Annotated in this window: 47 protein-coding genes (1 of these 47 running past the window's edge); 22 read left to right on the top strand and 25 right to left on the bottom strand. The window is 34.8% G+C overall.

Annotated elements, in window-relative coordinates:
* From DMA14_RS10955 to DMA14_RS10925, 7 genes are all read left to right on the top strand, one after another.
* A protein-coding gene (locus DMA14_RS10955; RefSeq protein ID WP_238989949.1) for a DoxX family protein crosses the window boundary here: on the top strand, positions 1 to 305 show its 3' portion. The gene continues 130 nt to the left of window position 1, outside the view; 305 of the gene's 435 nt are visible here — the last part of the coding sequence; its start codon lies beyond the left edge, outside the window; its stop codon occupies positions 303 to 305.
* A gap of 335 nt (positions 306 to 640) precedes the next feature.
* Positions 641 to 1,114: a Dps family protein gene (locus tag DMA14_RS10950; protein WP_111424715.1), complete on the top strand. Its 474-nt coding sequence runs from the start codon at positions 641 to 643 to the stop codon at positions 1,112 to 1,114.
* Positions 1,115 to 1,123: 9 nt separating this feature from the next.
* Entirely contained in the window at positions 1,124 to 1,795 is a 672-nt protein-coding gene (locus DMA14_RS10945) for a YoaK family protein (protein ID WP_111424714.1), read from the top strand.
* A gap of 122 nt (positions 1,796 to 1,917) precedes the next feature.
* Entirely contained in the window at positions 1,918 to 2,208 is a 291-nt protein-coding gene (locus DMA14_RS10940; RefSeq protein ID WP_111424713.1) for a GNAT family N-acetyltransferase, read from the top strand.
* Positions 2,209 to 2,284: 76 nt separating this feature from the next.
* The gene (locus DMA14_RS10935; protein ID WP_111424712.1) at positions 2,285 to 2,905 is read left to right on the top strand and encodes an alpha/beta hydrolase; all 621 of its coding nucleotides are present in this window, start codon (positions 2,285 to 2,287) and stop codon (positions 2,903 to 2,905) included.
* Positions 2,905 to 3,255, top strand: a complete 351-nt coding sequence (locus DMA14_RS10930) for a cupin domain-containing protein (RefSeq protein WP_111424711.1) — start codon at positions 2,905 to 2,907, stop codon at positions 3,253 to 3,255. Before DMA14_RS10935 ends, DMA14_RS10930 begins: the two co-directional genes overlap by 1 nt.
* A 261-nt stretch (positions 3,256 to 3,516) precedes the next feature.
* Entirely contained in the window at positions 3,517 to 4,455 is a 939-nt protein-coding gene (locus DMA14_RS10925) for a ring-cleaving dioxygenase (protein WP_111424710.1), read from the top strand.
* A 389-nt stretch (positions 4,456 to 4,844) separates the two neighbouring features.
* Here the strand turns inward: DMA14_RS10925 and DMA14_RS10920 are convergent, their stop codons facing one another.
* The 8 genes from DMA14_RS10920 to DMA14_RS10880 form a co-directional block, all read right to left on the bottom strand.
* Positions 4,845 to 5,627 (bottom strand): hypothetical protein, encoded by a 783-nt coding sequence (locus DMA14_RS10920; protein WP_111424709.1) that lies wholly within the window; start codon positions 5,625 to 5,627, stop codon positions 4,845 to 4,847.
* 81 nt (positions 5,628 to 5,708) lie between these two features.
* Positions 5,709 to 7,118, bottom strand: a complete 1,410-nt coding sequence (locus DMA14_RS10915; protein WP_111424708.1) for an efflux transporter outer membrane subunit — start codon at positions 7,116 to 7,118, stop codon at positions 5,709 to 5,711.
* 2 nt (positions 7,119 to 7,120) lie between these two features.
* Positions 7,121 to 10,276, bottom strand: a complete 3,156-nt coding sequence (locus DMA14_RS10910; RefSeq protein ID WP_111424707.1) for an efflux RND transporter permease subunit — start codon at positions 10,274 to 10,276, stop codon at positions 7,121 to 7,123.
* A 27-nt stretch (positions 10,277 to 10,303) separates the two neighbouring features.
* Complete coding sequence (locus DMA14_RS10905) at positions 10,304 to 11,437, bottom strand: efflux RND transporter periplasmic adaptor subunit (RefSeq protein ID WP_111425029.1); 1,134 nt, start codon at positions 11,435 to 11,437, stop codon at positions 10,304 to 10,306.
* Between the two features lie 573 nt (positions 11,438 to 12,010).
* Entirely contained in the window at positions 12,011 to 12,766 is a 756-nt protein-coding gene (locus DMA14_RS10900; RefSeq protein WP_111424706.1) for a LytR/AlgR family response regulator transcription factor, read from the bottom strand.
* 5 nt (positions 12,767 to 12,771) lie between these two features.
* Positions 12,772 to 13,866: a sensor histidine kinase gene (locus tag DMA14_RS10895; RefSeq protein WP_111424705.1), complete on the bottom strand. Its 1,095-nt coding sequence runs from the start codon at positions 13,864 to 13,866 to the stop codon at positions 12,772 to 12,774.
* Between the two features lie 39 nt (positions 13,867 to 13,905).
* Positions 13,906 to 14,952, bottom strand: a complete 1,047-nt coding sequence (locus DMA14_RS10890; protein ID WP_111424704.1) for a beta-ketoacyl-ACP synthase III — start codon at positions 14,950 to 14,952, stop codon at positions 13,906 to 13,908.
* A gap of 591 nt (positions 14,953 to 15,543) precedes the next feature.
* Entirely contained in the window at positions 15,544 to 16,377 is an 834-nt protein-coding gene (locus tag DMA14_RS10880; protein ID WP_111424702.1) for a universal stress protein, read from the bottom strand.
* A gap of 658 nt (positions 16,378 to 17,035) precedes the next feature.
* On the opposite strand from DMA14_RS10880, the gene DMA14_RS10875 reads away from it, so the two are divergent.
* Complete coding sequence (locus DMA14_RS10875) at positions 17,036 to 17,434, top strand: DoxX family protein (RefSeq protein ID WP_111424701.1); 399 nt, start codon at positions 17,036 to 17,038, stop codon at positions 17,432 to 17,434.
* Between the two features lie 430 nt (positions 17,435 to 17,864).
* On the opposite strand, the gene DMA14_RS10870 is transcribed toward DMA14_RS10875, so the two are convergent.
* The 7 genes from DMA14_RS10870 to DMA14_RS10840 form a co-directional block, all read right to left on the bottom strand.
* A complete protein-coding gene (locus DMA14_RS10870) occupies positions 17,865 to 18,632 on the bottom strand; it encodes a LytR/AlgR family response regulator transcription factor (protein WP_111424700.1) in 768 nt (255 codons plus the stop codon).
* A complete protein-coding gene (locus tag DMA14_RS10865) occupies positions 18,613 to 19,629 on the bottom strand; it encodes a sensor histidine kinase (RefSeq protein WP_111424699.1) in 1,017 nt (338 codons plus the stop codon). The genes DMA14_RS10870 and DMA14_RS10865 overlap by 20 nt, the downstream gene beginning before the upstream one ends.
* A 364-nt stretch (positions 19,630 to 19,993) precedes the next feature.
* Positions 19,994 to 20,728 carry a DUF1223 domain-containing protein gene (locus DMA14_RS10860; RefSeq protein WP_111424698.1) on the bottom strand — a complete coding sequence of 245 codons (735 nt, stop codon included), beginning with the start codon at positions 20,726 to 20,728 and terminating at the stop codon, positions 19,994 to 19,996.
* 104 nt (positions 20,729 to 20,832) lie between these two features.
* Positions 20,833 to 21,243, bottom strand: coding sequence for an organic hydroperoxide resistance protein (locus DMA14_RS10855; protein ID WP_111424697.1), 411 nt, complete (start codon positions 21,241 to 21,243; stop codon positions 20,833 to 20,835).
* Positions 21,244 to 21,341: 98 nt separating this feature from the next.
* Positions 21,342 to 22,328, bottom strand: coding sequence for an alpha/beta fold hydrolase (locus DMA14_RS10850; RefSeq protein ID WP_111424696.1), 987 nt, complete (start codon positions 22,326 to 22,328; stop codon positions 21,342 to 21,344).
* Positions 22,329 to 22,909: 581 nt separating this feature from the next.
* Positions 22,910 to 23,320: a cupin domain-containing protein gene (locus DMA14_RS10845; protein ID WP_111376415.1), complete on the bottom strand. Its 411-nt coding sequence runs from the start codon at positions 23,318 to 23,320 to the stop codon at positions 22,910 to 22,912.
* A gap of 516 nt (positions 23,321 to 23,836) precedes the next feature.
* Complete coding sequence (locus tag DMA14_RS10840) at positions 23,837 to 26,395, bottom strand: hypothetical protein (RefSeq protein ID WP_238989948.1); 2,559 nt, start codon at positions 26,393 to 26,395, stop codon at positions 23,837 to 23,839.
* Positions 26,396 to 26,913: 518 nt separating this feature from the next.
* On the opposite strand from DMA14_RS10840, the gene DMA14_RS10835 reads away from it, so the two are divergent.
* Together DMA14_RS10835 and DMA14_RS10830 are read left to right on the top strand one after the other, a co-directional pair.
* On the top strand, positions 26,914 to 27,330 hold the full coding sequence (locus DMA14_RS10835; protein ID WP_095929114.1) for an OsmC family protein: 417 nt from the start codon (positions 26,914 to 26,916) through the stop codon (positions 27,328 to 27,330).
* A 103-nt stretch (positions 27,331 to 27,433) separates the two neighbouring features.
* Positions 27,434 to 28,195 (top strand): alpha/beta hydrolase, encoded by a 762-nt coding sequence (locus tag DMA14_RS10830; RefSeq protein ID WP_111424694.1) that lies wholly within the window; start codon positions 27,434 to 27,436, stop codon positions 28,193 to 28,195.
* Positions 28,196 to 28,424: 229 nt separating this feature from the next.
* Here DMA14_RS10830 and DMA14_RS10825 read toward each other — a convergent pair whose 3' ends face one another.
* Positions 28,425 to 29,393: a hydrogen peroxide-inducible genes activator gene (locus DMA14_RS10825; RefSeq protein WP_111424693.1), complete on the bottom strand. Its 969-nt coding sequence runs from the start codon at positions 29,391 to 29,393 to the stop codon at positions 28,425 to 28,427.
* A gap of 561 nt (positions 29,394 to 29,954) precedes the next feature.
* On the opposite strand from DMA14_RS10825, the gene DMA14_RS10820 reads away from it, so the two are divergent.
* The 7 genes from DMA14_RS10820 to DMA14_RS10790 all read left to right on the top strand — a co-directional run bounded on the left by DMA14_RS10820 (position 29,955) and on the right by DMA14_RS10790 (position 36,173).
* Positions 29,955 to 31,763 carry a type VI secretion system Vgr family protein gene (locus DMA14_RS10820; protein ID WP_111424692.1) on the top strand — a complete coding sequence of 603 codons (1,809 nt, stop codon included), beginning with the start codon at positions 29,955 to 29,957 and terminating at the stop codon, positions 31,761 to 31,763.
* A gap of 5 nt (positions 31,764 to 31,768) precedes the next feature.
* Positions 31,769 to 32,110 (top strand): hypothetical protein, encoded by a 342-nt coding sequence (locus DMA14_RS10815; protein ID WP_157957704.1) that lies wholly within the window; start codon positions 31,769 to 31,771, stop codon positions 32,108 to 32,110.
* 3 nt (positions 32,111 to 32,113) lie between these two features.
* Positions 32,114 to 33,229: a hypothetical protein gene (locus tag DMA14_RS10810; RefSeq protein ID WP_111424690.1), complete on the top strand. Its 1,116-nt coding sequence runs from the start codon at positions 32,114 to 32,116 to the stop codon at positions 33,227 to 33,229.
* The gene (locus DMA14_RS10805) at positions 33,213 to 34,148 is read left to right on the top strand and encodes a hypothetical protein (protein WP_111424689.1); all 936 of its coding nucleotides are present in this window, start codon (positions 33,213 to 33,215) and stop codon (positions 34,146 to 34,148) included. The genes DMA14_RS10810 and DMA14_RS10805 overlap by 17 nt, the downstream gene beginning before the upstream one ends.
* A 133-nt stretch (positions 34,149 to 34,281) precedes the next feature.
* Positions 34,282 to 34,797: a hypothetical protein gene (locus tag DMA14_RS10800; RefSeq protein WP_111424688.1), complete on the top strand. Its 516-nt coding sequence runs from the start codon at positions 34,282 to 34,284 to the stop codon at positions 34,795 to 34,797.
* Positions 34,798 to 34,939: 142 nt separating this feature from the next.
* Positions 34,940 to 35,584, top strand: coding sequence for a hypothetical protein (locus DMA14_RS10795; protein WP_111424687.1), 645 nt, complete (start codon positions 34,940 to 34,942; stop codon positions 35,582 to 35,584).
* Positions 35,585 to 35,939: 355 nt separating this feature from the next.
* Positions 35,940 to 36,173, top strand: a complete 234-nt coding sequence (locus tag DMA14_RS10790) for a hypothetical protein (protein WP_111424686.1) — start codon at positions 35,940 to 35,942, stop codon at positions 36,171 to 36,173.
* A 79-nt stretch (positions 36,174 to 36,252) separates the two neighbouring features.
* Here the strand turns inward: DMA14_RS10790 and DMA14_RS10785 are convergent, their stop codons facing one another.
* Complete coding sequence (locus DMA14_RS10785; protein ID WP_111424685.1) at positions 36,253 to 36,996, bottom strand: SDR family oxidoreductase; 744 nt, start codon at positions 36,994 to 36,996, stop codon at positions 36,253 to 36,255.
* A 98-nt stretch (positions 36,997 to 37,094) separates the two neighbouring features.
* Here DMA14_RS10785 and DMA14_RS10780 point away from each other — a divergent pair, with 98 nt between their 5' ends.
* Positions 37,095 to 37,430, top strand: coding sequence for a winged helix-turn-helix transcriptional regulator (locus DMA14_RS10780; RefSeq protein ID WP_008463411.1), 336 nt, complete (start codon positions 37,095 to 37,097; stop codon positions 37,428 to 37,430).
* Positions 37,431 to 37,756: 326 nt separating this feature from the next.
* On the opposite strand, the gene DMA14_RS10775 is transcribed toward DMA14_RS10780, so the two are convergent.
* Positions 37,757 to 39,520, bottom strand: coding sequence for a peptidase associated/transthyretin-like domain-containing protein (locus tag DMA14_RS10775; protein WP_111424684.1), 1,764 nt, complete (start codon positions 39,518 to 39,520; stop codon positions 37,757 to 37,759).
* A gap of 384 nt (positions 39,521 to 39,904) precedes the next feature.
* Here DMA14_RS10775 and gndA point away from each other — a divergent pair, with 384 nt between their 5' ends.
* The 4 genes from gndA (at position 39,905) to DMA14_RS10755 (ending at position 45,640) form a co-directional block, all read left to right on the top strand.
* A complete protein-coding gene (gndA, locus tag DMA14_RS10770) occupies positions 39,905 to 41,314 on the top strand; it encodes an NADP-dependent phosphogluconate dehydrogenase (protein ID WP_111425028.1) in 1,410 nt (469 codons plus the stop codon).
* A 33-nt stretch (positions 41,315 to 41,347) separates the two neighbouring features.
* Complete coding sequence (zwf, locus tag DMA14_RS10765; protein ID WP_111424683.1) at positions 41,348 to 42,889, top strand: glucose-6-phosphate dehydrogenase; 1,542 nt, start codon at positions 41,348 to 41,350, stop codon at positions 42,887 to 42,889.
* On the top strand, positions 42,870 to 43,586 hold the full coding sequence (gene pgl, locus DMA14_RS10760; protein ID WP_111424682.1) for a 6-phosphogluconolactonase: 717 nt from the start codon (positions 42,870 to 42,872) through the stop codon (positions 43,584 to 43,586). Before zwf ends, pgl begins: the two co-directional genes overlap by 20 nt.
* A gap of 329 nt (positions 43,587 to 43,915) precedes the next feature.
* The gene (locus DMA14_RS10755) at positions 43,916 to 45,640 is read left to right on the top strand and encodes a tetratricopeptide repeat protein (protein WP_111424681.1); all 1,725 of its coding nucleotides are present in this window, start codon (positions 43,916 to 43,918) and stop codon (positions 45,638 to 45,640) included.
* A gap of 226 nt (positions 45,641 to 45,866) precedes the next feature.
* Here DMA14_RS10755 and DMA14_RS10750 read toward each other — a convergent pair whose 3' ends face one another.
* From DMA14_RS10750 to DMA14_RS10720, 7 genes are read right to left on the bottom strand one after another with little or no spacing between them, the layout of a single operon-like run.
* Positions 45,867 to 46,421, bottom strand: coding sequence for a hypothetical protein (locus DMA14_RS10750; protein ID WP_111424680.1), 555 nt, complete (start codon positions 46,419 to 46,421; stop codon positions 45,867 to 45,869).
* A 1-nt stretch (position 46,422) separates the two neighbouring features.
* Positions 46,423 to 52,818 (bottom strand): FG-GAP-like repeat-containing protein, encoded by a 6,396-nt coding sequence (locus DMA14_RS10745; protein WP_111424679.1) that lies wholly within the window; start codon positions 52,816 to 52,818, stop codon positions 46,423 to 46,425.
* A 5-nt stretch (positions 52,819 to 52,823) separates the two neighbouring features.
* Positions 52,824 to 53,279 (bottom strand): T9SS type A sorting domain-containing protein, encoded by a 456-nt coding sequence (locus DMA14_RS10740; protein ID WP_111424678.1) that lies wholly within the window; start codon positions 53,277 to 53,279, stop codon positions 52,824 to 52,826.
* The gene (locus DMA14_RS10735) at positions 53,276 to 54,478 is read right to left on the bottom strand and encodes a hypothetical protein (RefSeq protein ID WP_111424677.1); all 1,203 of its coding nucleotides are present in this window, start codon (positions 54,476 to 54,478) and stop codon (positions 53,276 to 53,278) included. Before DMA14_RS10735 ends, DMA14_RS10740 begins: the two co-directional genes overlap by 4 nt.
* The gene (locus DMA14_RS10730) at positions 54,475 to 55,506 is read right to left on the bottom strand and encodes a tail fiber protein (RefSeq protein ID WP_111424676.1); all 1,032 of its coding nucleotides are present in this window, start codon (positions 55,504 to 55,506) and stop codon (positions 54,475 to 54,477) included. The genes DMA14_RS10735 and DMA14_RS10730 overlap by 4 nt, the downstream gene beginning before the upstream one ends.
* A gap of 4 nt (positions 55,507 to 55,510) precedes the next feature.
* Positions 55,511 to 56,500: a hypothetical protein gene (locus tag DMA14_RS22905; protein ID WP_203418286.1), complete on the bottom strand. Its 990-nt coding sequence runs from the start codon at positions 56,498 to 56,500 to the stop codon at positions 55,511 to 55,513.
* The gene (locus tag DMA14_RS10720; protein WP_111424675.1) at positions 56,497 to 57,504 is read right to left on the bottom strand and encodes a hypothetical protein; all 1,008 of its coding nucleotides are present in this window, start codon (positions 57,502 to 57,504) and stop codon (positions 56,497 to 56,499) included. The genes DMA14_RS22905 and DMA14_RS10720 overlap by 4 nt, the downstream gene beginning before the upstream one ends.
* Positions 57,505 to 57,671 lie beyond the last annotated feature (167 nt).

Raw genomic sequence — 57,671 nt, 5'->3', positions numbered from 1 at the left:
TCGAAGACGGACAAAAAGAACATGTCCCGAATCCGTTGCATTTACCTGAAAAACTAAACGGTTTAGTTGCGACGTTTTCAGATACTGTAATTCCGTTTTTTATTATTCTGGGGCTTGGAACAAGGCTCGCTGTCTTGCCTACAATTGGTGTAACGGTAATTGGTTATTTTGTGGTTCACAAAAACGATTCGCTAGAAGTACGTGATGTGCCCTACATGTACACTTTATCTTTATTACTACTTCTTGCCCTTGGCGCAGGAACGTATTCGCTTGATTATTATTTAATAACATTATTAAACAATTAATTTAAACACAAAATATTTTTAACACATAGAAACATAGCTTTTTGGAGCGAGTAAAAGGCGTTTCACTTGCATTAATACACATAGCATATTTATTCTCTCGCAGATTGAGCAGATTAAGCAGATTTTTTAATTTTTAATTCTTTCATCTGCCTTTTTCAACACAACAATCTATGTGTTAGAAACTAGTTTCTTTCTAATATCTTTTTAAAGAAAAAAACCATGTTCCTATGTGTTTATTCATTTAGATTCCTCCATAACTCAAAACTCAAAACTCATAACTCATAACTCATAACTCATAACTCATAATTCATAACTTTATAAAACCTAATTTAAAAATGAAAGCAAACATCGGAATCAAACAGGACAACATCTCAAAAATTGCAGAAATTTTAGCTAAAGTTCTTGCAGACGAATTTATACTTTACACTAAAACAAAAAGAGCACACTGGAACGTAGAAGGTCCAGACTTCTACAACAAACATATTTTCTTTGAACAGCAATATGATGCCATTGACGAAATTGTGGATACTGTTGCAGAAAGAATCCGTTCTTTAGGTCATTATACGCCAGCAACTTTAAAAGATTTCTTAGCTTTAACACATCTTACTGAAGAATTGCAGGAGAAAAATGATAGTAATGGTTTTATTAAAGAATTACTTTTAGATCACGAAAGCATTATTATTTATCTGAGAGAAAACATAAATCTTATTGCTAACGATCTGCAAGATGCAGGAACAAGCGATTTTATAACAGGTCTTGTAGAAAATCATGAAAAAATGGCGTGGATGCTTCGCGCTCATTTAAACTAAAAAGAAATTATGGAAATAAAACAAAACAATATTTGGTACGTAACCCTGCTTCTAACAATCATAGCAGGGTATTGCGATACCGTAACCTTTGTCGCTGCCGATTCGATATTTTCGGCACATGTTACAGGTAACTTTATCGTATTTGCTTACCAAATTATCAAAGGCTCAGATCTACATGCGTGGATAAAACTGCTTACTTTCCCAATTTTTATTATTGCAGTCATTACCGGCGGAAGAATTGCATTAAAAGCCACTAATCGTTACACTATTTTATTTTGGGAAGGAATAATACTGGTTTTAAGCGGCATTGCTTCTTACGTTTTCGGATATCTTCAGAATTTCGCAGAATGGACGATGTATACTGTTGCCATGACGACTGTATTTGCAATGGGGCTTCAGAATGCTTTTGGAAAGCTTTACGCTAAAGAAACGCACGGCCCGACAACTATGATGACAGGAAATGTAACGCAGGCTTCTCTCGATTTGGGAAATCTATTAAAAAACGGATTTAAAGACGCTGAAGTTTTATTAAGTTTTAAAAAGCAATTAGTTACTATAATCGGATTTCTTGTCGGATGTTTTCTTGGTGCTGTTGCAGGAAAGTTTTTCGGATTAGGAACTTTAATTCTGCCTGGTATCGCTATGATTATTTGCTATTTATACCATAGAGACAGCCAGTAAACAAGCCTTTTTGAATTGCAGTTTACTAAATAATATAGTATCTTTAAAGAATGGTTTTATCTCTTTTTCCTAAAAAAAGAGATAACTGAAATACCTATAGAACAAAAATATAACCCAATAATATGGAAACAATAAAACTAGAATTAGACGAAAAAAAACATGGTGCTTTTAATCTTTATGTAGATGATAAAAAACTGGGCGAAATGACGGTAAGCATTAAACCTGATCTATTAACAGTTTATCACACAGGAGTTGAACCAGAAGCAGAAGGAAAAGGTTATGCAAAAAAACTTTTAGAAGAAATGGTATCGTACGTTCGTGCCAACAATTTGAAAGTTTTGCCGCTTTGTCCTTATGTTCATGCGCAATTCAAAAGACATCCAGATGAATATGCATATATTTGGAAGAAGTAGAAAGAAGAAAGATTAAAGACGAAAGACTGGAGATGAAAGTCTCTAGTCTCTAGACTAAAATTAAAGATTAAATACTATGAATACAGATATATTAACAGACGGTGTTCCTTTAAACGAAGCGAAAAAAGCCTTAATCATGATTCATGGTCGTGGTGCGAGTGCTCATGATATTCTTTCTATCGCCAAACATCTTAAAGTTGAAGATTTTGCATTGGTTGCGCCACAGGCAGAAAATAGAACTTGGTATCCATATTCGTTTTTAGCGCCATTAAACGAAAATGAACCTTCATTTTCAAAATCTTTAGATGCAATTCATCAGGTTGTTGTCGCTATTCAGCAAAACGGAATTGAAAAAGAGAATATTTATTTCTTAGGCTTTTCTCAAGGAGCTTGTCTCGCTTTGGAATTTACAACCCGAAATGCAGCAAAATATGGTGGAATCGTAGCTTTCACAGGCGGACTTATTGGCGATCAAGTTTATGAAAATCATTATTCTGGAAACTTTGAAAATACTCCCGTTTTTATTGGAACAAGCGATCCCGATTTTCACGTTCCTGTAGAAAGAGTGAATGATACCGAAGCGCTTATGGAAAAAATGGGTGCAGATGTAACTAAAAAAATCTATCCAAATATGGGACATACTATCAGTCAGGATGAAGTAGATTGTGCAAATGCATTGATTTTCAATAAAAAATAATGATTACCATAACTCGCGTTTACAGTGATGCCAACGGAGAAAGCCATTTTGAAGACTTTCAAGTTCCGTTGAAAAACAATGGCGATATTGGTTTCTTATCTGAAGATGAACCTGTCAAATCTATTGTTTTTAGAGAAGTAAGTCCATCTTACGATTACGATTTTCATAATGCACCAGACCGCCAGTATATTGTTTTACTAGAAGGAGGCGTAGAAATCGAAACTTCGCTGGGAGAAAAAAGAACATTCCCAACTGGTTCAATTTTATTGGTAGAAGACACTACCGGAAAAGGTCATAAAACAAAAAATATCGAGCCAAAGCTTCGAAAATCAATATTTATAAAATTGTAGATCATATTCTGTTGGTTCAAATTCTCTAAATATACATTCTCCATTCTCAAAATCACGATATATCGTGTAATATCAAATTGACTTTTTCTTAAAAACACTGAAAACAAAGCATCTAACAAAATGGAACATGGTTTGGTTATTCTTTGAAAATTTCAAAAACGAACCGTATTTCATTTCTTAATCTAGGTTAATCGATCCAGAAGCATAACGGACGTAAATTTGTAAAAGAAAAATCAATAACAATTTAATATAACAAATACCATGGAAAATAAAATATTAGGCTTACACCATATTACTGCAATTGCAGGTGACGCTAAACGTAATTTTGACTTTTATTCTAAAGTTTTAGGATTAAGATTTATCAAAAAAACAGTAAACTTTGACGATCCTGGAACATACCATTTTTACTTTGGTGACGAAGTAGGAAGCGCTGGAACAATTCTAACTTTTTTCCCTTGGGGCGAAGGAATCCAACAAGGAAGAAAAGGTTCTGGAATGGCTACTGAAATTGGTTACTCTGTTCCAAAAGGAAGTTTAGATTTCTGGCAGAAACGTTTTGAAAAATACAATGTAATTTACAATAAACCAGCTGAAAAGTTTGGAGAAAAATATCTGACTTTCTTAGATCCAGACGGACTAAAATTAGAGTTAATCGAATCTAAAACAAACGATAACAGAAAAGCTTGGGAAACTGACGAAGTAAAAGCAGATGTGGCTACAAAAGGTTTTCATAATATTACTTTGACTTTAAACAGCATCAAAGCAACTGCTGCAATCTTAACTGATATATTCGGTTACAAATTAATCGATCAGGAAGTAAACCGCTACCGTTATGCAACAGATGCTGTAGAAAATGCTGCAATTGTTGACTTGGTAGAATTACCAGAGGAAAAACGTGGTTTAAACGCAAACGGAACTATTCATCACGTAGCATTCCGTGTTCCAAATGACGAAATTTTGATGAAATTCAGAGAGAAAATCGAAGATTACGGATTGTCTATTACACCACAAATCGACAGACAGTATTTCCACTCTCTATATTTCAGAGAGCCAGGAGGAGTTTTATTCGAAATTGCAACTGATAATCCTGGATTTACAGTAAACGAAAGCTTAGAAGAATTAGGTCAGAACTTAAAACTTCCTGCTCAATATGAGCCACAAAGAGAAGCTATTGAAAAACATTTGGTTAAAATTAATTAATTTAAAGACTGGTTTCTTTTAAACCACAACACAACTATTTGAAAAAAGAGGTTTTCTCAAAAGAAAACCTCTTTTTTTGTAAACTTTCGAAAAGCAAAAAAAATGTGTCGCTCCGCTGGAGCTTTTTCCCATTCGTCTTATTGAAATTCTATAAATATTTTGCCCCGTTGGGGCACTACCTAACAATTTACAATATAAAGTTTTGGAAGATTTCTCTTTATAAGCTTCGGAGAAGCGGGATATTTATAGCAAAGATTGAACATTTACAATATAAAGCTTTGGAAGATTTCTCTTTATAAGCTTCGGAGAAGCGGGATATTTATAGCAAAGAATAGCCACATATAAAACAAAGCTCCAGCGGAGCGACATATTTTATCCCACTTCGAAATTTAATCTTCCGCAGCCATTAATTCTAGTTTAGCCATAATCAATGCAAGATTATTTTCAAGCTTAATTTTTCCGTCGCGCCATTCTTTTTTATTTGCTCTTCTTGAAATTCTAAAAATGAAATCGCCTGTAAAAACATATCCCCAAGTTTCCCTCATACTATTTTTGGTTAGTCTTTTTTGCGCTTCTCTTAAATCAACTTTAATTTCAATTCCATTTTTAAAAACAACAGTATCCAATCCGTCTAGACCTTTTCTAAATTCATGTCCGCGATACTGAATGAGTCTGATAAAAGCATTCATAAAACGTAAAGCCCGATCCAAGTTTTCTTTAGAAACATATAAATCCAAAATTTCCAACTTATCTAGCAGAATATCTTGATCTACAATTTTGCTTTCCCAATATTGCTTTGTGGACGCAATAATCTCAACTGGTTTTTCTAATGTATCGCTAACGCTTAAAGGAGCACGAACATCGTTTTTTATACTTTGAGTCAAATCAAGCAAAGGTGTAGATTTTAAAGGAACTCTAAGTTGCATTTCATAGGTCTTTTTTAGAATCGTAATCTCATTATTTCCATTAAAATTTAATGAAAGCTCTGGAATATTTTTCCTCTTATATTCTGGCCCAACCCAAAATCTGCTTTTGGGAAGTGGTATCTCCATTTTTTCACAGGCATTTTTGATTCCCATACTGGAAATCTCATAATGCTTTGCAATCTGCGGAATCGGAAATTTCCAAACCAAATCATAAAGTTCTGATCGGGTAAAAGTAATTTTGTCCATAAATCAGTAAATTCAATTCAAAAAGAAATTCACCACCTCTATAATTGCTTACAGAAATGGTGAATCATCAAAAATTAAGTGCTACTCTACTCCGCCGCCTAAAGCACGGTACAGGTTAATTGCTGCATTCAGCTTTTCGAGTTTTATTGTTACCAGATCCAATTCGTTTTGGAGCGAACTGTTCTGAGCTGCGATTACTTCAAGGTAATTTGCCATTCCGCTTTTGTAAAGCAAAGAAGCATCTGAAGTTGCTTTGTCCAATGACTCTGCTTTATCTTTTGCTAAAATCATACGTTCATCAGCATATTTTAATCGAGACATTGCATCGCTTACTTCTCCAACTGCTGTTATAAAAGATTGTTTGAATTGCACAACAGCTTTTTCTTGTTCTATAACAGCAACTTCGTAAGCTGTTCGTAATGCTTTTTTTCTAAAAATTGGCTGCACTAAATTGGCTGCTATCGTTTTGGTGACAGAACCTGGAAAATTAAACCAGTTTTCGAATTCAAACGAATTAACACCAATTGACGGATTCAAACTTAAAGTCGGATACATAGTTGCTTTTGCCAATCCCGTTTTAGCATTGGCAGACATCACGGCGTATTCGCTAGCTTTTACATCTGGTCTGCGGCTTAAAAGCGAAGCAGGAATTCCTGCTGGAAAAACAACGGCAACTTCGGCTGCATCAATGTTTCCTGCTCTTTCAATCTTGTCTGGATATTCTCCGCACAAAATCTGCAAAGCATTTTCTTGAACCGCAATATTCGCTTTCGCTAAAGGCACCAATAATTCAGCTGTTTTCTTCTGAGCTTCAGTCTGATTAACAGCCAAAGAACTAATTGAACCTGATTTATACTGCAATTGCATCATGTTCAAAGTATTGGTACTCAATTCGATGTTTTTCTCAGCAATTTTCAATTGTTCGTCTAAACCTAACAAATTATAGTACGACTGCGCTACCTGAACAATAATTCGGGTTTTTAATGCCGAAAGATTTTCTTTTTGAGCAAAATAAGCTGCTTTTGCATCTCTTTTCTGCATCGCTGCTTTTCCCCAAATATCTACTTCCCAAGAAAGACGAAGATTAGCACTGTAATCGTCCATATAATCTTTACCAATAAACTGCTGGCTCAAAGATCCGTTTAAGGAATTCTTTGACGGATAAGCACGGCTGGCACCTGCATCAAAATCAAGTGTTGGCATCAAAGATAATTTGGCTTGTTTATAGTTAAGGTCAAGCTGTTCCATGCTTTTCATGGCAATGATAACTTCATTATTTTTAACCAGAGCCTTTTCAATCAAAGCAACCAAAAGAGGATCTTTGTAATAGTTTTTCCACGGAAGTAAAACCGTATCTCCAGTAACCGCGATTTCCTCGCGGAATTGGTCTGGAGCATTTAAATCTGTACGGGAATATTTTTTTCCTACCACACACGACGTCATAATCGCTCCGGTAATTAAAACAATTCCGATTTTATATAGTGTTTTCATTATTATTCTTTTATCGTTTGAACTTGAGTCGCGATCTTTTTTCTTGATACTTTTTCCTGTAAATATTGGAATAAAATGAAAAGCAACGGAATCACGAAAACGCCCAGTACAACACCACTAAACATTCCGACAGCTGCACTCACACTGATAGATCGGTTACCAACTGCAGTTCCTCCAGAAGCAAACATCAACGGAATCATACCTACAATAAAAGCCAGCGAAGTCATGATAATTGGTCGTAACCTTGATCTTGAACCTTCAATTGCGGCTTCAACTATCGTTAATCCAGCCAAACGTCTTTGTAAAGCAAATTCGACAATCAAAATGGCATTTTTAGCCAAAAGTCCGACAAGCATTATTAATCCGACCTGCACATAAATATTGTTGTCTAAACCAACCGCTTTAATTCCGGCGAAAGCTCCTAAAATTCCTGTCGGAATAGAAAGCAATACCGCAAGAGGCAATAAATAACTTTCGTATTGAGCAGCAAGCAGAAAGAATACAAACAATAGACATAACCCAAAAATGGCAACTGTCTGGCTTCCTCCTGCTTTTTCCTCAAGACTTAAACCAGTCCATTCGTAAGTGTAATCAGATGGTAATTTGTCTAAAACCTTTTCCAGATTTTCCATAATTTGTCCGTTACTGTAACCAGGCAACGCCATCGCTGTAATATTTACCGAATTATAAAGGTTGTAACGGTTTACCGATTCTGGTCCATACACTTTGTGGAACTTCACAATTGATTTTACTGGAACCATCTGCATATCAGCATTTCTAACGAAAATTTCATTAAACGCATCTTCATCCATTCTAAAAATACCGTCGGCTTTTACATTCACACGGTAAAATTTACCAAATCTCGAAAAGTCAGCTGATTGATCTCCTGCAAAATAGGTTTGGATATTCCCTAAAAGCTCTTTAATATTCACACCCATTTGGCGCGCTTTATCTTCATCAACTTCCAATTCCAATTGCGGATAATCGGCTCTAAAAGTTGTGTATGCGTATTGAACTCCTGGCTGTTTCATAATCTGTGCAATTACTTTATCAGACATGGTTTTTAAAGTTTCTGGACTTCTTGCCATTCTATCTTGCAATACAATTTCAGCACCACTCGTTACTCCAAAACCTTCTACCGGAGGCATTCTGAAAACCATAATCTGACCTTCTTTAATTTTTGCCAGTTTTCCGCTTACGATATTCATAATTTCTTCAATATCTTTAACTGCTCCCCTGTCTTTCTTTGGTTTCAGTTTAATAAAACCTAATCCATAAGCTGGACTGGAACTGTTACTCAAAATATTGAATCCTGTAATACTCGTATTGACATCAATCGCTTCTAAAGGAGCCAATTCTTTTTCCAATTTCTGAATTACCGCTGTAGTACGATCAAGTGCTGTTCCTGGTGGCATTGATAAACTGTACACCATAAAACCGTCATCTTCAAGAGGCACGAAACTTTTTGGTGTAGACATCATGGTATAAACCGCAATGGCAGTAATTCCAGCAACTAATCCCGCGGCAAGCCATTTTCTTCCAATTAAGAAACGAACGCCTTTGATATATCTTCCCGTTAAATTGTTGAAACCTGTATTAAAACCGACGAAAAAACGGTCTTTGAAACTTGTTTTATGTTCGTTATCTTCATGTTTATGTCCGTGATTTTTTAGCAAAAGCGCACATAGAGCAGGCGTTAACGTCAAGGCATTTACAGCCGAAATGATAATAGCAATCGCTAGTGTATAAGCAAATTGTTTGTAGAAAATCCCTGAAGACCCTGTCATAAATCCAATCGGAATAAATACCGCTGACATTACCAAAGTAATCGAAATTACGGCTCCTGTAATTTCTGCCATTGCACTGTGTGTTGCTTCTTTGGCTGAAATTCCTTCGTCTTCTTCCATTTTACTATGCACCGCTTCAACAACCACAATCGCATCATCGACCACAATTCCGATTGCTAGAACTAAAGCAAAAAGCGTTAAGATGTTAATCGTAAATCCGAAAACCAACAGGAAGAAAAACGTTCCCACAATCGCAACCGGAACTGCAATTGCTGGAATAATCGTCGAGCGAAAATCCTGAAGGAAAATAAATACTACAATAAATACCAGAATAAAAGCTTCAAAAAGAGTCGATTTTACCTGTCCAGTTGCTTCATCTAATCTCTCTTTGGTACTCATTACGTTGACGTATTTAATACCCGGAGGAAAAGATTTAGACAATCGTTCTACTTCTTTGTTGATTCCGATTTCGATGTCATTGGCGTTTGAACCCGAAGTTTGTAAAATCGCCATCGTAACGGCATTTTTACTGTTCGATTTATTATCACCGCTGTATGAAATAGAGCCAAATTCTACTCTCGCTACATCTTTAAGCCTTAAGACATTACTTCCGACATTCTTAACCACAATATTTTCATATTGTTCTGGCTTGTTCTTTTTTCCTTTGTAACGAATTACGTATTCTAAAGCTGCTGAAGATTCTTCTCCCAATTTTCCAGGAGCCGATTCTAAACTCTGTTCTGCAATGGCTTGAGTAACATCTGACGGAACCAAACCTGCATTGGCCATTTTACGCGGATCCAGCCAGATTCGCATCGAATAATCTTTTACCCCAAAAATCTGAACTTGTCCAACACCCGGAACACGCTTCATTTGAGGAACTAAGTTGATATTGGCGTAATTCTGAAGAAACAACTCGTCGTATTTGCTATTATCATCTGTATATAAGTTGAAAATAACAATCATACTATTTTGCTGCTTCGAAGTTGTTAACCCCATACGGATAACTTCCTGAGGCAGTTTTGGAGTGGCTTGCTGTACTCTATTCTGCACGTTTACCGCAGCCTGATCTGGATCTACACCTTGTTTAAAAATGACGCTGATCGAGAAAGATCCATCATTACTTGCAGTAGATTTAATATACTGCATATTTTCAACTCCGTTAATCTGCTCTTCTAAAGGCGTTACTACCGAACGAATAACGGTTTCACTATTTCCCCCTGGATAAGAACCGCTTACCATAACTGTTGGTGGCGAAATATCTGGAAATCGCGTTACCGATAATCTGGTAAGACCTATGATCCCCAGTATAACCAGTACAATAGAGATAACTGTGGCCAATACTGGCCTGTCTATTATTTTCTTTAACATGGAAATGTTATTTTATTGAATGAAAAATTATTTACTGCTTGCGTTTTTAGCAGCGATTTTTGGAACGACTTCCATACCATCATAAAGGACATCGATATTATTCAGTGCCACTTTATCTCCAGCTTTCAAACCAGATTTTACAAAATAATCTGCTCCAGCACTTCCTGCAATTTCAATTGGAACCATAGCTATTTTGTTGCCTTCTTTTAGAACAAAAACAAAAAATTTATCCTGAATATCTTTTACACTTGCCATTGGAACTGTAATTACAGATGATAAACTTTTGTTCAAGACAATTCTTGCCGAACCTCCAGAACGCAATTCTTTTTTCGGATTTGGAAATATCGCTTTCAAAGCAATTGTTCCTGTTGCACGATCGATGTTTCCACTGGCTACTTCCAGTTTCCCTTTTTGATCGTACTCGCTATCATCGGCCATAATTAAACTTACAGTCTGATTGCTTTTTGCATCTTTTGAAAAAGCCAAATAATCTGCTTCAGTCAAAGAAAAATATACAAATACGCTATTAATCTCAGAAAGAGTCGTTAATGGAACGGCATCATTTGGTGTAACTAAATTTCCGATACGGTTTGGAATACGGCTAATATAGCCGCTTACAGGAGCTTTAATCAAAGAGAAATCGGCATTAATCTGAGATGATCCTAAAGCGGCTTTTGCTTGTGCTACTTGTGCAGTTGCAGCTTCGTAATTGGCTTGTGCTGTTTTTAACTGCATGTCTGAGAAAACTTTCCCTTCAACCAAAGGTTTGATTTTCTCTACTTCCAATTTCGCATTCGCTTGATTCGCTAAAGCGCTTTTGTAAGCTGCACGGCTGTTATTTACCTGCTCTGCGTAAACGTCTCCTTTAATTTTAAAAAGCGATTGTCCTTTCGTTACATAATCTCCTTCTTTCACATAAATAGCCTCCAAATAACCCGATACCTGAGCTTTTATATCAACGTTTACAGTACCTTCGACTGTACCTGGATATTTCTTTTCTACTTCTCCTGTAACCGAATTGGTCTGAAGAAAGTCTACTTCTGGCTTTGGAGGAGCCATTTGTCCATCTCCACTTTTTCCGCATGAAGAAAGGGAGACCATTATCAATAGAATTGCAATCTTGGCAATTGCGCTATTATTTTTAAAAAACTGTTTTGTCATTTTACTTTTCATTTTTAAATGAATTACCTCAAATTTGGCAGCAAAATAACAGCGTAAAACTGCTTTTTTAAGGAAGAAATTTACCCAAACGACATATTTTGATACTGAAACGGAGGAATTTTTTTAAGGTACTAAGTGGCTAAGATGCTAAGGTTCTAAGTTTTTTATTTTGCCACGAATTCACGAATTTTCTCAAATTAAAAGTTTGATTTAAGAAATACTGAAAATATAATTTCTCGAATTTTTACTACAAAGATGCTGAGACACGATTTTTTACCACAGATTAAAGGATTAAAAAGGATTTTTTCTCGCTGATTGAGTAGACTTTAACGCATTCCTTGTCATCCTGACGAAGGAAGGATCACACACGGAATCATGCAAAGTATGACGGACAATCTTTGTTGAGTTTCTAGTGTGATCCTTCCTTCGTCAGGATGACAAACTGGATGTAAACCAAACTTTTCGAAAAAAAGAAAAAACCTCTGAACCTTTGTCTCTTTGAGCCTTTGCCCCTTTGAACCCTTCCACCCAAAAACCTTAGAATCTTAGCACCTCAGAACCTTAGTACCTTTCTTATCTATCCATCCACTGTTTAAAGAAAGGTGTTTTTTCTCTGCTGATGATCACCTCACGTTCGGGATCTAGTTTTAATTGGATTTTAAGTTTTGCGTTGAAGTAGTTCGCAATAGATTTGATGCTTTCGGCACGAATGAAAAACTGGCGGTTGGCACGAAAAAAGAGATTGGGATCTAGTTCTTGCTCCAGTTCTTCCATGGTTTGCGGAATCGAAATAATGACACCAGATTTAAGGAATAAATTACTGGTTTTAAATTCAGAATATATAAAGTCGATATCTGAAACGTCTACGCTTTTGTAGCCATCGCGATAGGTTACTAAAAAGCGCATTCTGAAAACTGGTTTTTCAATCAGTTCTTTTAGAATTCCAGCGATATTGGTTACGTTGGGTTCGTTTTTATTTAAAGATTTGAATTTAGATAGGGCAAACTCCAATTCGTTTTTTTCGATGGGTTTCATCAAATAATCGATGCTGTTTACCTTAAAAGCACGAATTGCATATTCGTCATACGCTGTAGTAAAAATGACTGGACAAGTGATATTGATTTCATCAAAAATGGCAAAACTTAATCCGTCTGCTAAACGAATATCCATAGTGATTAAATCGGGAGTCGGATTTGAATTTAACCATGCAACAGTATCTACAACGGTATCAATAATACCTAGAATTTCACAATTTGGTTCTAATTCTTCCAACAGCCTTTTTAATCGGCTGGCGTTAATATTTTCATCTTCTACAATTAAAATTTTCATAACTCTTAAATTAATGGCAGACGTACGTCATAATAACCGTTTGATTCACTGAAAATTGGCATTCTTTCAGATAAAATTTTATAACGAAATTTGATATTTTTATTTCCTATTCCTGTTGAAACCAAAGTTTTTCCAGCGGTTCTTTGTAGATTATTTCGAACAATAATATCACCAGAATCAGACAAAACAGTAATGGTAAGCGGATTGGCTAACGTTGCCATATTGTGTTTTACAGCATTCTCTACCAATAACTGTAAAGTCAAAGGCGGTAAATGAAGCGCTAAAGAGGCAACATCAACTTCAATTTTTAAAGCAATTTTATCTCCCAGCCTTTTCTTCAATAAATAAAAATACGCATTTAGGAATTCAATTTCTTCTTTTACTGTAATGGTATCTTTATTTGAATTTGAAATCATATAACGATATACTCTCGTTATATTTTCTAAGAAGGAAGCCGCTTCTTTCTGATCTTCATAAATCAATTCGGTCAAAGTGCTGAAATTATTGAACACAAAATGCGGATCTAACTGCATTTTTAAAGATTCTAATTTCGAACGCGTTACAGCTTCTTGCAACTCTGATGCTTTAACTTTTAATTCAGCAGTTTCTATAGCATTCAAACGCCATCTGTTTAACAGAAATATTCCCGTATGAATGGCACTTATGAATAATGAAATAATGGCTGCCATGATTTTAGACTGCCAAATCGTAACCAAATCATTTACTTCTAAAGCGGTACAGGGATATAAATAATCCCAAAGCCAGGAAAAAAAGTAATTGAGAAGAATGTTTCCTGCAATTAAGCAGATAAATTGGGCAATGGCCCTAAAAGCTGGATTTTGTTCCCAACTTATATAATAGTTTAATTTTCGGCCAACAAACAAAGTAAGCTCTGTAAGTATGGCGCAATACAGCAAAATAATGAAGATATCGAAGGTCTGATCTAAGTCGAGCAAACCTTCTTCTTCAAAATTTCTATACGGATTTAAGAAATAATAGGACGAAAGATAGACCAAAAAAACGGCTGGAATTACTATAACCCTGTAGTATTTATAGAAAAAATTCTTGCTCGATTTTTTATTTTGGTTCTTTCTACCCATTAATTCACCCAACTTGTAAAATTGAAAAATCCTATCTTATTAGTGTTCTACTAAAACACCTTCTGCCTTATTGATGGCTGTAATAGTTTCAACTGATTTTCTTTCACGCATAACACCCCATTTCAAGCAAGTTGCTCCCCATGAAAATCCTGCTCCAAAAGTAGTTATCAATACATTCTGTCCTTCTTTAAAATCGTCTTTGAAATCCCACAAACACAACGGAACTGTTGCAGATGTCGTATTTCCGTAACGGTCAATATTTACTTTTACTTTTTCAAAATCAATCCCTAAACTTTCGCCTACAGCATTGATAATTCTCAAATTAGCCTGATGTGGCACAACCCAATCAATCTGGTCTGATTCTAATTCGTTTTTCGCCAAAGCATCTTGCGAAACCTGACTCATTGCAGCAACGGCTCTTTTAAATACAAAAGCTCCGTCTTGTTTTAAATAGTGTGTTCTGTGCAAAAGACTCTGCATAGAAGTTGGATTTCTAGAACCTCCAGCTGGTACAGCAAGAGAAGAAACACCACTTCCGTCTGTTTTAAGAATCGTTTTCATTAAACCTGCATCAGATTCTGTTTTTTCTAATAAAACTGCTCCAGCTCCATCTCCGAAAAGAATACAAGTATTACGGTCTTCATAATCTACGATAGAACTCATTTTATCTGCTCCAACGATAATTAATTTTTTGTAGCGACCGCTTTCGATCATGTTTGCTCCCATTTCTAGTGCATACAAAAATCCGCTGCAAGCTGCATTCATGTCAATTCCAAAAGCATTTGTAAGTCCGCTTTTATCGCAAACAATACTTGCTGTTGGTGCTAAAATGTGATCTGGAGTCGCTGTTGCTACTAACAACGCTTCTATTTCTTCACGATCTACATTATAATTTGCGAAAAGATTTTCAATCGCTGCTGCGGCAAGATCAGATGTTGCCGTGTCATCGTCTGCGATTCTACGTTCTCTAATTCCAGTTCTTTTGATGATCCATTCCTCCGATGTATCAACTGTTTCTGAAATCTTTTTATTGGTCAAAATTGATGATGGCACGAAACCACCTATTGCTGTAATAACTGCGCTCATTGTTTTTTATTTTTTTTTAAGCTTTGCACTCTTAGAACCCAATGCTTACTACTTTTCTCTTCTTTTCACAGCTCATTTAGAACTATACAGGAAACATAATGTATTCCTTAAAAAGCCGATTAAATCTGCTGACAATACTTTTATGAGAAATATTGTTTTTTAAAACCTGAACAAGCTAAAAACATTGTACAAAATCCAACTAAAATAAATTAAAAATCTACACCAAGTGTTCTCTCGGTATTACGTGGAATAAAATCTTTAATTTATCTTATTTTTAAAATCATACAATGCTATTTCAGTTTGTAGATAATTCTCAATTATAGCTGTTGCCATACTGATAAAAAAACTATTTGCATTTAAGTTTTTAGAGTGCCACAAAATTAATTTAAAAAAATCTGAAACCAGCAGACAATTAAGAATAATTAACAAAACTGCCTTAAATGTTAAGATATAATTTTGAAATTCGGCCACAAGCCCAAAAAATTATTGAATCCCTAAAATCAAAAAAAATCTGTTAAATTTTATTTTGATACTATTTCCTCAAAAAAACTTTATAATTTTTATATCATTAGTTTTAAATCAAATCAATCTTTAATAATTCGGAAACGACAACAATGGGATCTCAAGTCCTGCTGCCAGAATCCTAGTTTTGCTTCTGTGAACCAAAGAATCCCAAAAACCGTATTTTTGAGGTACCATTATCAGCAAATCAGCCTTGTAATTCTTAATTTCTTTCCTGATTTCGTTAATAACAGCATTCGATCTTACCGTTTTATAAAGATATTTAACGTCTTCAAATTCTTTTTCTAGATTCGAATTCAATAAATTTCTGTGCTGTTCTTCTTTCAAATCGTCCAACTTATCATCTACAGTAAAAAATTCAATTTCGGCTTCAAAATCTCCTAAAGCATTTTTTATCCAGCTGAATTTTTTAATAGCCGAAAAACTTAAACTGTCGCAAGCATACAAAACCTTTCTTATATTAAGGAAACGTGCATTTTGAGGCACGGCTAAAACTGGAATCTGCAAATTTTTAATCGCTGTTGTAGTTGAATTTCCTAATAATTCCTGCTCAAAAGAACGTTCTGCCATTCCCATTACCACAACATCTGCATTTGTTTCTTTAATAATTCTTGGAAGTTCGTCTTCTAAAAAAGAATAGGTACAGATTGCTGCAGTTTCAATTCTAAACAAATCGCCTGTCTCCTTTGCTAAATTTTCTAACTTAGCAATTGCTCGATCAATCTGCTTTTGCATTGCGTCTGCAGTTATATGCGAGTTTGCGCTATGCACGCTCAGAGAAAATGAATTAAATAAAACCAATTTTGCGCCAGTAGCTCTTGCGAGTCCTGCTGCATAAGCAACGGCATTATTTGCAATATCAGAAAAATTAGTCGCGGCAATTATAGTAAGAGGTGAAATCATAAAAATAGTAATTAAGCTTTCTTGCAAAATTGCTCATTTAAATGCTTTAAACCTTTTTTATATCACTGAATAATCATTTTTCAGCCCCCAACCGTAAAATATCATTCCTGAAAAAATAGGCTTTCCTTTTTTGTTTCTTACTTTATAAACGATAAAATGCAGGTGCGATCTAACCGCGAAGTACGCAAGGATTTTTACTCTTTGGGATTTATAAAAACGCAAAGGTCGCAAAGCTGCATGTATAAAGCTGGTGAAAATTGATCGCGAAGAATTTTATTTTTAAAGCCATGGATTAAAAAGATTAAAAAGATTTTGTTTCACGCAGATCCTGCAGATTTTAGCAGATTTTAATTTTTAAGACTAAAAAAAATCCGCGCTTATCTGCTTAAATCATTTAAAATCTGCGTAAAATAAACCTTTGCGACTTTGCGAGATCAAAAAAAACTTAAGCACAAGTTTAACAGCTAGTAAAACCTTTGCGAACTTAAATTCACCAGCATTTATATAAAAAATCTTAGCGCTCTTTGCGGTAAAAAAACACCAACTCGCTCTCTGTCCATTTCACCTCGAAGTTTGTCCGTTTCAACATATTTTCGATTTCGTTTTTAAGGCTTTCAACGCACATTTGTACCGTTAAATAACTTTAAATATCAAAATCATGAACTCAAAAACAACAAAAATTATCTATTGGACAGGCGCAGTATTAACTTCTTTATGGTTTGGCGCAAGCGGTTTCTTCGAATTAACAAACAATCCATTAGTTTGGGGAATCACACAGCAATTGGGTTATCCTGCACATTTTATTTATATCCTTGGCGTTTTTAAAGTAGCTGGAGTCATTACACTTTTAATTCCGAACAAATTATTACGATTGAAAGAATGGGTTTTCGCAGGTGTATTTTTCGATATCATCTTCGCTTTCTTTTCAAAAATTGCCGTTTTAGGTTTTGGCGCTGCGACAGATGCGATTATTGCCTTTGTAATGGTAAGCGTAACGTATGCTATGTATAGAAAATTATATACCGCTACTTATACTCCATCTACCGAAAATTTTTAATGGAGATAGTAAAAACAAGAGGCTTTCTCAAAAGGAAAGTTCTTTTGTGTTTCTCTGAATATTAAAAACATTTTATAAATAGAAACCCCAGCGGGGGAAAATATTTATAGAGTTTCAATTAGACACATGAAAGAAGCTCCAGCGGAGCGACATATATTAAAGATTATGAAAATATGTCACTCCTCCGGAGCTTTATATTGTAACCGCATACTTTTTCTATAAATATTTCGCTTCTCTGAAGCTTACAAATGAGAAACTATACTTTTGATATGTTCTCTAAGAACTTTAAATTTAATTTTTTACAATGAAGAAGATCATTCTAATTCTCTGTTTTATACTTTCGGCTTTGTTTTTTATAAGCTGTTTTATGTTTCCTGGATTGTAAAATCAAACCAATTAGTTTATCTGAGAAAAGATAAATTAGTTGGTTTTATCGGTTTTCTAACCAGCTTAAAAATGCAGTTGCTTTTTCTTTTCCAACCAATAATTTTTCTTCTGTAGGAACACTTAGTTTTACGATTATTTTACGCGAAAAATAATGTTCTGCTTCTCGAACAGCCGAAAAATTAACCAAATATTGTCTGTTGATTCTAAAGAACTGAATTGGCGATAAAAGCTTATGAATTTCGTCTAATGACTGCGTTAACGGATATTCATTTTTATCTAAAGTCATAATCGTTGGCGTTTCGTTTTTGATGAAGAAGAATGCAATATTTTCCGTTAAAACAGTTTGGTATTTATTGTTTTTGAAAACCAAAAAACTGCTTTTCCCTTTGTTTTCTCCATTTCGCGTAAGCAAATAATCGAAATCCGGCATGGCTTTTTTATTTCTCTGAAAGAAGTTTTTAAGTTCTCCCGCTTTCTTCAAGGCTTGCGAAATACTATCTCTCGAAAAAGGTTTCAAAACATAATCAATTCCGTTTGATTTGAATGCTTCGATGGCATAATCATCAAAAGCAGTGCAGAAAATGACAGGCGACAAAACCTCAACATTCTTAAAAATCTCAAAACACTGACCGTCTGCCAGCTGAATATCCATAAAAATAAGATCGGGCTGATCGTTTTCTAAAAGATAATCTACTGCGCCGTCAATGCTTTGTATATACGACAAAATCTGAACATCGGGTCTGATGCTCAGAATAAGCTGGCCAAGGGCTTTGGCCGTTTTTACTTCATCTTCAATTATTATGATAGTCATAATTAAGTGGTATTTTTACTTTAAAGGTTGTTTCATCTTTGTCAATTTCAATTTCTTTATGAATCAGGTGCATAAAGCGCTGATTGATGTTATCTAAACCAACACCTGTAGAAACCGCGCCTCTTTTGAGTTGAATTTTATTTTCAACTACCAAAAATTCGTTTTCTGTATAAAGTCTAATTTTCAATGGTTTATCTAAAGAAACAACATTGTGTTTGATGCAATTTTCGATTAATAACTGCAAAGTAAATGGCGGAATTGCCGAATCGTACTGTTTGGGATCAATTTCGTTTTCTAAGACAAATCCGTCTTCAAAACGCGCTTTTAGCAGATATACATAAGAATCTAAAATTTGAAGTTCTTCGCTCAGCGGAATCAAATCCATTTTTCGGCTTTCTAACGTAAAACGATAAAAATCGGATAATTTCAAGATAAAATCAGAACTCTGCGGATCTTGGATATCAACCATCGATTTTAGCGTATTCAAACTATTAAACAAAAAATGCGGATTTACCTGTTGTTTCAATAATTCGTATTGAGCACCAAGATTTACTGCTTTTGTACGTTCTAGCTCAACCCCCATTTGCTGTGTTTGATAGTTTTGAAAAAGCAAATGCAGAAACATATACACAATCAAGTTGATTAAAACTCCGCGAAGTTCAAACATGATTGGCGCATCCATTTTTGAAACCTGAAACAGTTCCTGATGCGCGATTACTAGAATCACCATTAAAACAATCCCTAGAATAACACTTAGTAAAAGTTTCCAGTTAAAGAGGCTTTTGTTCGCGTGATTAGCTGAAAATTTTGGCAAACTGTAGATGTTATAATACCATATAAAAAGAGAAAACAGGAGTGTGATTGAAGAATTTATAATAAGATCTCCAGGTGTAGAATCGGCATCAAATAATTTAGGTATCGAAGCCATAACTGCCAATGCAATCGAACTTCCCCAAATGACTTTGAGCGAAACCTGAAAACGTTTTGGTTTTTCCATATTGTAATTGGTTTGTTATCTTAAGAATCAAAGATAGGTTTATTTGAAAAAGATTTCACGCAGATTTTATAGGATTTTAGCAGATTTTGCAGATAATTTCGATTTCCTTTTTTAATCTCGCAAAGACGCGGAATCGCAAAGTTTTTATCCTCTTTTATTGTCATTTCGAGGAACGAGACCCGAGCGATAGTGAACTGGCGAAGCAAATCTTCGTGAGTAACTCGACAAAGGTTAGAAATTCTGTGCGGAGCTACTTGTGAAGATTTCTCGTTCCTCGAAATGACAAACAGTGCGAGCAAAATAGAATTAAAAAAATCTTTATGAATCTGCTATAATCCCTTTCAAATCTGCGTGAAACAAAAAATCAAACCCGTTTAACTCCCAAAATAGCACCTGAATTCATATCTTGAATAAATCCAATAATTTCGAAATCTTGTGTATTATAATTTTTAGGAAGATGAATAGATGCCGTTCCTTTTTTGGTTTTGTTTAAATCTACAGATTGCAGATTACGCACAATTTGATAATGCGATAAAACCTTATGAGCATTCTCTCCTCTTTTCACATTGCTTTTAGCTTCTTTCTGAACAACTGCAAGCAATAGACGATTGTTTCTTGAAGTGCCTTCAACATTATAATTTACAGAAAGTGAATTCTCATTTTGATTTGCTTCTAAATTTAAACTTGCTGAAGCTGGTTTAGAAAGCGCCGATTTAATTCCGTTTCGCAGACTCGTTTCCTGAGAACCTATATAATCTGTTTTTCCATTAATGATCACTTGAGGCGTGTAGATTGGTTCTTTTCCTAGAAATTGGGCGTAATCGTATTGCCTTTTGGTGAAATCGGCATTGCTAAAAATATCTTTCCAACCTTGCTTGTCCCAGTAATCTACATGATATGCCAATACAAAAACATTTTTATCTCGGTATTCATTCTGAATTCTTCCCAACAATTCATCTGCAGGCGGACAGCTCGAACAGCCTTCTGAAGTATATAATTCTAAAAGTGCAAAACCTTTTGAATTGTTTTGACTAAAAACGCTGTTTCCAATTAAAAAAAACAGCATTACAAAGCCACTTAAAATTTTTATCTTTTTCATAATTGCATTTATTAAACCTGACAGGTTTTAAAAACCTGTCAGGTTTGTTAAGAGTAGAGTTTTCAAGTCAACTCATAACTCATAATTCATAACTTAAAACTCTTTTACAGAATATTAATCTCAACGTTTATATTCCCTCTCGTTGCTTTAGAATATGGACAAGTCTGATGCGCTTGCGCCGCCAAAGCTTCTGCTGTTGAAGTGTCAATTCCTGGAAGACTTATATTTAATCTTGCCTGAAGAGAATATTCTCCTTCTGTTACGCATAAATCTACTTCGGCGTCTACAGCAGTTTCGGCTGGAAGTCTAACGCCAAGTTTAGAAGCGGCAATTCCTAAAGCTCCAATAAAACAAGCCGACCATCCTGCAGCAAACAGCTGCTCCGGATTTGTTCCCGGACGCGAAGATCCCGGTGCGCTTAATTTGATATTCAATTGTTCGTCTGAACTTTGAGAAGCTCCTTCTCTACCGCCTGTTGTGTATGTTTTTCCTGTGTATAAAACTTTTGTTCCCATGTTTTTTTGTGTAAAATGTTATTTGTAAAAAGTGAAATGTTTTTTGTTATTATTGTTTGATATTGAATTTGGAATTTGGAATTTCAAAAAATTGGAATTTACTTAGAGACATCAATTATCGCTTGTGCAAATGCCTTTGGATCTTCTTGCGGAACATTGTGTCCAATTCCTTTTAAAACTCTATGTTCGTATTTTCCTGTGAATTTGTTTGCGTACGCTTTTCCATCCGCGAAAGCGCCATCAAAATCACTACCAATTGTAATCGTCGGAACTTTAATTTCTGGTTTTGCAGCAAGGCGTTTTTCTAGATTATCGTATTTAGCTTCACCTGCTTCTAGAGATTGTCTCCATCTGTAATTGTGAATCACGATTGCGACATGATCTGGATTATCAAAAGATTGCGCTGTTTGATCGTAAGTTGCTTTGTCGAAATTCCATAAAGGAGAAGCGATTTTCCAGATTAATTTATTGAAATCATAGGTATTTTGAGTGTAACCTTGTCTTCCTCTTTCGGTTGCGAAATAATATTGGTACCACCATCCTAACTCAGCAGTTGGAGGAAGCGGTTTTAAGTTTGCTTCTAGATTTACCACCAAATAACCACTTACCGAAACCAAACCTTTTACACGTTCTGGCCAAAGTGCTGAAACTACAACTGCTGTTCTAGCTCCCCAATCGAAACCGCCAATTACGGCTTTGTCAATTTTAAGGGCATCCATAAAAGCGATAATATCACTTGCTAAAGCCGCTTGCTGACCGTTTCTAAAAGTTTCTTTTGAAAGGAAAGTCGTTGTTCCGAATCCACGCAAATAGGGAGTAAAAACGTGGTATCCTTTTGCTACTAAAATCGGAACGACTTCGTTGTAACTGTGAATATCGTAAGGCCAGCCGTGAAGTAATACTACTGGAGTTCCGTTTGACGGACCTGCTTCGGTATAGCCTACATTTAATAATCCAGCGTTGATTTGTTTTAATGTTCCAAGTGAACTATTTACTTCAATTGTTTTTTGTTTTGAAGTTTGTGCTTGAGTGAAAGATGCATTCATAAAAAGAATAGCGATTAAAGTATTGAATAGTGTTTTCATAATTTTTATTATTTGATTAGTTGATTATCAGTTAATTTCTTCGTCAAAGGTATCTTGACAATGTTTGTTTTAAAAGGTAAAAAAAGGTGAAGTGGACAAAGTTTGGGTTGAAATGGACAGGCTTTGTTTTTGTATCGCAGAGTTCGCAAAGGTTTTACGCAAAGAGCACAAAGTTTTTTTGAGCTGAAACTAAGTTTCTTTTAAGTTCACAAAGCTTTGTGAGAATAAAACTTTGCTACTTCGCTCCCGATAGATATCGGGATTGCGAGATTAAAAAAGTCTAGGATTAACACAAAGCTTTGTGAACTTAATGTCTATTGACATTCTCCTTAAACAGAACTTCGCGCCCTTTGCGAAAATCCTTTGCTTACTTTGCGTTAAGAACCATACTCATTTCAACTCGAAACTATTTTTTCAAATGATTAAAATCTGTAAAAATCAATTTAATCTGTGGCAAAACTTTCAACACAAAGCTTTGCAAACTTAATGTCTATTGACATTCTCCTTAAACAAAACTTCGTATCCTTTGCGAATCCTTTGCGCTCTTTGCGTTAAAAAACTACCCGCATTTCAACTTGAAGCTATTTTTTCATAGTCAAAATAGGTTTCCCTTTTTCCACAATATAAGTCGCCAGTTCTGATGCTTTAGCATTTGTATTATTTTTAGCAGAATGTACTACGCCTGCCGGAATAAAAAGTACTTCGCCTGCTTTTAAAGTCACTGGTTTTTCGTCTTCGATCTGATATTCCAGCGAGCCTTCAACCACATAAATCACTTCTTCGCCTGGATGAGAATGTTTCCCGAAAGCAGAATGTCCATCAAAATCGATTCGTGCCTGAACCATTTCTTTCCCTGGAGTACTTAGATCATGTTTTTGCAGATCGATACGTTTTACTCCTTGCGCTGTAATTTGATTCGGAACTAAAAAGGCAATAATTCCTAAAACAATAATTGCGATTATAACCCATGTTTTTTGTTTTTTCGTTTCCATAACTTCTGATTTAAATTATTTGTTTTCGTTAATTTCTTTGTCAAAAGTATTTCGATACCCCTTCATACGAAATCAGGAAATAGGTGAAACGGACAAACTTCAGGGTGAAATGGACAGCACGTGAGTTGTGATTTGTGAGATATGAAATGTTTGAGAGTTTAACCGCAAAGTTCGCTAAGTTTTTAATCTCGCAAAGTCACGAAGTTGCAAAGTTTTGTCTTTAATTTTTGCCACAGATTAAAAGGATTAAAAGGATTTTTTAATCTGTGTTAATCTGTGAAATCTGTGGCTAGAATAAAAATTCGCAAAACTTATTACATAAAGCTTTGCGAACTCACCGTCACTTAAAACCAGCTAAAAAAAAACTTTGCGAACTTTGCGTAAATCTTAGCGTGCTTTGCGGTTAAATAAAAAAATCAGGATTAGCATTTTACCGCCATCCTGATTTTTCTGAATTATAACTAACTTTTATTTAAACTTTCGACTTTTGACTTTTGACTTTCGACTTTTGACTTTTTATCTTCTTCCTCTAAAGCCTCCGCCGCCTCTGAAACCGCCACCGCCGAAGCCGCCTCCATTAAATCCGCCTCCGCTTCTTTGGATATTTTGGAAATTTCGGGTTTGCATTTCACCTCGATCTCTTGACATAGCCGAACGATCTAAATCGTTTGTAATGTCTGGACGACCAGCTTCTCCAAGCGGTTTATTAGGCTGACCAAGAGTTTGATCTGCTTTAGGGAAATTATCTCGCATTCCATCACCCATTCGGGTTTCACCACCTAGATTTTGGTTGTCACGCTGCATTCGTTCTCCCGCTCCATTTGCTCCAAGTCCCTGATTGTTATCGCGCTGAATCCTTTCTCCCGCTCCATTTGCACCAAGCCCTTGATTATCGCGTTGAATTCTTTCTCCAGCTCCATTCGCTCCAAGTCCCTGGTTTGCTCTATTTTTAATCCCTTCACCCGTTTTTTTAGACGAACCCAAAGTTCCTGCTTGTGTCCAGCCACCATTTCCGTTATTATAATGGCTCCAGTTTCCGTTGGCGTCTCTTTTGTAGACATGTCCGTCGTGACCAGCATATAAATTATTATTGGTATGAATTGTAGTTCCTCCACCTCTTCTGTGTGTAATTACACCTTTATTTCCTCCCGAAGTTTCATAACCAATTGCCGTTCCTCGTCGTGTAGTGATATGTCCCGTCTGCGCCCACTGATTTCCGTTTGTCGCAGCCGAATGTCCCCATTGCGCATACGCATTATGTCCTTGATTCGTTCTCGCATAATTTCCTGTCCACGGATTATAGGTACTCGCAGCCGTACGTCCGCCATACCAACCTTGCACACTTGCAGAACGTCCGTATCTTCCCGTTGCAGGATTATACCAAGCCGCAGTTCCAGCAGCGCCATAAGGTCCATAAACACGTCTTCCTGCCGCATAACCACCCGTCCACGGATTGTAAACCGCTCCTCCTCCATAAGCATAAGGCCACGGACGATAAATTGGATACAGTCCGCCGTAATACATATAAGGCGGATAATACCATCCTGTACCGTACGTTAATATAGCGCCGAATGTTGCACCAATAATAAAAGCCCCCAAATAACCCGCTGTTGCACTACTTTCAACTGTTGTATCGGTTGTCGTTTGCGTTACATACGTAACATTATATACTGGCGAACTTGGCGGAATCGTATAAATTTCTTTCGGAACAGAATCGCATGTTTTCCAAGGTCCATTCGGGCTTGCCGACATAAACCAAACCGCCTGAAAACATAAATAGTACAAATCACCTACTTTCACGATTTTTTCCTGAGTATTGCTTGCATATTGCATTTTGGTTCCATCAATAGGTTTAAACTGAGGAGTTCCGCCATCATACGATACTTTTACTTTCGCTTCAGCATCCGATTTCTTTAATATAGCAGTTGTAGGAACTTGCGATAACATTACAGCATCATTCGCTTCCTGAGTTCCCGGTACCGACGACAATACATTAGCACGCGGAGAATCTTTCGGAATCTTAGCAAAATCAGCCGGAAGACTATTACTAGCATAACTCCACGGACCTGTTAATTCTTTAGACTTAAACCATCTTCCAGACAATAATACATAATACTGACCCTTGTTTTCGTCGGCAAAAACATCATTCTCGGTATTGTCAATATATAATAATTTGGTTCCTGGAATTTTTTCAAATTTCGGACTTCCGTTTATCGCAATCAACTCTGCAGGTTTGTTGCTGTAGAAAACCTCTGGAGCTCCACCAGATGAAGGTGGCGGAATCATTTTCTTAACATCATCAAAATTCTGACCCGAAGGCAGATTGCTTAAACCCGAAGGCAATTTGGTTGTTTTAGTCCATTTACCCGCGACATTTTTCGAAGTCAGCCAGATATTCTCCACCAATAAATAATAATCTTTTGTCGTTTTATCAAAAAACAAATCCCAATTGGTATTTACTACATATTGAATATCCGTTTTTTCTACAGGCACCAAAACCGGTTCGCCTTGCACGATAAGCAAAATCGACGGATTCGTGCTGTAAAAAATGGCTGGAGGATCGTTTTTAGCAGCAATTCCCTTTGGCGGACTTTTGGTATGACTTAAATCTGCCAAAATACGATCTACCGAAATAGGATCTCCGCTCTGTGGCAACGTTTCTTTAAACAGCTTTTCCATTTCAGGAACTTTCTTTTCGTCCAAAGCAGGAAAACGTATGTCGGTTACCTGAAGATTTTTTATAAAAGCGCTTCTATTGTCTTTGTCTACCAAAGTTTCTGCTTTCAAAGAAGCCACACCCAAAACCTGTTTTCCGTCTTTTGGAGTCAGCGAAAAAGCCACTCGAGCAGTAATTTCTTTAAAATCTTTCCAATCGTCTACCTGAGGCTGATAATAAACCAGTTTTGTACCGTTATTTTCGGCTTCGCGAGGCCAACCCCGATCTGCAATTAATGTCGTGTCGGCAGTTTCAGACTTTCCAGTTTCAGAACTTGACTGCTCCGTATTTTTATCTTTTTTGCAGGAGAACAAAATTGTACTCAAACAAACTCCAAATATTAGAAAAGCATTTCTCATAAATTTAAAAGTTAGATTATTCATTGAAAATTTATTTTCTCGGTCGTCGTATAAAATTGATTCCTATAAAATTAAATTCACCGAATAAATAAAACTACAAATCAGCCACTTACTTTGTTTCACATTATAATTTGAAACCAAATAAGTGCTTAAATGATCCTTCTTTTCTAGAACCAAAATTTTAATCTGTACCAATAAATTGAGCTAAAATGAAGCAGTGATACTGATTAGGAGCCATTTCCCGCTATCCGTTACAATCTTTTGTGCTGAACCCCAGCACACAAGGATTTTCACTTCTATCGGGGCTAGGGCACTCATTTTCGAAAAGAAGTTTTTGGAAAAATTATTATTTAAAATCTTTTGTGCTCTAACCCCAATCTAATCAATACTTATAAATTATTTTTATAATTAATAAAAATTATTAATTTGATTAATAAACACCTTCCCTATACTTTTGCTTCATCAAAATCAAAGAAATGATTTGAACATCTTAAAAAATAACTTAAAAAATAGAAATCATGAAATTTACAAGAAGAGCAAACGCAAACTGGAAAGGTACAGGAATGGAAGGAAAAGGAACCATTAGTACACAAAGCACAACTTTAGACAATGCACAATTATCATTTAAAACTCGTTTTGAGCAAGGTGTCGGAACCAATCCTGAAGAATTAATCGCAGCGGCACATTCTGGGTGTTTTACTATGCAGTTAAGCTTTTTATTATCTGAAGCTGGGTTCGTTCCAGAAGATTTAGACACAACTGCCAAAGTAACTTTTGAAGACGGAACTATTACCTTAATTCAGTTAGAATTGACTGGAAAAGTACCTGGAATTTCTGCAGAAGAGTTTCAGCAAACCGCTCAAAAAGCAAAAGAAATTTGTCCAATTTCTAAATTGCTGAATACTGAGATTACTTTATCAATCACTTTACTTTAAATAAATCCCAATACAAAAATCCCAAATTCCAAGTCTGAATGGAAAATTGGAATTTGGAATTTTTAAAATTGAAATTTCTATTCAAATTTAAAATCTAAATAAAATGAAAACAATATTTAAAAGCTTTTTAGCATTCGCAATACTAATTTTTAGTTTGGCATTCACAAACGTAAACGCACAAACTAATCCTAAAATTAAAAATGTCGTATTGGTTCACGGCGCATTTGCAGATGGCTCTGGATGGCACGGTTTATACAAAGTTTTAACTAAAAAAGGCTATAATGTAACCATCGTTCAAAATCCGTTGAGCTCTTTAGAAGATGACGTTCAAGCCACAAACTTAGCTTTAGACAAACAAGACGGACCCACTATTTTGGTTGGACATTCTTGGGGAGGAACCGTAATTACAGAAGCTGGAAATCACCCAAAAGTAGCGGCTTTGGTTTACGTAGCGGCTTTACAGCCTGATAATGGCGAAAATTCTGTTCAGTGGTTGCAAACTGCTCCTCCAGCTCCAGAAAATGGTGTATTGCCTCCAGATGAAAAAGGAATTGCGTATTATGACAAAGCTAAATTTCACGCTGGTTTTGCCGGAGATTTGAGCAAAGAACAAGCCGATTTTATGTATGCTTCACAAGGTGCTTTTCACGCGCAAGGTTTTTTAACACCAATAACTAAAGCCGCTTGGAGAACTAAACCTTCTTACGGAATCGTAGCGACCGAAGATAAAAGTATTGTTCCAAGTATTCAGTATGCAATGTACAAACGCTCTAACACAAAAATCACTGAAATTAAAGGTAGCCACGTGGTGTTTATTTCTCAGCCAGAGAAAGTGGCAAATGTGATTATTGAAGCATCAAAATAATTGTGAATGGTTAATTGTAAATTATAAATTCACATAATCTTGTCATTTCGACGGAGGAGAAATCTTCGCAAGAAACTCTACAAAGATTGGCGACATTCTACACGGAGCTACTTGTGGAGATTTCTCGTTCCTCGAAATGACAAAATCCAAAATAAAAATTCCAAATTCCATACTCTAAGCAGTTATTGGAATTTGGAATTTTTATTTTGGAATTTTTATTTTGGAATTTCTAACGATACTTACTCACCTCCTTAATAAAATAAGGCGAATCGTTCCAGCGGATTTTTTTATAATTGAAATCTTTTTTGAGCGATTCGGGAAGACAATTCCAGATTGCTTCATTCATTTTTTCTAGTAATAATTTCTTGGAGAAGGAATCGGAAACTACCAGACTTATTTCTCTTACGGGAACTGGTTCTTTAAAAGGTTTAAAAAGTCCGCCTGATTCGTTTAAGGTCGAAAGTTTAGGAATAATCGCAAATCCTAGATGGGCTCGAACTAGATTTTTTAAGGTTTCTATCGAATTAATATCATACGTAAATTGTTCCTTTATTTTATCCGATGTTTTTAGTCCGCAGATGTCTAATAATTGTGCGTTGTAGCAATATTCGTGATGCAATAATAACAATTCGGTTTTGTCGCCGGGCTGCATTTCGTAAAATTCATCATTCGCCATAGGATGCGTCTGATTTAAATAAGCAACAAATGGTTCTTTAAAAACAACATGTTCAATTAAATTCGGATTTCCTGTTGGCGTAGCCATAATCGCAACGTCAATTGCACCTGTTTCCAAATCGCGCATTAAATGTCCCGTATATCCTTCTTTGATAATAAAATGTACTTTTGGCGCCGCTTCTTTCATGGCCTGAATAAACAGCGGAATCAAATAAGGCGATAAAGTGGAAATAATGCCCAGTTTCAACTCCCCTTCCAATAGATTTTTTTCGTTGATCACAAAATCACGAATTTCATCCACTTCACGAAGTATCTTTTTGGCTTTATTAATAATTTCAATTCCTAAAACGGTTGGTGTCAATGGCACTTTATTTCGATCAAAAATCTTAATTCCGATTTCTTCTTCTAGATTTTTTAGCTGAATGGTAAGTCCGGGCTGCGTTACCATACAAACCTCGGCAGCTCTTGCAAAATGCCGTTCTTCGTCTAATGCCACTATATATTTTAACTGCTGAATGGTCATGTTTTCTAGTTTCTAAGGTACTGAGATGCTAAGGTACTCAGTTGCTCTTTTTTATTGTTAGTTTTTTAAGAAAATTTTGTGCTTGTCATTCTTAAATGCTTTTTTTTAAACAAACTTAATTCGAAATAACAAAAGCGATCTTAAACGGATCGCTTTTATTATTTAGTGATAAAGACTCCTTAAATACCCTATTCTATTACTTTTTTGTCTTTTAGGGAGTGTTATTATTATTTCTCGCTATCTATATTTACAATAATACCGCACTAAAAATACTGCGCATATACTAGCAGTAAATCCAACTACATTTTAGAAATCCCACTATTCTCCTCTATATCAAAATAAAGGATCGCAAAACTATTGCATCAAATTAACCTTAAAACAAACAAAATGAGCTTTCTAGCAAACTACAAATCAACGAAGAAAAACGTACCAACATGAGCAAATTCCAATGCTCATATCAATAGAACTGACTGCCAAAGAATCGGTTTTCGGCAATGCCCAGTTCTTTAAAAAATAGATTTCAATTTAACCAATCATTACCTTATTTAAATTTCTAAAAAAATGTCAAAATTCACAGAACAGGTACATATTACTATAGAAGGCTTTACCCAAAATGTTATCTATTACAATCTCGAGCTGTCTCAAAAAATGGCAGACCACCATCATTTTTCTTTCTTTTGGCAATACACAGGAAAACCTATTATTGCCCCGCAGGATCAGGAAAAAGCCTTTAGCAATTATATTGGCAGCGAAGTCATATTTACCTTTAAAGTAAAAGGCATATGCTTAATGTCTAAAGGAAGAATTACAAAATTAGGTTCTATCGATCTGCACGGAAGCCCAGCTGGACTGCACGTAACGGGAACAAGTCATACCATTGCTCTTGATGATATGCCAAAATCCAGAATCTTTCGCGAGAAAAACCTCCAACAGATTGGACTCGAAATTTTAGCAGAAGAAAACTCGGGAGAATTTTATCAGAGAGAAGCCATTGTGCCTACTTATACAAAAGAATTCAGCTTTAAGACTCAGTATAATGAAACAAGCTTTGATTTCCTTAAACGCCTTTCTGCACGTTATGCCCAATGGTTTTATTTTGACGGAATGCGTATGCAGTTTGGCCAGATTAAAAACACCGACATAAAACTTATAAACGAATCTTCGCTGCATAACTTTAGCATCGAAGCCAATTTAATTTCTCATAAAACTTCGTTCAGCAGTTATGACTACAAAAATGCTTCTAACATAAAAAATGGTGCAGAAAAAACCTCCGTAGGAAGTCAAGACCGATTTGCCACGCTGGCCGTTTTTAAACAGCCTTACATTGTAAGACCCGGACTCGAAAATGGCGCATATACCAGCAACGCTCAGAATAAGGATGAGATCGATGAAATGGTAAAAATGCAGACCGCAGGACGCGATGCCAACAGCATATTCTACAGTGGTACCTCCTATCTGCCAATAGGTTTGGGACAGACTTTTTCTATTGAAAATAAAAACGTAGAACATCATTTACTGGCAATTGAAATTATACACTGCTCTGAAGTAAACGGAAATTACACCTGCAAATTTAAAGCAATTCCTGCCGATGTTGCAGCGCCGCACTACACAGACGTAAATGCATTTGCTTCTGCCGAAAGCCAGCCCGCAATAGTAATTGATAATAATGACCCCGAAAAAATGGGACGCATAAAAGTGGAATACTTCTGGAAGGGCTGGACAAGCAAAAGCGATTGGATGCGTGTGGTTCAGCCTTACTCTGGCTCTGGAAAAGGGCTATATTTTAGACCCGAAATTGGCGAAGAGGTTCAGATAAGTTTTGAAGCCAACAATGTAGAACGCCCGTATATTTCTGGCACCTATTACAACGGAAAAGAAATGCCCGATTTCTTTGATACCAAAAACCGAATTAAAGGCTGGAAACTCCCTTTTGGACAGCTTTTCAAGTTTATTGAAAAAGTGTGCATCATACTCTCTGACCCAAGTGGGAATGAAATTCAACTAGATGAAGAAGGCAAAAATATTAATGTGAACTCTCCTGAAACAATTACTATACGCGCTAAAAATATTGTTTTTGAGGCAAGTGAAAGTATAACTTATGTCGCTGGAACTAATATCTCTGAAACAGCAATACTAAATAAAACTTCCAGTATTGGAGGAATTTTAGACACTAGTGTCGGATTGGATAAAATATTACATGTTGCTGGAGATAGTCATATTAATATAGAAGGGAATTCAAACTCGGAGGTAAAAAAAGACCGAAACTTAGCTTCTGAGAGTAAAATAATTACTCAGAGCGATTTAGGTCACGAGTTCCATTCTGATAAGGATATCAAAAATAACAGTAGTGAGCAAACAAGACAAAACTAATTAAGATGGCAATAAAAACAATCTGTGGTATTACCATAATGGGAAGCATTGGCAATTACAGTTTTCACAACTCCAAAAACGGCGCTCATTTTTTCTTGAAAGACAGCAATGTCAGTTATAGCGATCCTTATGGAAACCACATGACCAATCATGCCTGTCATATCCGAATTAATTTTGAGCCTTTTAGATTAGAAAAAATGGGCGATGAAATTCGAAAATCAGATGGCAGTCTCATTATCATGATGCCAAAAGAACAAATAGAAGAAATTGCCAACAAAACCTTTTATGCTGATGGGCAGTTTCATGCTATAGATTTTTTAACCTATACCATAACCGAAGAAAAATAAATTATGTCAGAATATATTAGAGTAAAAGGAAACATAATAGAAAAAACTGGAGGAACTTCCAGAGTTTATGCCAAAGGAGGAATTGAACACAACTCAAACGGATTTATCGATTATTTTGCTGAAAATTATACTTATGGCGAACCAGAAAAGTATATTTCTGTATTTCCAAGACTCTTATACGTAAATGGTCATTTTTACAATGAAGATGGAACTTTTGAAGGAAAAGTAAATGAAGTAGAAAATGAAGGAAGTGTAGAAGATGTTTACACATGTACAGGAAAATCAAAAATAAAAAATGAAAAAGGTGAAGAAATTGTAACTTATAATAATATTCAATTATTAAAGGAAAATGAAAAAAACATCACGCATTCAGATTTTTGCTATATAGCTTATGTGGTAAAAATGGAGGCTGGAGAAGATGATTTTAAAGAATTAAAATGTATTTCATATACAAGTTTTAATAGATCTATAAACGTAAAATCTGCGTGGAAAAAATTATTATCAACCAGCTATTCTTCTGTCGGAAATAAACAAGAAATGAAATCATCATTAGATGACAACAAATCAAAATTAACTAGAAAAGCAATCTTTTACGTTCTAGAAGGAAAGGATGATTTAACAAATGGTGCTGAACTTTGGGACGGCACGGATTTTCTTGCTTGGGGAAATTCAGAAATGAATCCATATAATAAAGTAGGACAAAATAAATTTGATGAGTATAAATTTATTGAAATTCCGAAAGATATCTATGATTCTTTTCTAGCAGCTAATGGAAATTCTACAAAATATGGCGACAGGGGCAATCATAATGAAAAAAATGACCCTGGAACTCACGAACATGTCAAAAAGAAAGTTAAGCAAATTATTAAAGGAAAAGATGGAAAACCAGTTCTTGGAAAAGATGGGAAACCAACGTTTGAAGAAATAGAAATACCTTCAAAAATTAAATATAAAATTCCTGCTTCGGATTTTGAAAATAAAGATTACTGGATCTCTGGAAATTTTTATTATGAAACTGGAGTAAAAGTAACAAACGGAATTTCTGGTACAATAAATGCAGGAAAAAGTATTTTTTGGAAACTTACAAAAATAAGATTAACGAGTGATAACACAAAATAATAACATGATGCGAAAGTTATTTATTATAGTAATTCTTAGCTGTTCACTTTTACTAATTAGCACTAACAAAATTAAATCAAATGAACCTTCCCTTCAACTCGCTTTTTTACAAGAAGTTTACATCGATAAATCAGAAAATGAAGAAAGTAACGGTGAAAAAGAGATTCGAAATTTTATAGGGCTTTTTCCAAAAACGAATGATACTATAACTATTGTTAAATTAAGTAATTCAAAAGAAACCCCAGAAAAAAGCCTATTTTGGATTAAAGCTGATATAAAAAAAGAATGCGCAGTGCTATACTCATCGACTTCAAATGAAAACATAACAATTTCATTTAAAAACAACAAAATACAAGTCAATAATGATACTTACACTGTTAATAGGGAATATCTTACATACTTAAAACAGAAGATATTAATAGATAAATCCATTTTAGACTTAGTTTATCTTCTAAAAGATGGATGTGGTGATTATTCTCAATCTTTAGAACTTTTAAATAAAAATTGGAATAATTATAAGCAAAATACAAAATACAGAGTTATTAGTGCAACAATTAAAAACAAGAATGAACAAACAGACGAGAAATATTTTACTTATCAACTAAACTATTTTTACAATAGAAATGGAAAAGTAAAAAACATAAGTGGTGGAAATAGTTTTAACAAAAAATTCATTTCGGAGAATAAAAAAAACATACATTATTGTATTGATAAACTGATAAATGAAAGATCTCAAATCAAAGAAGATTTATATATTAACAAAAGAAGTTTGTTCGATTCAATTATAGGTAATTATGAACAATATTCTACTGCTAAAACTTTTTACTATGTTAAGTATCAAACAAATTTAAAAATTGTAAATACTTACACAAAACCTAAAAACATTCAGGAAATTTTTAAACTATTAGATATCCGATAGTTCGGATTTCTAATCCGTGCCCGCAACAGTACGACACAAAACAAATCGTAAAAACAAAAACAAATAAGTCGATGTGCTTTTTTACATTTTAAGAGAACCGCCCAATCTTTGTGGGCACGGATTGCAAATGCACATGATCAAGAAAAAAGGAAATATTAACTATAAAAAAGATTTTATGAAATCCATTAGTTTTATTGTTATAAAAAAATTATTATTCTTTACACCATTAGTATTATTTATGAGTTGCTCCTCTAATAAAATCGATAAAGGTAAAATTATAGGCTCTTGGTATTTTGTGAGTTATACCGATAAATCTTATTCAAAATCAGAATTATATGATTTTGAAGAAAAATTCGGAAATCCACCAGAAGGTTGGATAAATAATTTCAATTATACCTTCAAAGCAGATAACACTTATGAATATAAGATTTATGGAGTTTTAACCAACAAAGGAATATACTCAATCTATCAAGATAATCTAATAATATTAGATGATAAAATGGAATCAAAAAAAGATACTTTGAAGATAGAGTTTTTAGATGATAAGTTTTTACAAGTCAGTAAAAGTAATTATGGAACAGAAAGATTATCCATATACTTCAAAACGGATTACCAATTTCCTGAAATTAAAGTAAATAAAACCCGATAGCGCGGATTTGCAATCCGTGCCCACAAAGATCGGTTTGGTTCTCTATTTTAAATACAAAACAAAAGCTGTATTATGATGGCTATATTGAAGCTTTATAAGCTTCTAATTCTTCTATAAAACAATAAATAAATTATTTAACTATATGATATTACTCCTTTTTTTGATTATTGTTTTGCTTTTTTTTATTCATAAGAAAAAAAACAAACCTTATTACATTTCGCTTTTGATTTTATCTTCAATTTCTTTTATTATAATAGAAATTAATCCAGATTTAAATGAAAAATACAACCTAAAACAGATTATTTATTTAATTGATAGTCTTGATTTTATACTGTACCAAATATTGTGTCTGACTATTGCCGTACTACTGATTTCAATAATTTTTGATAGAACTAAAAAAAACAGTTTACGTATTATATTTTCATTACTAACTATATTAGGCACACTTTTTATTTACCTATCTTTAATAGGTTTAATACTATTTCTTATAAAAGAACCTTTAAAAAACGATTTTGAAGGCTATGTTTATAACGATACAAAGAAACCTGTAGAAAGGGTAAAAATTATTGAAGGCCAATCAATAAATAACTGTGTTTTCACTAATAAAGATGGCTTCTTTAAACTAAAGAGAAAAATGAAAATTAATAATGAATCTAATTTAATTTTTGTTAAAAAAGAATATAAAGACACGACCGTTCAAATTAAATCACGTTACGACCGTCCTCCACATCGTACTTTCTTTCTTTTTCTAAGAAATGAGTCAGATACTTTAACTATGACCCGTTAGCGCGGATTTGCAATTCGTGCCCGCAAAGATTGTTTTAGTCCCCTATTTTAAATACTAAACAAAAGCTGTATGATTCTTTATATCTTCTTTCTTTATAATTTGTGTAGTGTCTCATTGTTGCAGATGGCAAATTGCGCTATCGAGAAAATTAAAATTTAAGAATTATACTACTTTTAATACTATTAAACCAACTTCTTTTTTAATATATTTGCAGTCCTAAAAATTAAGACATGATTACAGAAAAAAAGTTTGCCCGTGTGGTATGGTGGCGGTATTGGAAACAACTGCAACGCGTTCTTAACTGCGTAGGACACCTAACCTACGCGGGTTTTATATTTCCCTAAAAGTTAAGATCATGAGTACCAAAACCCTTTCAAAAGAAGCCGAAATTGGTTTAATGAATTTCTTCAACGACAGAATTGACCCACTCGATATGGCCAGAGCCATAAGACAGGTAAATCTAACCCTCGCATTGGGTGTTCTAAACGATCAAGAAAATATTCAGACTAACGCTGCCAAACTTGGAGACAGCTTCTATTGGCTCAATGAACTAGCCGAAATTTTAGATCCTTATCTGGATTTGGAGTAATTAAGGTTTGCTTTTTTGAAAAAATTAAAACCCTCAGTTCTTAAAAGATTGAGGGTTTTGTTTTTCAATAGAAATGTTTTTATCCCAAACTCATCCCACCATCCATAATAACATCAGCACCCGTCATAAACACCGCAGCTTCGCTACTCAAATGCGAAACCATTTTAGCCACATCTTCTGCCCTTCCCATTTGTTTTAGCGGGACTTTTTCTACTACGACATTCATAATGCCTTTTACGGTGGCTTCGTCTAGACCTACTTTGTTCATGACTTCGGTTTGAGTTGGTCCTGGGCTAACCGAATTGACACGAATCTTTCTTGGCGCTAATTCTAAAGCAGCCGATCTCATAAACGAATTCAAAGCTGTTTTACTCGCCGAATAAACAGAAGATCCCGGACCTGGCATGCTTGCAGTATTCGAAGAAAGGAATACCACCGAAGCGCCATCTTTCAAAATCGGGATAAATTTACTTAAAGTGAAAAAAGCACCTTTTAGATTCACATTCATAATGCTGTCGTACAATTCTTCTGTAGTTTGTTCAATTGTTCCTAAACCTGCAATTCCCGCATTGATAAACAAAATATCAACCGAACCGAAATCGGTTTTTACCTTTTCTGCCAGTTTTTCGATATCCGAAATATTTGATTGGTCTGCTGTGATAGCTGTAACGCCTAGTTCTAAAGCGGCTTTTTCTATGGCTTCTTTTCTTCTTCCTGTAATAATTACGTTTGCGCCTTGCTCTTTTAATTGTTTGGCTGTTGCGTAACCTATTCCGCTGTTTCCGCCTGTTATAACGGCTGTTTTATTTTTTAGATTTTCCATCTTTTTGATTATTTAAAATTTATTTGGCAAATTTAAATTCAAATTGGTATAACTTTGTAACCAGTATCATGGAGTATACCAAACTAATATTAAACAAGATGGAAAGAAACCAGAAAGAAGAAGTACAAGCGCTTCAGGACACGCTGCATGTTTTGGGCGGAAAATGGCGTTTGCCAATCATCAATTCGATCTGCAACGGAAATCATCGTTTCAGAGAAATCGAACGAAGTATTCCGGGAATTACGACACGCATGCTTTCGCGAGAACTTAAAGAAATGGAATTAAACATGCTGATTAAAAGAACTGAAGATCGCGATGCCGAAATTCAGGTCAAATACGAATCGACTCCTTATTGCAAATCTTTTGGCCCTGTAATTGAAGAAATGATCAAATGGGGAAAATCGCATCGAGAGGAAATCATTAGAAACTCTTAAAATATTCTTGCGCAGATTTTGCAGATTATACAAATCAAAAAAATCTGCTTTACCAACTGAATCTGCGAGAGAAAAATAGAGAGACGCAAACAATTATTTTAAACACGTAGAAACATAGATGCAGATTGTGTATAAAGGCGTTTCACTTACATTAATTCACATAGTTACTATGTGTTAGAAACGAGTTTCTTTTTTTACTCTTTTACGGGGTAAAAAAAAATCTATCCCGATAGCTATCGGGACTATGTGTTTAAAATTATTCGACAAAAAGTCAAAGTTTAAGCATTAAGGAAATAATCACATCACTGGGAAATCATTAGAAATTCTTAAAAAAAGGTCAATCCAAAACTCCACCCTATCCATCCCAAAATATCTCTGCTGTTATTTTTGATTATAGTAGAGTGTTTGGTACGATCTTGAACAAATGTCGAGGTATTTAAATTGCCGTCTTTATCTTGTTTCTCAGACCAATAAAAATTCAAAGAAGGTCCTCCAGATATTGCTACGCCTTTGCACAATTGAAAAGAAAAAGAGGAATCAAATTTAGATAAGGAGTTGTAGATATCCCAATTTCCTAAATAAAGATACTGCGTACTAAATTCGGGATTAAAAGTGAAGCGTTTTCCTAACGGAATGTTCTTTCCTAATCCAATTCCGAAAGAAAATAACTTTTCTTCATCTTTTCGATCGCTTCTTCCTGCCATCAAAATCGTATACATTTTATGGTCTCCTGTTTTTACAGCAAGATTTATATCTGAAATTTCGTTGCTTGTAATGCTGATTTTTTTATAACCGCCTTTTTTAAAATTTAAGAGACCAAAACTATAACCAGATGGCGAATCTGTAATGTTGACTAATCCAAATTGGACTCCTTCTAATTCTTTAGCATAATTAAAAAGACCTGTAATTTGAGCGCCTCGCACTGTATCTTTTCCAATATTGCAAATTCCCGAAAGCTGTAATCCGTTTTGCGAACCCTTTACAGTATTGCTAATTCCTGCAATTTGAAGTCCTTTTGAATCTTTATAGACGTTGTTATAAATACCGCTCATTTGCAATCCAATTTGCGAGCCTTTCACACTATTATGAATACCGCTTATCTGCAACCCTCTTAAATTGCCAAAAACATTGTTATAGATTCCGGCTAACTGAACTCCGTTTACAGATCCTCCAACGGTATTAAATATCCCGGCCATTTGAAGTGCATCCACATTCATACGGTTAATATTATAAAGTCCAGCCATTTCTAATCCGCGAACTCCTGCATTATAACCTCCCAAAATATTTAAAGAAAAATTATTGACAATCTGCGTATTCAGCATTCCACGCGTACTGATACTTGGAACTAAAGAAGCTTGTACGGGAACTTTAGAAATAAATCCTCCCAGATTGAGCGCTTGTATTCTTTGTTTGGAAGAAATAAAGAAACGTCCAATTCCTGATCTTTCAATTGCAGAGAAATCGCCATCGATATAATCTGTTTTATTCTTTTTGTCTCCCATCTGAATTTTAATTTCAGAAAGAAATACCATCGTCACCGTTTTATAATTCTCTTTAACTGCTGTCAGTTCTATCGCTTGAGGTGCATTTTTTAATCGAAGTTCAAAAAAACCATCTTTATTGGTCAATGTAGACAGCAATGCATTTTTCTCCAATACACTAACATTTTCAATGCGATTGTTCGTTTTTGTATCTACAATATAACCGATTACAATTTGCTGTCCGTCACTCATAACGATGTTTTTTTCTAACACCAAAGCAAGTTCTAAAGGCGCATAACGAACAATAACAAATCCTGGAGACTCTTTAAACTCATATTTGGCACCTAACAACTCATCTAAAACTCCTTTTATGGTATTATTATCGGCATGAATGCTAACGATGCTATCTTTTACAGCTAGTTTGCCATAATAAGCAAATCTAAAATTTCCTTTCTCTTCCATTAGGCCCAAAACAATGCCTAATGGTTTCTTATCTGCTTGAATAGAAATTTCATTTTCTAATACCGACTGTGCATTTGCTTTAAAAAAGATACCCGAAGTAAGGGCTAAAAAGATGGCGGTAAAAACAAACTTTATGTTTCTTGGCATAAAAAGGATATAATACTTTAATGAATTAAATCTTGGATCCAATGATTGGGTTTCCAAAATTACCTCAATTCCTATATTTTCAATACCCTTTCTTATATTTTTTTTATATAATTGGCATTAGCAGTATTACAACGATTTAGTTGAAAAACAGCAGTAATAAGCGTAAATTTTACACATAAAAAGTATCACAATAAAGACCAAAACTGAACGATTTTACCCCTTATTTTTCAGCATTTTTCTCTAACTTAGCGGTCTACATTTTGAAATGTAAGATTAAAATAACCATTGTTTTTTGGCAAAACATTGAATGAAAAAGAATTACCATACTTTCTCTTACTTTTTGCTGCAAAAACATTCTTCTAATAATTTAGTTAATTGAAAACTATGAGCAAATTTGATTTTGGAATTGTAGGACTCGGCGTAATGGGTCGTAACTTACTTTTAAATATCGCCAGCCATAACTTTGCGGCTGCAGGTTTAGACTTAGACACCGAAAAAGTCAATTCTCTTCAACAAGAAGCCGATGCTAATCACACTATTGAAGCAACTACAGATGTAAAACATTTTGTAGAGCTTATTCAGCAGCCAAGAGCGATTATGTTATTGGTTCCTGCGGGAAAACCAGTTGACAGTGCCATCGCTAGTTTATTGCCTCACTTAGACAAAGGAGACATCATTATTGACGGCGGAAACACTTATTTTACAGATACAGACAGAAGATTTGTTGAATTGTCTGAAAAAGGAATTCACTTCTTTGGAATGGGAATTTCGGGCGGTGAAAAAGGTGCTCGTTTCGGTCCTGCTATGATGCCAGGAGGAGATCAGAAAGCGTATGAAAGATTACGTCCTATTTTTGAAGCAATTGCGGCAAAAGTAGAAGGCGAACCTTGTGTAGAATATTTAGGAAATGGTTCTGCTGGAAACTATGTGAAAATGGTTCACAACGGAATTGAATACGGAATCATGCAATTGATCTCTGAGATTTATGACTTAATGAAAAGAGGTTATAATCTAGATGATTCAACGATTCAGAAAACTTTTGAAGAATGGAACCAAACTGATGATTTGAGATCATATCTGATTGAAATCACAGGAAAAATCTTGAAACAAGAAGATACAGACGGAGGTCTTTTAATCAATAAAATTTCGGATTGGGCAAGATCTAAAGGAACAGGAAAATGGACTTCGCAAAATGCAATGGACTTGCAAGTTCCAGTTCCAACAATCGACGCAGCGGTTAACATGCGTGATATGTCTAAAACAAAACCAGAAAGAATTGAAGCAGCTAAAAAATTAGTTTGGAACGCTAGCGAAACAAATGTTTCTCAAAGCGAAGCAATTGCATCTTTAAAATCTGCTTTATTCTTTTCTATCGTAGTAACTTACGCTCAAGGTTTAGCACAGTTACACACGGCTTCTAAAGAATACAATTATGGATTAAATTTAGAAACGGTTGCTAAAATCTGGCGTGGCGGATGTATTATTCGTGCGACTATTTTAGAAGATTTTAGAAAAGCTTATGTTGCAAAATCAGACTTGCCAAACTTGCTTTTGGATAACGGAATTGCTTCAAAACTAACCGAAAATCAAGCAGGAATGCGTGCTGTAATTCAATTTGCAGTTCAAAAAGGCTTGCCTGTTTCAGGATTAATGAATTCGCTGGCTTATTTTGATGCTTACAGATCTGCAAATCTGCCAACAAACTTAATTCAGGCACAACGCGATTTCTTTGGAGCACACACTTACGAACGTATCGACAAAGAAGGTGTTTTCCATACCCAATGGGCTGAATAAGACAACTAAAAAACAACACAACTAAACCACACAATGACTAAAAATAAACTAAAGAATCCAACAATCATTGTTATTTTTGGTGGAACTGGAGATCTAGCAAAGAGAAAGCTATTCCCCGCTTTTCAAAATCTGTATCTTGACGGACGTATGTCTGAAAAGTTTCAGATTATTGCTCTTGGAAGAGCTGAAAAAACCAATGAAGATTTTCGTGCTTATGTAGCAGAAAATCTAAATCTATTCTCAAGAAGAAAAGGAATTGATGATCCAGAAACAGAAAAATTTCTTTCGCACATCACTTACCACAGTCTTGATATCGATAAAGAAGAGTCGTACATTGGATTAAATGAAAAAATAAACAATTTTGACCTTGCCTTTGGCGAACGTTCTAATCGTCTTTTCTATCTTTCGATTACGCCTTCTTTCATTTCAACGATTTCAAGCAACATCAAGAAAATCGGACTTGCTGCAAATCCGAAACAAGATCGTATTATTATCGAAAAACCATTTGGTTACGATAAAGCTTCTGCAATCGAGTTGAATGAAATGCTTTCGCAGACTTTCAAAGAAGAGCAGATTTATAGAATTGACCACTATTTAGGAAAAGAAACGGTTCAAAATATCTTGGCTTTCCGTTTTGGAAATTCAATGTTTGAGCCTTTATGGAGCCGTAATTTCATTGATTTCGTGCAAATTACCGTTGCAGAAGAAGTTGGTGTTGAAGAACGCGGCGGATTCTACGAAGGTGTTGGTGCATTGAAAGATATGATTCAGAATCACTTGTTTCAGATTTTATGTATGACGGCAATGGAAGCGCCTGCTTCTTTAAATGCTGATGATATTCGTAATCGAAAAGCAGATGTTTTAAAGTCAATTCGTCGTATTAAACCAGAAGAAGTTGATCATTATATCGTTAGAGGTCAGTACGATGCTGGAGAAATAAAAGGAGTTCCTGTTCCGGGTTACCGTCAAGATAAAGGCATTGCGCCAGATTCTAATACAGAAACTTATGTAGCAATGAAAATCTATTTGGATAACTGGAGATGGCAGGGAATTCCGTTCTACTTGCGTTCTGGAAAAAGAATGGAAGAAAAACAATCTTCGATCATTATTCAGTTTAAACCAGTGCCTCATTCTTCGTTCTCATACGGGAAAGAAGGTATGACACCAAACCGACTGATTATCAACATTCAGCCTTCAATGGACATTAAACTGCAGTTTATGACCAAAAAACCAGGCTTATCGATGTCTTTAAGACCTGCGGAGATGGTTTTTGATTATTTTTCTTGTTCAACAATGTCACCAGAAGCTTATGAAACCTTAATTGCAGATGCATTATTAGGAGATCCTACCCTATTTATGCGTTGGGATCAGGTGGAAGAAGCTTGGGATGCAATTGAAACAATTCAGCAAGTTTGGAAAACAACACCTCCAAAAAATTTCCCAAATTACAAAGCAGGAAGCTGGGGACCTGAAGAAGCTGATGAATTGTTAGCACGTCAAGGCCACAAATGGATTCCGAATACACAAAACATTAAAAAAGAAGAAGAAATTCTAGATGGTACAGATATACAATAACACCGACGAAATTAATACTAAAGCAGCAGATCTTTTTGTAGAATCGGCTCAGAAATCGATTGTAGCAAATGGCAAATTTACAGCTGTTCTTACAGGAGGTTCTTCTCCAGCTGGAATCTATAAATTATTGGCTTCTGATGCTTACAGAAATAAAATAGACTGGAGCAAAGTGTATATTTTTTGGGGTGACGAAAGATGGGTTCCGTTAAATGATGATTTGAGTAATGCTAAAATGTCTTATTCAACTTTATTAAGCCACGTTCCTATTCCGCAAGAAAACATTTTTGAAATGTACAAAGATGGTGTTACTCCTGAGGATTATGCAGCTGAATACGAAAAGTCTATCAGAACTGTTTTAGGTGAAGAAGGCAAATTTGACTTGATTCTTTTAGGTATGGGAGACGACGGACACACAGCTTCTCTTTTCCCAGGTGAAGCAGTTCTTGAAGAGCAAACCAAATGGGTTGATGCTTATTATTTGGCTCCTCAGAAAATGTATAGAATTACACTTACTGCTCCGTTAATTAACAAAGCAGAAAAAATTGTAGTAGTAGCTTTTGGAGAAAAGAAAATCAATGCTTTGAAAGAAGTGACAACTGGCGAATACAATCCAACTCTTTATCCAATGCAATTGATTAAACCAGTTTCGGGCGAGTTATTGTTTTTGGTAGATAAAGTTGCCGCTGGAACAAACTAAGAAATTGTTTATTTCCATATAATTTAAGGTCTATACTGAAAAGTGTAGACCTTATTTTTTTGATTTTTTTCTCTCGCAGATTTAGCAGATTTGGCAGATATTATAATTAAAAAAATCTGCTGAATCTGCTAAATCTGCGGGAGAACTATATGCTCAAAGCAATTCAAAACTGATTACAAAACACTGAAAAACAAATATTTACAAAAAAACCTATTTCTTTTTTATTTAATTTTGTTTAATACTCTCCGTATCAAACTATTATACTATAAGCATCATTTTTTTTCTTTTGAGCTATTACACTGATTATATAATTTCAAATCTATTTTGCAATGAAATTTAATTACTTTCTAATTGCTGTTTTTCTTCTTTTTGTTTGTTGTAAAGATAAAAACACTGAACCCAAATCAGTTAAAGTCAGCGCTTCGCAAGGGTGCTATATTCCGAAAACGAACGATAAAGATTGGTACACCCAAAACAAAAAAGCACCAAAATTTAAAGGACTTGACGGCGTAAATTTTAAAATTACAACCCATAATCCCGAAGCGCAAGAATACTTTAATCAAGGAATGATGCTGGCGTACGGATTTAATCACGCCGAAGCTGCAAGATCTTTTTATGAAGCTTCGCGTTTAGATCCCAATTGTGCTATGGCATATTGGGGTTTTGCTTATGTTTTAGGTCCGAATTATAATGCGGGAATGGAAGAAGATAATTTTCAAAGGGCTTATGATTCGGCTCAAAAAGCTAAGAAACTTTCTGCGAAATGTTCTCCGAAAGAAATTGCTATGATTGATGCATTATTAGTTCGTTATGCTAAAAATCCTCCTGCTGATAGAAAACCGCTCGACATTGCGTATGCCGAAGCGATGAAAAAAGTATACACTCAGTTTCCTTCAGATCCTGATATTGGCGCTCTTTATGCCGAATCTCAAATGAATCTCCATCCGTGGGATTTGTATGAAAAAGGCACTGGAATACCTAAAAAATGGACTCCAGAAATACTTGCTGTTTTAAACGAATTAATCAAAAAAAATCCGAAGCATCCAGGCGCACATCATTTTTTGGTTCATGCTGTAGAAGCATCATCACATCCAGAAAACGGACTTAAAAGTGCCAAATTACTAGAAACATTAGTTCCAGGATCAGGCCATTTGGTGCACATGCCTTCTCATATTTACATTCGTACGGGAGATTATCATCAAGGTACGCTTTCAAACATTGAAGCAGTTAAAATTGATAGTTTGTATACAACTGCCTGCCATGCACAAGGCGCTTATCCTCTAGCCTATTATCCACACAATTATCATTTTTTGGTGGCAACAGCGGCTTTAGAAGGAAATTCAAAATTGGCTTGGGAATCGGCGCAAATATTACAACAACACATATCTCCCAAAATTATGCGCGAGGCAGGTTGGGGAACTTTGCAACATTATTATAGCATTCCGTATTATATCGCTGTAAAATTTTCGATGTGGGATAAAATTATGGAGATTCCGCAACCTGAAAAGGATCTCGTATATCCAAATGCGATTTGGCATTATGCCAGAGGAATGGCGTATCTCGGAAAAAATGACATTGCCAATGCCGAAAAACAGCTTGCTTCTCTGAACCAATTAGCCAAAGATAAAACCTTAAAAGAGGTTACTATCTGGAATATCAATACAACCTACGATCTGGTTCAGATTGCTAATAATGTTCTTTCTGCGGGAGTTGAAGCGAAAAAGAATAATTTGGATAAAGCTATTGCTCTTTTAAATAAAGCAATCGCAATCGAAGATCAATTAAATTACAACGAACCGCCAGATTGGTTTTTCTCCGTTAGACATTATTTAGGAACTGTTTTGCTTAAAGCAGGAAAATATGCCGAAGCAGAAAAAATCTACAGACAAGATTTACAAACACTCCCAAAAAACGGCTTCGCCCTAATCGGACTTTATAATGCTTTAGCACTCCAGAAAAAAGAAAAAGAGGCTTTAAAAATTAAAAACTCTTTTGATGATGCTTGGCAATATGCTGATTTTGAGATTAAGGATTCTTCTAGTATTGTGGAGTGATTTTACTTTTTAAGATGTCATCGTAAAAAGTCAGAGACTTTTATTACGTTTAGAAATTCTAAAACCAAAAAAAATTGCGCAAAGTCAGAGACATTTGCGCAGTTTTTTAATTTAAATTTAGAACTCTTTGTAAAGCTAAGAAACATTTGTGCAACTTTTCAGTTTTAGAACTCTTTGCAGACTTAATTGATATAATTCCACTTAAGACTTCTTAAAAATTACATTATTACCAATCTAGCTTATAATGCTCCATCTTTTCAACTTTTACCTTAGACCAAAATGACTTTCCATTATAATCTTTTGTTTTCTCCAAAGAAAATCTTCCTGTTGGTTGTTCATAAAAAATAATATTACCGTCTGAATTAATCTCTCCAAAATAATCAATAAGAATCCCCCCATTTATATTTTTAAACATATTGATTTTTATTTTTTTCCCTTCAATATAGTAATAACCTGGAATCCCTATATTCTTATTATTTATCATCTCTAAATTTGGCATTCCATTATTATATATAAACAAAACTTGCCCTTTTGAAAAAAATCTTACAAATCTGTAATTTTCTTTTTTAATTTTTATATCATCCCATTTATTGTAAGTAGAATCCATTATGTATATACAATTTGTATCAATAGCAGATTTACTCATTTTTGTATACTCTAATTTATTATATTTAAATTTTGTAGAATCATATAAACGATACCCTCCCTCAGTTGTAATGTAATATTTTACATTACAACAACAAAACAAAAATAAACTTAATATTAGTATAATTTTTTTCATGCTAATAGAATAAATAATTAGAATTATAGCTTCCTGAGTAATTATATGCCTTTGATGATAAACCTCTATCAGGAAAATACGGTGTAATAAAACTTTTTTGTCTATGAATCCAATTTTGTATACTGTGAAGTCTTTTTTCATTATTATGTCCATAAAAACTAGCATGCCCCTTATAAATAACTCCACCATACATTGTCCCAGCTCTTAATTGTGGCATGATTTCATTTTTATGCATACCACGTCCATCTAATACGTAAGGATTTCCTCCAATAGCATCCTCACCAAATGCATCTCCAGTCATCATGCTTCCTCCAAATGCTAATGTCAAATCATTATTAACTTTATAAGTTGCAAGCATTCCACCTGTTCTGTAACGATCACCTTTATCACCTAAATAATCTTCATCTATTCTTAAGGTAAAATCACCAGCTAATATGCTAATTGCAGCAACACCTTGTCCCGTTTTACCCCCAAATGTATTGAATGAATATCCTAATCCGTAATTTGCATGACCATCATTGTATGCTAAATAACCACCATAATTATAAAAGCCACTACCACCAGATGATTCTCCTAAACTACTAGTCCCAGAATTATACCCAAAACCAAAGCTTGCACCTAATGCTACATCGCCGATTTTCGCGTCGGCATTTAAACTCGCTCCTACATTGAAACCACTAGTTCCAAAACCTATCATAGGAGAAATACCTAAATTAAATCCACTTGATTCATATAAAGTCATACTAGGCATAAATTTATTAAGCTGTCCAATTCCTGCACCTAAAAAAGCTCCACCTACAGTTGTTGCACCACTAGTAAGACCACTTATTGCACCCATACCTGCTGACATTGAAATTTGACCAATATTCATCTTTCCATTATTTTTAACTAAATCTACACCAACATTTATTGCTGCATATATTAACGGAACAAACCACACAAACTCTCCACTTTGGTCAGTATAAACTAATGGATTATTCCAGCAATAGCCATAACGGTTAAAATTCTGGGTATTGAAAGGATCCTGAACATAATTGTCAGGTTGCATAAAACGGTGCAATTTTGGATCATATAAACGCCCATTCATGTGTACAATACCTACACTCTGCAAATGCTCATGCCCTGTATAGCCTCTATCCAAGATAGTCAGTCCTGCTAAAGAGTTCCCTACCCCATCCTGTACAGATACGATATTTCCCCAAGCATCAAAAAGCCTTTTCTCTACAACAGCACCAGATTGATCTGTAATAGCAACAATCGACCCCAGATAATCTCGCAATAAATATAAATAATTCTGAGATATTCCATTGCTCTTTAATATAATTGGCGCAGTATATCCGTCACCACCAATATATGTTATAATATCTACAGCTCCATTTGTTAGATTATGCTTAATTTCCATAGAACCATCTGCAGAATAGTATTTCGCATAATTCCTTGAGAATTTATTCTCTTGGAGACCTCCATAAAACATGGCGCTTCTTGAATTGCTATCATTATAATTAAAGCTGATTCTGTCAATACCCGCTTCCACAATTTCTACAGGGCTTTTAAAAACATTGTAGGTAACATCTAGAGTCTGCCTTCCAGAGTAATATGCCAAAGCATCCGCAGTAACATCTACAGATGTATTTTGATAGGGTTTATTAGTATTAGTATAATTATATAATCCGACACTATTCTGAAGTATCCTTCCTCTGTCATCATACGACTGGGTTTCTTGATTACCCTGCAAATTTGTAAATTCTGTCAAACGGTCTAATGCATCATATTTGAAAGTTTCACTTCGGTTAAACAGACTATTTGATCTACTCTTCAAATTCGCTTTTACAGGATCAAAATCAGCACCTAATTTTAGAATATTTATAGCAGTATTAGCCGCTAGATTATAATTAAACTCCTTAGCAAATCCATAAATATCATATGAATTTACTATCGAAACCGGTCCGCATACTGCTGTTAAAAGTTTTCCTCTTGCATCCAAAGTATTGGTTTGCCATAAGACAGCCGAAGTTGCATCATCCAAAATCTGCCAGTGGGCTCCATTACTATAAGTGTTTTTTACTTTTCTTGTGCTTCCTTTTCCAGCTGCCTGTGCAGTAAACGTGGTACTACTGGCTCTTCCAAAAGCGTCGTATTCAAAGTCTTTTGTAAATAATGCATATTGTGTAGCTTCAACTGTTCTATTAATCCTTTTGTAAGAATCATAAAAATACTCATTTGTAATACTTCCACCATTTGCGAAATCTTGAAACTCGCTTTTTAGGAGTAGTTTCGAGCTTGAATCGTAAAGATACGTCGTCTTACTATTTGTAAGGTTTCCTGATATAGTCTTTTCTTTTACTTTTCCATAATCATCAAGTGTATATGTAGTAACACCATTTGGCGTCGTTTCTTTTGTTATTTCACCAAAATCATTATATTCATAACTGTATATTCCTGCAGAAGAATCTACAAGCTTGATTTTTCTTCCCCAGCCATCTTGCGTTATCGTTGTCTTTACCCCTCCATAGTCTGATTCTTTTAAATTTCCATTAGCAAAATACGTATAAGTAACAGTTCCTCCAGGGCTGTCTGTCATAGATATGACATTACCTGCAGCATTTTTAACAGATATTTTAGTTTTGGAATTTTCACTAACAGTAGTTGTTAACCCAGAATAAGTATAATCCACTTTTTTTCCAGTAAACGAAATCGTATTTTCTACTCTGCCATACACATCGTATTTGGTCTCGCTAAACTGGGAAGGACTCCCTGTAAAATAAGGTTCACTTACCTTGTAATTTCGACCTTCTATATCATAGGAATAATCTACTGATGAAAAATTACCTGTGACGTCTTTAATTCTCACTTTGACTTTCCTGCCCAAATCATCAAAAGTCTCCTCAATACTGCTGTTATCATCACCAGTATTTGTTACTATTGTTTTCTCAGCACTTCGGCTGTATACATAGTGATTACTCTTGCCTAAATAATCTGTTGTGTGTTCTTTCTTAAACCAACTATCATACAAATAAGAAGTTTTTAATCCATTCTGATTTGTCTCATTATCCAACACGCCTGAACTGGAATTATACACAAATGTCTTAGTTAATCCTTCAATATCAGTGCTCTTTATTAAAAACCTCCCTGAAGAATCATACTCATAATTTGTAACCCTAGCAGGCAAACTTGGCGGACTTATTGTTTTTCTTACAATATTACCAAAACTGTCATAATCATTCTTTTCCTTTATAGTCGATGTTCCCTGTCCAGATTTTTCAATTGTTTCTAATAGCTGATTACCATTATAAGAATAAATTTCTTTACTACTCATACTATCCCCGTTTACAGACACGCTTTGCGTTTTAGAACTTGGTCGCCCTACAATATATGGAGCTTGTATTGGAGCCTGATAAACCACATCAAATTTAGCGGTCTTTACAACAGAACTCCCTTCTTTATATAAAATTTTAGAGCCTGTTACATTATTATAGTCATCATAAGCATTGATTGTTTCGGTGCTTGTCCCCTCTAAATTATTAAACTGATTGACAACTGTGTTTTGTATTTTAAAAACCTTATTGGGTAATAAATCGCTTTCGAAGGTCAGAGTCGATTTTGTAATGTAATTATTGGGTACATTTGTCGAATTGTTTTCCTCTGCAACTATTTTTGCTGAAAATGTACTTCCCGATTGGATAATAGTTTTAGGTTTTAAAATAATTCTCTGCGTAGCTACTAAATTATCCGAGTCATTTACAACATAATTCTGTTCTTTAGTGATTATTCTTGGAATTTGATTTGTTGCTGGAAATAATGGATAGTGGAAACCGAGCACTTGATAATTTTCAATGTTCGCTCCACGCTGCAAAATATCAAACTTAGAAATATTAGAAATCATCTTGGATTCATCTTCATACCAGTTTGACCTCATTGTTGATCTAAAGCCCAGAAAACCTAATCCCTCTGCATTTGATACCGCACCTGCATAAGTGAAAATCTGTTTTTTATACTGTCCAACGCTTTGCTCTTCCAATTTTGTGACCACTTTAAAATTTGGAGCGGCAACAATATCGATATTTGGAAAATTCTCAATAAATATATGCGGTGTATAAAATGGTTCGTATTGATCTTGTTGCAGCGGACTATACGTTATTGTTCTTTTTACCTGATTTCCGTCCGTAATGCTTTTTATAAGTCCTTTTCTGCTAAAATTATCTTGTGAATCAAAAGCATATATCTGACTATCACTTATCAGTCCCACCGATGTATACTGATTGTTTGTTTGAGGAGACAAAAATACCGGAATTGGATAGCTTTTCACTGTATTTGAGTATGGAGTCTGAAAAGTAGGAACAGCAGAAGCTGCAAATGTTGAATTAATATTCTTAAAAACATTTATAATTGCTGCTCCAGCACCTTGTGTCTTGGCATAAACTGATCTTAATTGTACAATATCAGTTTTTCCATCGGCGTTTGTATCTAAAGGGATAAGCGTGCAAGTGTAGATAGCTTGACTGTCTTCAGTATTGCCCATATTATTAAACGCATAAGTCTGTGGAATTTTTTCAAAATCATTCCCCATAGAGATATATTTAATATAATCAGACGAATAAAGGCCAAAACTTTTGGTTATGATGAAATCCATTTTTCCGTCGCCATTATAATCTCCTGGCAAAATGGATTGGTTGATTTTAATATCAGTATCCGTCTTCTGCCACAGCAATTCAAGTTGATTATTATTATTTAAGCTGTAAACAGAGACTTTTCCATTTTGAAAATGAAGAATATCTGTTTTTCCATCACCATTAACATCAAAAGTTTCTATCCTGCTGCTGCCTGTAAGATAATAATCTTGTAATGCTCCCGCATAATTCACAAAGTTCGTGGTCTTTCGTCTGTCAAGATCAACAAAATATATTCCGCCTGTACTGTTTTTTGACCATATATATCTTACCTCACCGGTATATGGATCTTCTTGACAATAATACTCATCCATATCCATATCAAGAGCTACAACATCTGTTAAGCCGTCTCCATTAAAATCACCGTTGAAAAAAAACTTTTTTTGCCCTTGACTGTAATAGTTATCACAAGATTGGATATCTCTATTTGGAAATACTGCCTTTTTTACTTGTTCAGGCGCAAGCCCATAACTAGAATTATAATATGTCGTAAAATTTACTGCATCAAGATCTGTATCAAACTGAGCGACAGTGATTCCTTGATAATGAAACATTTTGCCATTACTTGTTAGACCAGTTGAAGGGAAAATTGATTCAAAATAACCTAAAGACTGTTTCAAAGGGGCCAGTGAAGAATTCCCTCCAATATTAGAAAATAGCCTAAACTCCTTCTTTGCATTTGCACCAGTCGTCGGATATAGCACAAAATCCATTCTTGCATCGCCATCAAAATCTCCCGATACTATAGCTGAATTTTGCGCGCTAACATTGCCTAAAGGTATAGTTGAAGTGCTTGGTTTAGGCAGGATAACCTCAGAACTTGGATCATATTCAAACACCGTTGGATTATAGCTTTTCGATAGATCTCCGCTTTTCTCCGTAATTTTATATAGCAAATCATAGCCTTCCGAAGTGGCAATGTAATCGAAAAAGTAATTTCTAAACCCTACACCATTACCAACCGTACTTATGCTCGCTAATTTTTTCGTTTTAACCAAACTTTGTCCACCTACATACCCTTGTTCATCTCCAGATGTAGAGTCATAATTGAATTTAATCTCATTAATCGGCGCTACATTTGATAAAGTGCCATATTTTATAGAGGTAACATTTAATATATTATTGGTTATGGAGTAGCTGTAGCTAATTCTCACCCCTTGTGCATTCTCCCAGTAAGTTATTGCCCAATCTGTAATTGAACACGAATCGGTAGAGTTTCCGTAGTATGCTTTTGAACCATCTGGATATCTAACTACAAAATAAGCTGGTCCATAATTGCTACCGCTTGGATGCACTCCGTAAGAAGTTATTTTAACATTTGAAAAACTTTCCGTCTCGTAAATTGTTTCATTTGCTCCATAAACACCCCCTGTCCCATTTTTTACAATTAGACGCTTGCCATCAAAAGCAAATCTGTCAAGACTATCAAAATCCACTGGATCTATTACATCATCGTGAAACTTAGTTGAAGCAATTCTGCTAATTGTCGATATTCCTCCTATATTCCAGCCGTATCCTGCTGTTCCGCTTCCCGCTTGGCTGTTATATACAATATTTATCTGTGGTACAATTCCATTTATGCCGGGTGGAACCGCGATTGGAACTATATAATTTGCTGCTCCAGATAACGAAACTGATAATTCACCTGGAGTGCTACCAACTTCTGCTGACTGAGCAGACATAAAAAAATTGAAACTTATAAAAATAAGTAAAACGTAAAATTGCCTCATGTTTTTTACTGCTTAATAATTTTGATTGTTTTCTGGTCTCCGTCTTTGTAATTAAGAACCACTAAATAAACCCCTCTCGGATAATCGCCAAAAGAAATGACTTGGTTATCTGTGCTTTCTGTTCTTGAAAAATTCTGCAGAACCTGACCAGATAATGCATAGACTGTAATGGAAGAAACCTTATTGTCATTTATCAGCTCCCATTTTAAATAAAGCTGCTCCTTTACAGGATTAGGATAATAGGAAATAACATCTTCCTTCGCAAACTTAAGCAGATCATCATTAGTAACCGCTTCCATTTCTTTTACCTCCTCTGTTGATTTTCCAGTTGGACTGCATCCTGAAAGGCATAAACTTCTCAAAATCTGATTTCCTGCCGAATCATAGCTGAAAGTGATTTTCTGCTGGGCATTTGTAAAAGCACAAAACCCCAATAACAAAAGTGTAATTAATTTTTTCATTGTTTATTTTCAAGTTTTTCTAGACGTTTATTTTGTTCTGATATAACTCTATTCTGGTTGGAAATAAAATTTTCCAATTGTTCTGTTTTCTTATTCTGCTCGATTACATACAGGGTTAACTCTTCAATCTTCTGAAGCAGTTTCGAATTCATTTCTCCTAAATTAATTCCATTTTTCACAACCTCTTCTTCACTCGGAATATTTTCTAAATGGCCTTTTTCTATAATATGTTTTTCAACTTCTTCTAATGTTGGTAAGCTATATTCTTTTTTAAACACAAAATCTGACCAGTCCAACATGTCCACTTTTACTTCTTGAGAGTGGATTGTGCCTTTGACGTCTAACTTATTTGACGGATTAGTTATTCCTATTCCAACATTTCCGCCAATGGGATTTATAATAATGTTTTTTTGACCTATGCCGCCTTTGACAGCTTGCAAATAAGAATATTCATATTGTGTATTTACTCCAATATTAATCCCCAACCTGTAGATAGCGCCATCGTGTATTGAAATACCATCTGAGCTGGATGAACCTGTACTTGTTGGTACTTTAACTTCAAATGTATTTAATGGAGCTATTGAATTAATTCCAACAAGGCCACTTGAAGTCATTGAAAATTTTTCGAATGCATCACCCAAACCTCCGCTCATTATTCTAATTCTATTTGGCCCTACTCCAATTCCTGCCAAACCAGTTGAACCAGAATTATCATAAAATGAAATATTACCAAAATCATTAGAAGCTCTTTTTCTTATAATTATACCTTGTGCAGACTGGTTCGTTACGATGTCTAAAGGGGCATTAGGTGAAATAGAGCCAATTCCAAGATTACCATCTATATTCTGATTACCTACGAAATTATTTGTTCCTCTTGTTGCTAATTCTATCCAAGTAAGATTATTTGGTTCAAGACTTCCAGCAATTTTCCTAAAGAACAATCGGTCATTCATTGTGTACGATGAAGAAAGTTGCAACTGATAATTATTTGTATCATTAGAGTGTCTAATTACGAACAAATGTTGCCACCCAAACGATTGATCAGGATTCATACCATTTGGCAATGATCCTTGATAAACCCCTGACGCTAGAGGGGCTGAAAAATCTGGAATTTCTAAAGCCCGACCATTTCCAATTTGTTGCGCATACGAAATAGAGGCAAAAAGCAATAAAATTGCAGTTATTTTTTTTATTATCATTTTTTAGTGTTTAGTTGGCGTTTAAGATTTTTTATTTCTTGGTTTTGTTTTTCATTTTCCTTTTTCATTTCAATCATATACAAAGTCAATTCCTCAATTTTTTTTAGTAAAGCCATATTCATTTCCGAAATATTTATTCCGTTCTTCTCAAATTCTTTTGCCGAAGGAATTTCTGGTAAATGACTATTTCCTTTTATATAATCTTCAACTTCATCGAGTGTTTTTAATTTATAGTCATTAGCAAAAACATAATCTGGTGCAGGAAAATTTAAATCTACTTTTACTTCACTAGAGTGAATAGTACCCTTTACGGTTAATAATGCATCTGGAGCACTTGTGCCTATTGATACATAACCATTACGGTCAATACGCATACGCTCGGCACCATAAGTCCCAAAAACTATATTACCATTCATATCAGGTACATTTGAGTAACCAGATAAATCGATAAATGATTTAACATTAGAAGCTGTCCCAGCTCCAGCAGATAATCTTAAAAAACCATCATCATACAAATCTCCTGCACCGCTATATCCTCTAATTTCACCATATGGTAGAGTTCCTGCATTAATTAGTGGTCTTGGTAAAGTATTATTACCAACTCCACCTCCCATGGTTACAGAGCCGTAAACAGATAATTTACTCATTGGAAAGTTTGTTCCAATACCTAAATTTCCATTTTCATCAGTTATTAGCAACTGTTTCCATCCACCCCATTGCGCATCCATTGGATAAGCATTTCTATAAAAAACACCCCCATTATTAAAATTTAACTGATGATTTTTTTCTCCACTATTCTCAACATTTTCCCATGGTGAAAAAGTTAAACTTGTTGAATATGTTCCGCTCCCAGGAACCCCTATAACAGACCTTAACTTAAAATCCGCTCTAACATCACGTTTGGAAAAATTTGGCAAATCATTATTGTCACGAGTGTCTACTACACTTAAAGATGTTGAAATTTGACCAGAAGCCTTGGTAATTACGAATGATGATAAAAAAGCTAAAAAAAATGTAGTTTTTGTCATATGATTATCTTTTTTTCTCTAATTGCAGAATCCTAGACTTAATTAGTTCTAATTCTGTATTATATTTATTTAACCTAATTATTTCTATTTTCTGATTGTTCAACTCCTTACTTTGTTCAATAATATAAAGGGTCAATTCCTCAATCTTCTGCAAAAGTTTAGCATTCATTTCTCCCAAATTAATTCCATTTTTCAAAACCTCTTCTTCGCTTGGAATATTCTCTAAATGGCCTTTTTCTACAATATGCTTTTCAACTTGTTCTAATGTTGGCAAATCATATTCTTTTTTAAATACAAAATCTGACCAGCCTGTCATATCTACTTTTACTTCTTTGGAATGGATTGTGCCGTTTACATCTAACTTATTATTTGGATTTGTTTGTCCAATACCAACATTTCCATTATAATTCCATGTCATTACTTGCTGATCTGGTATTGAAGTTGTGTTTTCATTACCATTAATAAATAATTCTAGTTTACTTCCAGTAGTACCTGTTCCTCCATGACCAATTCTGAATTCTGCATGTTCGTTCCAACTATAACCATTAGTTCCGTTTCTTGAAAGTTTTAAAACTGATTTACTTTCGACATTTTGACCATATGGTCTGCTCTCGTTTGTTTCCCATAGATTTAAACTTCCTAAAACTGTTTGGTTTCCTCTGAAGGTGTTTACTCCTCTTGTTGCTAATTCATACCATGCTGGATTTACTGAATTATCGATTTTCCTAAAAAACAATTTATCATTTTCGCTATAGGCAGAAGATAATTGCAGTTGGTAATTATTTTCAGAATTTGCATGTCTAATAACAAACAGATGTTGCCAATCATGACTATTGTCTGGCGCTTTTCCTATAGCATTAGGTCCTCCATATACTCCCGAGAATAAAGGAGTAGTAAAATCCTGTAAGTAAGTAGCATATCCGTTTCCTATTTGTTGAGAATAAGAAGGTAGAGTACTAATAAGGATTATTGATAAAGCTAATTTTAGTTTCATTTTTGATTACTGTTTTTTATCTTCAAAAGCTCTATTTCTTTATTTTGTTTTTCAACTGCATTCTTCAAGACTTGATTCTCTTTTTTCATTTCAATCATATAAAGTGTCAATTCCTCAATTTTTTGCAAAAGCTTAGCATTCATTTCCCCAAGGTTAATTCCATTTTTCAAAACCTCTTCTTCGCTTGGAATATTCTCTAAATGGCCTTTTTCTACAATATGCTTTTCAACTTGTTCTAATGTTGGCAAATCATATTCTTTTTTAAACACAAAATCAGGCCAAGTCCAGCCTGTCATATCAACTTTTACTTCTTTGGAATGTATTGTGCCGTTTACATCTAACTTATTATTTGGATTTGTTTGTCCAATACCAACATTCCCGCTCCCTGTAATCTCCATTGCAATAAACCCAGAAAACAATTGGTCTTTCACAACCGATGCAGGATTAGTAGTATAGAATAATATTTTTCCTTGATTTGGTTGTGAATTCCCAGGAAGCAATATTGCCCCTCCTGACATGGTACCATGTGTATTTGCGATTTTTAAATTATCATTATCAGAAAAATATAGATTAGAAGACACTAAAACACTTCCGTGATTATTTGCGCTAAAATTTGCATAATTTTTAGTACTAGTTTGTTTATCTGACTGACCAAAAGCAGCATTATAACTAGCAATCTGACCTGAAACATCCAGCTTTGAGTTTGGACTGAATGTTCCAATGCCTACATTGCCATTTGTATTTAAATGAAGCTGATTCAAATTCTCGATTCCATTGATTTGAAATGTATGCATATCGATATTAGCATTCCAGCCTTTACTAATTATTTTACATAAATTATTAGTGTTCAAGTCAAAAACTAAATTTGCGTTTAGTTTTTGCAAGTCTAGAATACCTGCTGGATTTATGGTTCCAATTCCAACATCTCCATATGGTAATGGAAAAGTATTTTGAGCAAAATTTATTTGCGTGACAAATACTGACAATAACAAAATCTTCTTCATAGTTCCTATCTATCTTTTAAATTTCTAATTTCTTCTTCCAATTTTAATTGATTTACTTTAATCGAAACATTTTCTTTTTTCATTTCAGCATTTTCTTTTTTCATTTCAATCATATAAAGTGTCAATTCCTCAATCTTCTGCAAAAGCTTAGCATTAATTTCTCCAAG

Source organism: Flavobacterium sharifuzzamanii (genome assembly GCF_003254585.1).
GTDB lineage: Bacteria > Bacteroidota > Bacteroidia > Flavobacteriales > Flavobacteriaceae > Flavobacterium > Flavobacterium sharifuzzamanii.
Note: the sequence above shows the minus strand (reverse complement) of the source record. Positions and strands in the feature narration are given on the sequence as shown.

Bases quoted from the DNA above. Each gene is read 5' to 3' on its own strand.
- DMA14_RS10950 (WP_111424715.1), top strand. From the start codon at position 641: ATGAAAGCAAACATCGGAATCAAACAGGACAACATCTCAAAAATTGCA.
- DMA14_RS10945 (WP_111424714.1), top strand. From the start codon at position 1,124: ATGGAAATAAAACAAAACAATATTTGGTACGTAACCCTGCTTCTAACA.
- DMA14_RS10940 (WP_111424713.1), top strand. From the start codon at position 1,918: ATGGAAACAATAAAACTAGAATTAGACGAAAAAAAACATGGTGCTTTT.
- DMA14_RS10935 (WP_111424712.1), top strand. From the start codon at position 2,285: ATGAATACAGATATATTAACAGACGGTGTTCCTTTAAACGAAGCGAAA.
- DMA14_RS10930 (WP_111424711.1), top strand. From the start codon at position 2,905: ATGATTACCATAACTCGCGTTTACAGTGATGCCAACGGAGAAAGCCAT.
- DMA14_RS10925 (WP_111424710.1), top strand. From the start codon at position 3,517: ATGGAAAATAAAATATTAGGCTTACACCATATTACTGCAATTGCAGGT.
- DMA14_RS10920 (WP_111424709.1), bottom strand. From the start codon at position 5,627: ATGGACAAAATTACTTTTACCCGATCAGAACTTTATGATTTGGTTTGG.
- DMA14_RS10915 (WP_111424708.1), bottom strand. From the start codon at position 7,118: ATGAAAACACTATATAAAATCGGAATTGTTTTAATTACCGGAGCGATT.
- DMA14_RS10910 (WP_111424707.1), bottom strand. From the start codon at position 10,276: ATGTTAAAGAAAATAATAGACAGGCCAGTATTGGCCACAGTTATCTCT.
- DMA14_RS10905 (WP_111425029.1), bottom strand. From the start codon at position 11,437: ATGACAAAACAGTTTTTTAAAAATAATAGCGCAATTGCCAAGATTGCA.
- DMA14_RS10900 (WP_111424706.1), bottom strand. From the start codon at position 12,766: ATGAAAATTTTAATTGTAGAAGATGAAAATATTAACGCCAGCCGATTA.
- DMA14_RS10895 (WP_111424705.1), bottom strand. From the start codon at position 13,866: ATGGGTAGAAAGAACCAAAATAAAAAATCGAGCAAGAATTTTTTCTAT.
- DMA14_RS10890 (WP_111424704.1), bottom strand. From the start codon at position 14,952: ATGAGCGCAGTTATTACAGCAATAGGTGGTTTCGTGCCATCATCAATT.
- DMA14_RS10880 (WP_111424702.1), bottom strand. From the start codon at position 16,377: ATGATTTCACCTCTTACTATAATTGCCGCGACTAATTTTTCTGATATT.
- DMA14_RS10875 (WP_111424701.1), top strand. From the start codon at position 17,036: ATGAACTCAAAAACAACAAAAATTATCTATTGGACAGGCGCAGTATTA.
- DMA14_RS10870 (WP_111424700.1), bottom strand. From the start codon at position 18,632: ATGACTATCATAATAATTGAAGATGAAGTAAAAACGGCCAAAGCCCTT.
- DMA14_RS10865 (WP_111424699.1), bottom strand. From the start codon at position 19,629: ATGGAAAAACCAAAACGTTTTCAGGTTTCGCTCAAAGTCATTTGGGGA.
- DMA14_RS10860 (WP_111424698.1), bottom strand. From the start codon at position 20,728: ATGAAAAAGATAAAAATTTTAAGTGGCTTTGTAATGCTGTTTTTTTTA.
- DMA14_RS10855 (WP_111424697.1), bottom strand. From the start codon at position 21,243: ATGGGAACAAAAGTTTTATACACAGGAAAAACATACACAACAGGCGGT.
- DMA14_RS10850 (WP_111424696.1), bottom strand. From the start codon at position 22,328: ATGAAAACACTATTCAATACTTTAATCGCTATTCTTTTTATGAATGCA.
- DMA14_RS10845 (WP_111376415.1), bottom strand. From the start codon at position 23,320: ATGGAAACGAAAAAACAAAAAACATGGGTTATAATCGCAATTATTGTT.
- DMA14_RS10840 (WP_238989948.1), bottom strand. From the start codon at position 26,395: ATGAGAAATGCTTTTCTAATATTTGGAGTTTGTTTGAGTACAATTTTG.
- DMA14_RS10835 (WP_095929114.1), top strand. From the start codon at position 26,914: ATGAAATTTACAAGAAGAGCAAACGCAAACTGGAAAGGTACAGGAATG.
- DMA14_RS10830 (WP_111424694.1), top strand. From the start codon at position 27,434: ATGAAAACAATATTTAAAAGCTTTTTAGCATTCGCAATACTAATTTTT.
- DMA14_RS10825 (WP_111424693.1), bottom strand. From the start codon at position 29,393: ATGACCATTCAGCAGTTAAAATATATAGTGGCATTAGACGAAGAACGG.
- DMA14_RS10820 (WP_111424692.1), top strand. From the start codon at position 29,955: ATGTCAAAATTCACAGAACAGGTACATATTACTATAGAAGGCTTTACC.
- DMA14_RS10815 (WP_157957704.1), top strand. From the start codon at position 31,769: ATGGCAATAAAAACAATCTGTGGTATTACCATAATGGGAAGCATTGGC.
- DMA14_RS10810 (WP_111424690.1), top strand. From the start codon at position 32,114: ATGTCAGAATATATTAGAGTAAAAGGAAACATAATAGAAAAAACTGGA.
- DMA14_RS10800 (WP_111424688.1), top strand. From the start codon at position 34,282: ATGATCAAGAAAAAAGGAAATATTAACTATAAAAAAGATTTTATGAAA.
- DMA14_RS10795 (WP_111424687.1), top strand. From the start codon at position 34,940: ATGATATTACTCCTTTTTTTGATTATTGTTTTGCTTTTTTTTATTCAT.
- DMA14_RS10790 (WP_111424686.1), top strand. From the start codon at position 35,940: ATGAGTACCAAAACCCTTTCAAAAGAAGCCGAAATTGGTTTAATGAAT.
- DMA14_RS10785 (WP_111424685.1), bottom strand. From the start codon at position 36,996: ATGGAAAATCTAAAAAATAAAACAGCCGTTATAACAGGCGGAAACAGC.
- DMA14_RS10780 (WP_008463411.1), top strand. From the start codon at position 37,095: ATGGAAAGAAACCAGAAAGAAGAAGTACAAGCGCTTCAGGACACGCTG.
- DMA14_RS10775 (WP_111424684.1), bottom strand. From the start codon at position 39,520: ATGCCAAGAAACATAAAGTTTGTTTTTACCGCCATCTTTTTAGCCCTT.
- gndA (WP_111425028.1), top strand. From the start codon at position 39,905: ATGAGCAAATTTGATTTTGGAATTGTAGGACTCGGCGTAATGGGTCGT.
- zwf (WP_111424683.1), top strand. From the start codon at position 41,348: ATGACTAAAAATAAACTAAAGAATCCAACAATCATTGTTATTTTTGGT.
- pgl (WP_111424682.1), top strand. From the start codon at position 42,870: ATGGTACAGATATACAATAACACCGACGAAATTAATACTAAAGCAGCA.
- DMA14_RS10755 (WP_111424681.1), top strand. From the start codon at position 43,916: ATGAAATTTAATTACTTTCTAATTGCTGTTTTTCTTCTTTTTGTTTGT.
- DMA14_RS10750 (WP_111424680.1), bottom strand. From the start codon at position 46,421: ATGAAAAAAATTATACTAATATTAAGTTTATTTTTGTTTTGTTGTTGT.
- DMA14_RS10745 (WP_111424679.1), bottom strand. From the start codon at position 52,818: ATGAGGCAATTTTACGTTTTACTTATTTTTATAAGTTTCAATTTTTTT.
- DMA14_RS10740 (WP_111424678.1), bottom strand. From the start codon at position 53,279: ATGAAAAAATTAATTACACTTTTGTTATTGGGGTTTTGTGCTTTTACA.
- DMA14_RS10735 (WP_111424677.1), bottom strand. From the start codon at position 54,478: ATGATAATAAAAAAAATAACTGCAATTTTATTGCTTTTTGCCTCTATT.
- DMA14_RS10730 (WP_111424676.1), bottom strand. From the start codon at position 55,506: ATGACAAAAACTACATTTTTTTTAGCTTTTTTATCATCATTCGTAATT.
- DMA14_RS22905 (WP_203418286.1), bottom strand. From the start codon at position 56,500: ATGAAACTAAAATTAGCTTTATCAATAATCCTTATTAGTACTCTACCT.
- DMA14_RS10720 (WP_111424675.1), bottom strand. From the start codon at position 57,504: ATGAAGAAGATTTTGTTATTGTCAGTATTTGTCACGCAAATAAATTTT.